Here is a 56,365-nt window from a genome sequence, read left to right as displayed (position 1 = left end):
GGAAGTCCTCCTTCTCATGCCCCGCCTTCTGGGTGAAGAGGTTGTAGGCCAGCCGGATCGTCAGCTGTCCGGCGTCGGACAGCTTCTGGATGATCTGGTAATCCTCGGGATAGTTCTGGAAGCCGCCGCCGGCATCGATCGCGCCGGTGACGCCGAGCCGGTTGAGCTCGCGCATGAAGTGGCGCGTGCTGTTGAGCTGGTATTCGGGCGGCAGCTTCGGCCCCTTGGCCAGCGTCGCGTAGAGGATCGATGCGTTCGGCTTGGCCAGCAGCAGGCCAGTGGGATTCCCGGCGGCGTCGCGCAGGATCTGGCCGCCCGGAGGTTCGGGCGTCTCGCGCGTGTAGCCGACGGCCCGCAGCGCGGCGCCGTTCAGCAACGCGCGGTCGTAGAGGTGCAGCAGGAAGACCGGCGTGTCCGGCGCGACGGCGTTCAGCTCGTCGATCGTCGGCAGCCGCTTCTCGGCGAACTGGTGCTCGGTGAAGCCGCCCACCACGCGCACCCACTGCGGCGCTGGCGTGATGTCGACCTGCGCCTTGAGCATCGCCATCGCGTCGGCCAGGCTGCGCACGCCGTCCCAGCGCAGCTCCATGTTGAAGTTGAGCCCGCCGCGGATGATGTGCAGGTGGTTGTCGATCAGGCCCGGCAGCACGCCGCGGCCCTTCAGGTCGATGCGGCGCGTCGTGGGGCCGGCGAGCGCCAGGATCTCCTGGTTGGCGCCGACGCTCTGGAAGCGGCCGTCCTTGATCGCGACCGCCGCGGCGCGCGGCCGCGCGCGGTCCAGCGTCGTGAAGCGGCCGTTGAACAGCACCAGGTCGGGCCAGGCCGCCGCAGCGGAAGAAGCCGCCGAAGCGGCCGTCGACGAGGAGGTGGATCCTGTCTCAGACATCGTGGGTCTCCGCCTTGGCCGGGGTCCCGGCCTGTGCCTTCGCCTGATCGCACCCGGGCATCTGCCCGAACATGTGCGGGCGCACCTTCTGCTCGATCCAGTTGGCCTGGTGCGTGTCGCGCTGCAGCCATTGCCGCACCAGCGGCGGGATCTGCTCGCCGGCGAGGATGCCCAGCAGGCCCACCAGCGCGATCACCGGCGGCGCCGGCGATCGCACGTTGAGCACGCCGTAGATCACCCCGACGAGCAGCCCCACGGCGGCCGACAAAACATATGCATTCATGAGGGCCGCCTTTCCGCGGGAACGAGGGCCATCAGCCCTCGTGGGCGTTGAACATCGTCTTGGCGTAGTTGATGCCGATGCCGTACGAGCCGCCGACCTTGCGCGCGATGCCGGTGGTCAGGTCGTAGGTCTCGCCGCGCGCCCAGTCGCGCTGCAGCTCCAGCAGGTACTGCAGCGAGGTCATCGGCTGCGCGCCGGCCTGCACCATGCGTTCGACCGCGCGTTCATGCGCCTCGGCCGAGACGTCGCCGCAGGCGTCGGTGATCACGTAGACCTCGAAGCCCTGGTCGATCGCCGACAGCGCCGGACCCACGATGCACACGCTGGTCCACAGGCCGGCCAGCACGATGCGCGGCTTGCCGATGCGGTTGATCTCCTCGATCACCGCCACGTCCTCCCACGTGTTCATCGAGGTGCGGTCCAGCAGCTTCTGGCCGGGGAAGGGCGCGGTGATCTCCTCGAACATCGGGCCGGAGAAGCTCTTCTCGGCGACCGTGGTCAGGATCGTCGACACGCCGAAACCGGCCGCCGCCTGCGCCACCAGCGACGCGTTCGTGCGCAGCTCGTTGGCAGAGATCGAATGCGTGGCGAAGGCCATCTGCGATTGGAAGTCGATCAGGACCAGCGTGTGGTCCTTGGGGTTCAGCAACTTGGCGCCGGGGGCGGCCTTGGCGGTCGGGGTCATGGGAATCTCCTTCGGGGAATGAAGGGCCGATCGAGGCCCGGCGGCGCGGGCGCCGGCGAGCGGGCGGGCGATCGACCCGGGACGATCAGGACTTGGCGAACGCCAGCAGGTCGGCGTTGAGCTGGTCCTTGGCGGTGACCGCCAGGCCGTGGGCGCCGCCCTTGTAGACCTTCAGCGTGGCCTTGGGCGCGAGCTTCACCGACAACTCGCCGGCATTGCCGATCGGCACGATCTGGTCGTCGTCGCCGTGGATGATCAGCGTGGGCACGGTGATCTTCTTGAGGTCTTCGGTGAAGTCGGTTTCCGAGAACTGCTTGATGCAGTCGTACTGCGACTTCAGCGAACCCTGCATGCCCTGCAGCCAGAAGCTGTCGCGCGCGCCTTGCGACACGGCGGCGCCGGGACGGTTGGCGCCGAAGAACGGCGTGGTCAGGTCCTTGTAGAACTGCGAGCGGTCCTTCTGGACGCCGGCGCGGATGCCGTCGAAGACCTCCTTGGGCAGGCCGTTCGGATACGCGGCGGACTTCATCATCGTCGGCGGCACGGCGCCGACCAGCACGACCTTGGCCACGCGCTTCGTGCCGTGGCGGCCCACGTAGCGGGTGACTTCGCCGCCGCCGGTCGAGTGGCCGACCAGCATCGCGTTCTTGACGTCCAGCTTGTCGAGCACCGCGGCCAGGTCGTCGGCGTAGGTGTCCATGTCGTTGCCGTTCCAGCTCTGGCTGGAGCGGCCGTGGCCGCGGCGGTCGTGCGCGATGACGCGGAAGCCGTTCTGGCCGAGGAACAGCATCTGGTCTTCCCAGGCATCGCTGCTCAGCGGCCAGCCGTGCGAGAAGACGACCGGTTGGCCGCTGCCCCAGTCCTTGTAGAAGATCTGGGTACCGTCCTTGGTGGTGACGTAGCTCATGGGGGCTCCTGGCAGGGTGTGATGGGATGAAGAAGAGGAAGAGGCCGCCGGGGTCGCGGCCGCGGCGCCGTCGGCCAGCGCGAGCGGCAGTGCCGCGGCGAGCGCGAACTGGCCGCCCAGCGCGAGCACGTCGCGGCGGGTGGGATCCGTGGGGATCGAGGGAGTGGTCATCGAGGGTCTCCGGGGAATGCCACCATCGTAGGAACGGCTCCCCGGGGGAACCAGCCGCCGATGGCGCACCCGATGCTCTCCCGTCGGAGGCAGACCGGTGTGACGCCCCGTTGCAGTCGGGGCCCGGACGGATTACAGACGCAACAGACCGCGCTTGAGCGCAAGCACGACCGCATGCGTGCGGTCGCGCGCGTCGAGCTTGGACAGGATGGTCTTGACCCGCGCCTTGATGGTGTCCTCGGACAGCGAGAGCAGGCCGCCGATCTCGCGGTTGCTCCGGCCCTGCGCGATGTGCTCCAGCACGTCGATCTCGCGGCCGGAGAGCTGTTCCTGGCCGGCGTGGGCGGCGATCTCCTGCGCGACCTCGTTGGGGATCCAGCGGTTGCCGCGGTGCACGGCGCGGACCGCGTCCAGCAGCTCGGTGCGCAGCTGCGTCTTGAGCAGGTAGCCGCTGGCGCCCAGTTTCAGCGCCTGCCAGGCCTGGCCGTCGGACTTGAAGGTCGTCAGCACGATGACGCGCGCCGCGGGGCTCAGCGCCCGCAGCCGCGCCAGCGCCTCCAGCCCGTCCATGCCCGGCATCTGGATGTCCATCAGCGTGACGTCGGGACGCAGCCGCTCGAAGGCCTGCAGGCCCTGCCAGCCGTTGTCCGCCTCGCCCACCGGTGTCATGTCCGGCTGCTCGCCCAGCACCGCGGCGATGCCCTCCCGCATCAGCGGGTGGTCGTCGACCGTCAGGACGCGGATGGGATCGGACGCGGGCACCATGGCGGCGATCATAGGGGCGCCCCCCCGCCACCGTCCCCGTTCCAGGGGGCCGATACCCTTTCGGGTAGGCGTTGTCGACTCGACCGGGGCTATCGCAGTGCAGCATCGCTTCCGATGATCGGCGCAGTCCTTTCGAGAGAGAGAGCGCTTTCAGCGCCTCCCGGCGACCGTCCTCCGGTCCGCCATCGCCATCACCGCCCATCACCGCCCTTCAACGCCCTGGGAGCCGTCCATGTCCCTGATCGAGCGCCTTCATGCCGTCCCGGACGCCGTCCTCGACGCGATCGTCCTCCACCGCAATCCGCTGCTGCGCGCCGGCATCGCCGCCGCGTTGTCGCCGTTCTTCCGCGCCCACGACGCGGGGGATGACGCCGGCCTGATCGCCGAGTCCGGCGTGCTGCCGACACTCGCCGCCGGACCGTCCGGCCGCGCCGAGCCGATCCGGCTCGTCGTCGCCGACCACGACGGCGCGCTGCAGGCGCTGGCCGGCGAGCCACGCCGGGCCCCGGTCGGCGGCGCCGGCGCACTCGGGCGTCATGCCGGCGCGGGACTGCCCGGGCCGCATTGGCTCGTCGTCAGTCCCGTGGTGCATGGCGGCCGGGTCCGCCAGGCCATGGCCGCGGGCGTGCTCGGCTACGTGCACGCCGCCTGCGCGCTGGAGGAATTGCGCGACGCCGCGCGCGCGGTCGCGGCCGGTCGTCGTCATCTGTGCCGCACGGCCGCCGCCGCGGTCGCCGAAGGCTGGCTGGGTGACGACCTCACCCCGCGCGAGCGCGACGTGCTGCGCATGCTGTGCCTCGGGCTGGACAACAAGTCCATCGGCCTGCGGTTGGGCGTCGCGGCCGGCACGGTCAAGACGCATGTGAAGACCTTGCTGCAGAAGCTCGGCGCGCGCAGCCGCACGCAGGCCGCCACCGAGGCGCTGCGCCGCGGGCTGCTCGACGACGAGCCGCTGATCGACGACCCCTTCCCGCACCCGGTGCGCGTCGCCGTGCGCGGGCCGGCGCAAGGCCTGTACGGGCTCCGTCCGCTGCCGGCCGCATGAACGGTTCAGCGCGCGCTTGACCCCGGGCGGCGCACAGGGTCACAGTCGGTGCCCGATCGGCATCGGAACAGGGAGGACGCGTGTGGCGAGGTGGTGGGCGGGACTGATCCTGGCGGCGGCGAGCCTCGTCGGCGCGGACCATGCGCCGGTGCGCGCGGCCGAGGGCGGCCTGGCCGATTTCTCCCACCGCTCGTGGAGCGTCCGCGAAGGCGCGCCGCCCGATGTCTGGACGATGGGCGGCGGGCGCGAGGGCGAGCTCTGGCTCGGCACCGGCATGGGCCTGTACCGCTTCGACGGCCTGCGTTTCGAGCGCTACCGGCCCGGCGATCCGTCGCTGCCGGCTGTCAACATCAACGCGCTGCTGGTCGACGACGACGGCACGCTGTGGCTGGGCCTCTTCGAAGGCGGCGTGCTGCAACTGCCGGACGACCGCGCGGACCGCGAGGGCCGCGATGACCGGATCGTGCGCCACGGCGCGGCCCAGGGGCTGCCGGGCGGGCGCGTGCTGCGTCTGGTGCGGGCGTCGGGCGCGCTGTGGGCCGCGACGGGCAAGGGGCTCGCGCGTTTCGACGGCCAGCGCTGGTCCCGCATCGGCGAGCAGGAAGGCTACCCGGAGCCCGCGGCCGAATACCTGTTCCGCGATCGGCAAGGCACGCTCTGGGTCAGCTCCGGCGAGCGGCTCTACCGCCTGGCCGCCGGCGCCGAGCGTTTCGAGTTCACCGGCGTGCGGACGGGTCGCTCCGCCGTGATGACGCAGGATGTCCAGGACCGGCTCTGGCTGGCGGACGGGCGCGGCGGCGTGCGGCCGCTCGGACTGCCGGGCTCGTGGCGTGCGTGGACGGCGCTGCCGGGCACGGCGCCGGCGCCGGGACCGCTGCGGGCCGACGATCTCGCCGCGGCGCCCTTTTCCCCCAGCGTGGTGTCCTCGCGCGACGGCCAGCCGGTCACGCTGGTCAAGCAGATGCTGTTCGCCAGCGACGGCGGGCTGTGGGTCACGGTGAACGGCCGCGGCGTGTTCCGCACCGACGCCGCGGCCACGGCGCGGCTGCTGGCGGGCGAGCAGCTCGACTGGACGCGCGGACGCTGGTTCACCGTGGCGGACGGGCTGGGATCGTCGATCACCGTGCCCTTGCTGGAGAGCGATGACGGCGAGATCTGGGTCGGCACCAACGTCGGCGTGAGCAGCCTGCGCCAGCACCGCATCCAGCGCGTCACGCGCCTGGAGGACGCGGCCGCCACCGGCTTCAGCGTGCAGCCGGATGGCAGCGGCGTGCTGCTGTCGAGTTCCTCCGCCAGCTGGCGCGTCGACCCGCCTGGCGGCCCGGTGCGCGACAACGGCGTCGATCCCCGACCCTTGTCGCGGCGGCCGGCCACGCAGGCGATCCGCGCCACCGATGGCGCCCTCTGGCTGTGGGACAACGAGACGCTCTGGCGCTCGCTGCCCGGCGGGCGCTGGGACCGCTGGGACCTGTCGCTGCCCGCCGGCGCGATGGCGGCCGCGAATGCCATGGCGCCCGATCCCACCGGCGGGCTGTGGCTGTCACTGCAGGACGTCGGCGTGTTCCACGCGACCCGCGCCGGCGTCGAACGGGTGAAGGACGCGGAACTGGACGGCGCCCCGCCGGCGGCCCTGGCGGTCGATGCGGACGGTGCGGTCTGGTTCGGACACGACGGCGTGCTCACCGGCATCGACGACCGCGGTCGACGCCTGCGCTTCGGTCCGGAGCAAGGGCTGCGGACCGGCCGCATCCACACGATGATCAACACCCGCCACGGGCTGGTCGTCGCCGGCGAGAACGGCGTGGCCCTGGGCAGGAGCGGCCGCTTCGCCACGATCACGCTGGCCCGCGATCCCGCCTTCGCGCGGGTGTCCGGCGTCGTCGAGTCCCTGGACGGCGACCTCTGGCTCAACGGCGCGCGCGGGCTGGTGCGGCTGGCCGCGGCGGAGGTGCCGTCGCTGTTCGACGAGTCCGCCCATCCGCTGAGCTACCAGCTGCTCGACGCCGCCGACGGGTTGCCGGGCATCGCGCGGCAGGCCTCGGCGACGCCCACCGCCGTGCGCGACGCCCGCGGCCGGTTGTGGTTCGTGACCAACCTCGGCGTGGTCTGGCTCGATCCGGCGCGGACGCCGCGCAGCTCGCGCGAGGTCCGTGTCGACGTGCAGGCGCTGATGGCCGGCGGGCAGAACTATCCGGCCGCGCAAGGCCAGCAACTGCCCCGGGGGACCCACGCGCTGACCTTGCGCTACGCCGCGCGCGTGCTGAGCCAGGCCGAGCAGGTCCGCTACCGCTTCCGGCTGGTCGGCGTCGACGCCGACTGGCGCGACGCCGGCACGCAGCGCGAGGCGACCTACGCCAACCTCGGTCCCGGCGACTACCGCTTCGAGGTGCTCGCCTCGAATCCGGACGGCCTCTGGAGCCGCCAGCCGACGGTGCTGGCCTTCCGCATCGCGCCGATGCTCCATCAGCAGCCGGCCTTCCGCTGGGCGGTGGCGCTGGCGCTGATCGTGGCCGTCTGGGGCGGCTACCGGCTGCGCGTCCGGTCGCTGCAGGCCCGGCTGCGCCTGCGCCTGGCCGACCGCCACCGCGAGCGCGAACGCATCGCCCGCGACCTGCACGACACCCTGCTGCAGGGCTTCCAGGGCTTGTTGCTGGGCCTGGACGCGAGCGTGCGGCGCGTCGCCGACGCGGCATTGCGCCACAAGATGGAACGCGATCTGACCCGCGCGGAGGCGCTGCTCGCGGAGGGCCGCGATCGCGTCGGACAACTGCGGCAGCGCATCGACGACGAGGATGCCGCCGAGCGGCAGGAGCGGCGAGGTCATGACCGCGACGACCGAGATGACCGCGATGACCGCGACGACGGTGGGAGCGATGACGGCGCCGATCGCCACGGCGGCTGCCATGGTGGCGGTGATGGCGATCGCGATGGCAATGGCAGTGGCGATGGCAGGCGTGATGGCCGTGCCTTGGCCGACGGTCTGGCGCGCGCCGGCCAGGATCTGATCCGTCCGCCGGGCCAGTTCCGGATCCGGGTGAGCGGCACGCCGCGCGCACTGCCGGCGCCGGTGGAGGACGAGCTGCTGCTGATCGCGCGCGAAGGCCTGACCAATGCCGATCGCCACGCCCGGGCGACCGAGGTGACGCTGGCGCTCGACTACCGGGCCGACGCCGTGCTGCTGACCGTGAGCGACAACGGCATCGGCCTGGCGGCGGACTGGGAATCGCGCCAGGCGCGAGGCGTGCGTTACGGCATGTGCGGCATGCGCGAGCGGGCGCGGCTCATGGATGCGAGCTTTACCGTGCACAGCGTGCCCGGTGCGGGCACTGAGCTGGTACTGCGCGTGGCCGATCCGCGACACGCGGGCTGGCTCGAGCGCTGGCGGCAGGTGCGCGCGCCTGTCTCCCCGTGAAGTCCCGAAGGGTCAGGGCAAAACCCGCTCCCTAGAATCGGCCGCGCAGTCGGAGTCCGACGCTTGACGAGGGAAGAGAGATGAAGAAGTTCGCCGCGCTGTCCGCGCTATGCCTGTCCTTGACCGCCGCGTTGCCGGCCTTCGCCGATCCCGCGCCGGTGCCCGACACCGCGCAGGCCCAGTCGCTGCGTGACGCCGTCCGCGCCGACCGCAAGGCCGTCGTCCTGAAGGCGCTGGCCTTGGACGAGGCCCAGACCAAGAAGTTCGTGCCGGTCTATGAGGCGTACGAGCGCGAGCTCGCCGCGCTGAACCGCCAGTTCACCCGCATGTCGGTGGAGTACGTGCAGATCGGCGACAAGCCGACCAATGCGCAGTCGAAGTACTTCTCGCGCGGCTACCTGGGTTACGTCGACGCCGAGCAGAAGCTCTACAAGAAGTACCACCCGCGCGTCGTCAAGGCGATCGGCGAAGTGGGCGCCGCCCGCTTCCTCTCGGTGGAGCGCCGCATCCGCGCCCTCCAAGACTACGACCTCTGGATCTGAGAGCGGGGGCTGCTGCGCGAACGTCATGCGTCGTTGGTCGGATGCTCGGAATCCTCACGTACAGGAAGTACGTTCCGGTTCCTCCGCTCCGCCCGCCTAGCCTGACGTCCGCTCGCGACGCCCCGAGAGACCGAGCCGGATTCAAATCCAACCGAGGTCGATGGCTCTGAGGACCGCCTGGGTGCGGTCTCTCACGCCCATCTTCGCGAACACTGCCGAGCAGTGGTTCTTGATCACGCCCTCGCTGTTGCCCAGCAGCGCGGCGATCTCGGTGTTGCTGCGGCCGCTGGCCACCAGACGCAGCACCTGAAGCTCCTTGGGACTGAGCGTCTCGGGCTCGGGCGTCGCGGCGAAGGCGCGCTCGACCGGCGCGCGCTCCATGCGCTCGGTCAGCAGCGGCCGCAGCGCGGTCGATCCGCCGACCACGTCGCGCAGCGCCTGCACCAGCGTGTCCGGGCTGATCGCCTTCAGCAGGAAGCCCCGCGCCCCCGCCCGCACCGCCTCGTCGAAGGCGGCCGTGTCGTCGAAGGTCGTCAGCAGCACCACCGGGATCTTCAGCGCCCGCGCCGCCAGCGCGCGGATCAACCCGATCCCGTCCAGCCGCGGCATGCGCATGTCCGACAGGATCACGTCCGGCTGCTCGCGCGCCAGCAGCTCCAGCGCCTCCGCTCCGTCGGACGCCTCGCCGATCAGGCGGATGTCGTCGTGCAGCGCCAGCAGGCCCTTCAGGCCCTCGCGCACCAGTTGCTGGTCTTCCACCAGCAGCAGCTTGATCGTGTTCTCGCTCATGTCGTCTCCTTCCCTGGATGGCGCCGGCCCGCTTCAGGCGCGCCGCGGGCAGTTCAGTTCGATCAGGAATCCGGGGTGATGCCGCAGCACCTGCATCGTCCCGCCCAGTTCGGCCATGCGCTCCTGCATGCCCTTGAGGCCGTTGCCCTCGCGCAGCTTGCGCGTGCCCCGGCCATTGTCGTCAACCCGCACCCGCACCTGCGATCCCGCGGACAGCAAGGCCGCCGGGCCGGGTTGACCGCCGACGAAGGCCGTCTCGCCGGCCTTGACCGGGGCGGCCGGCGCGACCGACTCCACCGCTTCCAGCGTCACCCGCACGTGCGTCGCGCCGGCATGGCGCACCGCATTGGTCACCGCCTCCTGCACGCAGCGCAGCAGCGCGTGCGCGCAGCGCGGGGTCAGGTCCTGCGCGACCGGGTCCAGCGCCAGCTCGATCTGCGTGCTGGCGATGCCGTCCGCCAGCGTGCGCAGCGCCGCCTCGAGGTTGATGCGCTGGCTTTCGCGCTCGCGCGACACGGCGGCGCGTACCTCCGCCAGCAAGCCCGCCGCGCCGAGCCTGGCCTTCTCCACCGCCTGCGCCGCGCCCGGCTCGTCGTGACGCTTGAGCAGCGCCTCGCTGAGCTGCAGGTGCAGGTTGAGCGCGGTCAGGTGATGGCCCATCACGTCGTGCAGCTCGCGCGCCATGTGCAGGCGCTCGGCATACCGCAGCTGCTCGATCTGCAGGCGCTCGCCGGATTCCTTCTCGGCCAGCATCGCCTGGAACCAGCGCCGGCGTTCGCCTTCAGCCGCGGCCAGCCGGCCCAGCCCGAAGGCCATGCCGTGCAGCGCCACCATCGACATCGACAAGCCCACGCTGTTCAGCCACCAGGGCATGTCGGGCTGGATCTGTTCCAGCCGCTGCGCCTCGCTGGGCAGCAGCCAGTACAGCGCGACGTTGATGACGACCTGCGCCAGCGCGAAATTGAAGGCGCGCCGCACGTTGAGCAGCAGCGCCGCCAGCACCGTGACCAGGAAGGGGAGCCCCGGCGTCACCAGCAGCGCCAGCAGGTTGAGCAGCACCACGCGGGAGAGCGCGTTGCGCGGCGGCAGGTCCAGGTGTTGCTGGCGCGCCAGGCGCCAGAAGTGCCAGGCGAACACCATCACCAGCGCCAGGCAGGTGAGGACGAACGGAGCGTCGTGCGTGGTGCCGCCGGTGCGGCGGTAGAGGCTGGCCAGGACGCCGTCGTACGGCTCCGTCTGGTTGCCCATCAGGCCCCAGATCGCCGAGCCCAGCTCCAGCAGGCAGATCGCCAGGGCGGCGATGCGCAGCACGAAGGCGGGCTGGGCGATGCGGGCGAGGAGACGATCGATGGGGCGATCCACAGGGCGATCCAGGACGAAGCAGACACGGGGCGACAAGCCGCCAGCGTGCCACAGGCGACGTCCGGCAGGGAAGGTGCGCATTGTCATGGGACACCCGCGGGGCGGTTCTGCCCATGCGACGAGTGCCCCGAATCGCTGGATGAGTTGCGGAGGCCTACGCGATCGCTTCCGCGATCACCCCGCCGCCCAGGCAGACGTCGCCGTCATAGAGCACCGCGCTCTGGCCCGGCGTGACCGCCCATTGCGCCTGCGGGAAGTCCAGCCGGATGCTGCCTTCGGCCAGACCACCCGGTCCACCCGGCGTCAGCGCGCAGGGGGCGTCGGCCTGCCGGTAGCGGGTCTTGGCGCCGAAGCCGCCGAAGGCCGGCGCCGCGTCGGTCCAGCTCAGGTCCTGCGCGACCAGGCCGCGGCTCTGCAGCAGCGGGTGGTCGTGGCCCTGGACGACGATCAGCGTGTTGGTCGCCAGGTCCTTGCGGGCGACGAACCAGGGCGCGTGCTCGCCGCCGCCGCGTGGCGCGCCCTTCTCCTTGATGCCGCCGATGCCAAGCCCCTGGCGCTGGCCCAGCGTGTAGAACGACAGGCCGACGTGCTCGCCCAGCTTGCGGCCGCGGTCGTCCTTGATCGGCCCCGGCTTGTGGGAGAGGTAGCGGTTGAGGAACTCGCGGAACGGGCGCTCGCCGATGAAGCAGATGCCGGTCGAGTCCTTCTTCTTCGCGTTGGGCAGGCCGATCTCCTCGGCGATGCGGCGCACCTCGGTCTTGGGCAGGTCGCCGACCGGGAACATCGTCTTGCGCAGCTGCGCCTGGTTGAGCCGGTGCAGGAAGTAGCTCTGGTCCTTCAGCGGATCGAGCCCCTTGAGCAGTTGCACGCGGCCGTCGACCTCGCGCACCCGGGCGTAGTGGCCGGTGGCGATCTTCTCCGCGCCCAGCCGCATCGCGTGGTCGAGGAAGGCCTTGAACTTGATCTCGGCGTTGCACAGCACGTCCGGGTTGGGCGTGCGGCCGGCCTGGTACTCGCGCAGGAACTCGGCGAAGACGCGGTCCTTGTACTCCGCGGCGAAGTTGACGTGCTCGATCTCGATGCCGATGACGTCCGCGACGGCGGCCGCGTCGACGAAGTCGATGTTGGAGGAGCAGTACTCGCTGTCGTCGTCGTCTTCCCAGTTCTTCATGAAGATGCCGACGACCTCGTGGCCCGCCTGCTTCAGCAGCCAGGCCGTCACGGCGGAATCAACGCCGCCGGACAGGCCGACGACGACGCGTTGCTTCTTGGGAGTCATGGGGCGGCATTGTCCCAAAGGTGGGCATCACCCGTCCCCCGCGGGGTTGACCCGGGGCCGAGGCGCGGTCGGTCTCTCATCCGTGACGCCGTCCTCGCCACGCCGGGCGACCCCCGATCCGGGTGTCAGGGATGGCTGACAAGGGATTGCGCCAACGCTGACAGGGGCTCGCGGCAACGCCGGCTCCACCGCCACGCGGGGCGGGAAGAAACTGGACGAAACGGGGGAGCACAAGGTCATGAACATCGTCATCGTCGACGGATCCATCACGGCACGGGCGCAATGGCAGGCGCTGCTGGCACGGGAGCGCCAGATCCACGTGGTGGGGGAGGCCGGGTGCGAGCGCTCCGCCATCGAGGTGATCTCCCGGGCGCAGCCGGACGTGGTGCTGATGGACCTGGCCTTGCAGCCGGGCAGCGGGCTGCGGGTGCTGCGGGCGATCCGGCAACTGGGCGTCGGCGCGCGGGTGATCGTGATGACCCACGGCTACTACGAGGAGATGCGGCGGGCCTGCGCGGAGCACGGCATCTCGGGCTTCTTCGACAAGGGCCGCCAGACCGACGAGGCGCTGGCGATGCTGCGGGGCTGGTGCGCGCCGCTGCCGGCCGACGAGGACGAACGCCAGGCCGCCGTGGACGGGCTGGACCTGCAGTCGCAGGTGCACGTCGCCTTCGACGAACTTGCCGACCTGGCCTGCGACATCAGCGGCGGCGCCATGGCGGCCGTGGGCCTGGTCGACGGGGACCAGCTGCGGCTGATCGGCACCTCGGGCCTGCACCTGCGGCTGATGCCGCGGGCCCGGGGCCTGTGCACGCACATGATGCATCACGGCAGCCTGCAGGAAGTGCCGGACACCTGGCATGACCAGCGATTCCTCGATCACCCGCTGGTCCAGGGCGCGCCCTACGTGCGCTTCTATGCATCGGTGCCGCTGTCGCTGTCGACCGGCGAGGTGGTCGGCAGCCTGTGCGTGATGGACCGGCTGCCGCGCCGCCTGCGGGATCGGCAGCGCGAGTCGCTGACGACGCTGGCGCGCTGCGCGGTCAACGAGCTGGAAGCCTGCCGGCGCGAACCCCGCCACAGCCAGCAGGCCATCAGCGCCGCGATGACGCTCTGACGCCGGCGCCGAACGCTCCGACCGCGCGTGACGACAGGCCCTCCGGGGCCTGTCGGCGTTCCGGGGCCGCTCAGTGCGGCCAGGCCCGCGGCGCGTAGAGCGACGGGTGGCCGCTCACCGCCTCGATCGGCAGGCGGCGACCGGCGGCGTGATCCTCGATGCACTGCAGGATCAGCGGGCTGCGGTGGCGGTCCTGGCTGGCGCGGATCTCGTCCAGCGTCAGCCACAGCGTGCGCTGGATGGGCTCGTCGAACGGGCGGCCCGGGATCTGCTCGCCGACCCGGCCGGTGAAGGCGAGCCGGACGTAGGTGACGTCATCGTTGCGGTCGGGCCGCAGGAAGCGCGACATGTAGACGCCGAGGAAGGCGTCCGGCGTGAACGGCCGGGCGGTTTCCTCGAGGACTTCGCGCACGACGGCGTCGATCGCCGATTCCGCCTGCTCCAGGTGGCCGGCGGGGTTGTTCAGCAGCAGTCCGTCGCGGGTGAGTTCCTCGACCAGCAGGTAGCGGCCCTCCTGTTCGATCACGGCGGCGACGGTGACGCTGGGCTTGAATCGTTCGGTCATTGGTCCTTCCTGAAAGGGCGGCTCGAGCCGCGGCGCCAGTGCCGGGAACGGCCACCTCGATGGGTGCGGGCCGCATTGTGAACGCCGAAAATGAAAAACCCCGGCAAGCCGGGGTCTTGTCATTGGGACAGGGGATCAACGACGGCCGCGGTCGTGGTCATCGCGGTCGCGATCGGGACCGCGTCCGTGATCTCGGTCGGGGCCCCGGCCATTGTCCCGGTCCGGGCCGCGGTCATGGCCGCGGTCATGGCCACGATCAGGGCCCCGGCCATGACCGTGGTCGTCGCGCCAGTCGCGGCGGCCGTCCGGGCGCCAGCGGTACTCGGTGTGTTCGCGACGATATTGCGGCGCGTAGACGTCGCGATACCAGGTGTCGCGGACGAAGTACACCGGGCGGCCGCAGGCGTTGTAGCGCGCGCAATGACGCGCCCAGTTCTTCTGGTGGCCCGGGGGCACCAGCAGGTAGACGGCGGGCTGCGGCGCCGGGACGCGCTCGACCAGCACCGGCCGTTCATACACCACCTGCGGGCGGACGTTGCCGATGTCGATCTGGCCGTAGAAGCCCGGCTCGCCGATGCTGACCGACACGCCGACATCGGCCGCCCGGGACGCCATCGGCACCAGGGCCGCGATTGCCAACGCACTGCTGAAAACCATCTTCTTGATCATGGGTGACTCCTTTCGGGGGTCATTGGATGCCTCCATTTAACGCTGCTTTCACCCCTGCGGACGACAGCTGTTCACTTTTCGAAACAGCATTGCCCCCACGTTGCGGGGTGGCGTCTCCCTGGTGAAAACCCCTGTCGCGGGCGAGGCTCGCCCAGGGCGGTCGCCCGGTTAAGCTCGCCTCGACCCGGATTCGGACGGAGGGACTCCAGATGCTGATCGGTGTGCCGCAGGAAAGCGCGGCGGGAGAGACGCGCGTCGCCGCGACGCCGGAAACCGTCAAGAAGTTCGTCGCGCAGGGCCATGTGCTGCGCGTGGAGCAAGGCGCGGGCCTGAACGCCAGCGCCACCGACGAGGCCTATGCCGCCGCCGGGGCGGAGATCGTCGCCCGGGAGGCCGCCTTCGGCGCCGACCTGGTGCTCAAGGTGCGGTCCCCGGACCCCGGCGAGCTGCCGCTATTCAAGCCCGGCGCGGTGCTGGTGGGCATGCTCAACCCGTTCGACCGCGACGGCCTGGAGCGTCTGGCCGGGGCCCGCCTCACCGCCTTCGCGCTGGAGGCCGCCCCGCGGACGTCCCGCGCGCAGAGCATGGACGTGCTGTCCAGCCAGGCCAACATCGCCGGCTACAAGGCCGTGATGCTGGGCGCCTTCCACTACCAGCGGCTGTTCCCGATGCTGATGACCGCCGCCGGCACGATCAAGGCCGCGCGGGTGGTGGTGCTCGGCGTGGGCGTCGCCGGCCTGCAGGCGATCGCGACGGCCAAGCGGCTGGGCGCGGTGATCGAGGCCTCGGACGTCCGGCCCGCCGTCAAGGAGCAGGTCGAATCGCTGGGCGCCAAGTTCATCGAGGTGCCCTACGAGACCGACGAGGAACGCGAGGCGGCCGTCGGCGTCGGCGGCTACGCCCGCCCGATGCCGCCGGGCTGGCTGCAGCGCCAGCAGGTGGAAGTCGCCAAGCGCGTCGCGCAGGCCGACGTCGTCATCACCACCGCGTTGATCCCCGGCCGCCCGGCGCCGGTGCTGGTCACCGAGGAGATGGTCCGCGCGATGAAACCCGGCTCCGTGATCGTCGACATCGCCGCGCCCGCCGGCGGCAACTGTCCGCTGACCGAGCCCGGCCAGACCGTCCGCAAGCACGGCGTCACGCTGGTCGGCGAGACCAACCTGCCCGCGCTGGTCGCGGCGGACTCGTCCTCGCTGTACGCGCGCAACCTGCTGGACTTCCTGAAGCTGGTGCTGACGAAGGAGGGCGGCTTCGCGCTGCCCGCCGACGACGACATCGTGACCGCCTGCCTCGTCGCGCACGAGGGCCAGGTGCTGCGCAAGGCCTGACCCCGGATCCACGCCCCGTTCCCGCCGTTTCCGCCGTTTCCGCCGTTTCCGTTTCTCCGGAAGGAGCTCTCCGCATGGACGCCGTCTCCCCCACCCTGATCAACCTGACGATCTTCGTGCTGGCCATCTACGTCGGCTACCACGTCGTCTGGACCGTCACGCCCGCGCTGCACACGCCGCTGATGGCCGTGACCAATGCGATCTCCGCGATCGTCATCGTCGGCGCGATGCTCGCCGCCGCGCTCACCGAGACCACGCTCGGCAAGGGCCTGGGCACCTTCGCCGTCGCGCTGGCGGCGGTCAACGTCTTCGGCGGCTTCCTCGTCACGCGACGGATGCTGGAGATGTTCAAGAAGAAGGAGCGCAAGTGACCCACCGCCGCATCGACGTGGACCGGGCCGAGCGCCGGTCCGCTCCCAAGCCGGCCCGAATCCCCTCGGGGGACCGGGCGATGTACCCATCGACCGAGGGGGCCCCATGACGATGAACCTGGTCACCCTCCTGTACCTGATCGCCAGCGTCTGCTTCATCCAGGCGCTGAAGGGGCTGTCGCACCCGACGACCTCGATCCGCGGCAACGTGTTCGGCATGGTCGGCATGACCATCGCCGTGCTGACGACCGGCGCGCTGATCCTCAAGCTCGCCGGCGGACAGACGCTCGGCCTGGGCTACGTGCTCGGCGGCCTGGTGATTGGCGGCGGCATCGGCACGGTCATGGCGCAGCGCGTCGAGATGACCAAGATGCCGGAGCTCGTCGCCTTCATGCACAGCATGATCGGCCTGGCCGCCGTGTGCATCGCCGGCGCCGCGGTCGTGGAGCCGCACGCCTTCGCCATCGCGCCGCGCGGCGAGCCCATTCCCGGCGGCAACCGCATCGAGCTCGCGCTCGGCTGCTTCATCGGCGCGGTGACCTTCTCCGGATCGGTGATCGCCTTCGGCAAGCTCAGCGGCAAGTACAAGTTCCGGCTGTTCCAGGGCGCGCCCGTCACCTTCCCCGGCCAGCACTGGCTGAACGCGATCCTCGGCCTGGCCGCCGCGTTCTTCATCTTCGGCTTCTGGCACTCGCAGAGCTCGATGGATTTCATCCTCGTGGCGCTGCTGGGCTTCGCGCTCGGCGTGCTGCTGATCATCCCGATCGGCGGCGCCGACATGCCGGTGGTCGTGTCCATGCTCAACAGCTACTCCGGCTGGGCGGCGGCGGGCATCGGCTTCTCGCTCAACAACAGCATGCTGATCATCGCGGGATCGCTGGTGGGCAGCTCGGGCGCGATCCTGAGCTACATCATGTGCAAGGCGATGAACCGCTCGTTCTTCAACGTGATCCTGGGCGGATTCGGCGCCGAGGCCGGCGCGGCGGCCTCCACCACGCAGCAGCGCAACGTCAAGAGCGGCAGCGCCGACGATGCCGCCTTCATCCTCGGCAACGCCGAGAGCGTCATCATCGTCCCTGGCTACGGCCTGGCGGTGGCGCGCGCGCAGCACGCGGTGAAGGAGCTCGCGCAGAAGCTGATCGACAAGGGCGTGACGGTCCGTTATGCGATCCATCCGGTCGCCGGTCGCATGCCCGGCCACATGAACGTGCTGCTCGCCGAGGCCGAGGTCCCCTACGACCAGGTGCACGAGATGGAGGACATCAACGCCGAGTTCGGTCAGACCGATGTCGCGATCATCCTGGGCGCGAACGACGTGGTGAACCCCGCCGCGCTGCAGAAGGGCAGCCCGATCTTCGGCATGCCCATCCTCGAGGCCTACAAGGCGCGAACCATCATCGTCAACAAGCGCTCGATGGCCGCGGGTTACGCCGGCCTGGACAACGAGCTGTTCTACATGGACAAGACCATGATGGTCTTCGGTGACGCGAAGAAGGTTGTCGAGGACATGCTCAAGGCCATCGAGTAGCACATCTGCGGGGCGGAGCTCGCGCGTCTCCGGTCATCTTCCAGCCTTATTGGTAGCTGGCCTACCGACATGGGTGGGAGCTGTCGCTATTTGCTGCAACTCGAGGCTGGTGCGGGCGGGGGCTGACATGAAGAGACTGCAGGGTCCTTTCTTCTGCTGTGTCCATGATGTCCGCCAACCTAGATCTGTTGCCCGGCGCGCCTGCGCCATTGACCTTGAAGGGCAGTCCTGCGCCACGCGCGCACGACCGCCGTGTTCGACCTGACGAGGACGAACGTCTGGACGAGGCAGCCACCGAGTCCGGCAGCGTCCCGGCGGACTCGCCCGCCGCCAGCACGCTGGCAACCGCGGCCAGTCCGGACGCCTCCGCGGTGCCGGACGCCCCTGCGGTGCCGGATGCCGCCGCGATGCCGGATGGCGACGGCGGTTCTGCCGAAGCACACCCCGCCGCGTCCGCAGCCGGTGGCGAACGGCACGACGACCGATCCTCGGCGCTGCTGGCCGCAGGCCTCGGCCTGCTGGGCATCGGCGGCGCGGCGGGCCTCGCGGGCGCGACAGCCGCAGGGGACTCGAAGCCGATCGGCGCCATCGATCCTCCGAAGTTCGATCCTCCGAAATCCGATCAACCGAAGTCGGATCCGCCGGTGTCGGAACAGAAGCCTGACTCCGGGACGTCCACGCCGGGCACGGATCAACCTCCAGCGGACCCTCCGCCGGCAGATCAGTCCCACACGGGTCAGTCTCCACAGCCGGACCCTGGCACGTCGGATCCCGACCCCGCGCAGCCGGCCGATCCCGCTCAACAGCCACCCGCGCCCGTGCCGGTCGCACCGACGCTGTCGCTCGCGGTCGACACCGGTCGCAGCGGGCAGGATCACATCACGTCCTCGGGCGCGGTGAACGTCTCGGGGCTGGAGCCGGGGGCCACGCTCTCGGTCAGCCTGGACGATGGCAAGACCTGGACCTCGCGCAGCGGCGACGAGCAGTTGCCGGAAGCGCTGTTCGGCGCCGATGGGGTGAAGCATCTGGAGGTCAGGCAGATCGACGCGAAGGGCAACGCGGGCGAGGTGGCTGAACTGTCCTTCACGCTCGACCGGACGGCGCCGGACGCGTTGCATTGGTCGTTGCCGAACGACAAGGCCGCGCTGGGCCTCGCGGACACGATCGCCGTCCAGGGCGTCGAAACGGACGCGATCGTCCAGTACCGACCTGACACGCAGACGCCATGGCTTGTCGCCGCCGGTAGCCTGATCCCGGTCTCGATGTTCCAGCACGACGGCAGCGGGCAGGTCGAGGTGCGTCAGATCGATGTGGCCGGCAACGAGAGTGCAAGCACCACGCTGGTCGCCACCGTCGATGTCACCGCGCCTGCTGTGCCGACGCTGTCGCTCGCGGTCGATTCCGGTCTCGACCACCACGATCGCGTCACGGCTGCCGGCTCGGTGAACGTCGAAGGACTGGAGCCGAACGCCAGCCTCTCCATCAGCCTCGACGGCGGCCAGACCTGGACCCCGCGCGGCGGCGACACGCAGCTGCCGGAGGCGCTGTTCGGTGCCGACGGATTGAAGCAACTGCTCGTCAAGCAGATCGACGCGAGCGGCAACGGGAGCGACGCCGCCCAGCTGTCCTTCCAGCTCGACCGGACGGCGCCGGGCGAGTTGCAATGGACGATGCCGGCCGGCAAGCCTGCGCTGGGCATTGACGATGCCATCCAGGTCCACGGCGCCGAAACCAATGCGCTGGTGGAGTACCGGCTTGATCCGGCGGCACAGTGGTTCCCCGCCAACAACGGCCGCATTCCGGTCTCGGTGTTCCACCAGGACGGGACGCAGCAACTCCAGGTGCGCCAGTCCGATCTGGCGGGCAACGACGGTCCGGTGACGACGTTCAACGTCCCTGTCGACGTCACCCCGCCCAACACGCCCACGCTGAAGCTGCTCAACGACACGGGCGTCAGCAGCACCGACGGGATCACGTCGTCGGGCAAGGTTCATGTCGACGGCCTGGAAGGCGGAGCGACGCTGCTGGTCAGCACGAATGGGGGCGACTGGCAGGCGTTTTCCGAGGGCACGACGGTGGTGGATTCGGATTGGCTCTTCCCCTTCGGCGGCGGCAAGCCGAGCTTGCTGGTCAAGCAGGTGGACGCCGCTGGCAACGCCAGTGACGCGGCCAGCTTGAGCTTCACGCTGGACAACCAGGCGCTGAATCCCAGCTGGATGTCCTCCGGCAAGGACCACAGCGGGGGAGAAGGCCCGGCGCAGGTCACCCTCGGTGCGCATGACTTCTTCCAGGTGAATCGCTACAGCGGCTGGGACGCCCGCCAGGACGCCGTGTCCTACCGCGTCGACGGCAGCACCTGGAAAGAGGTGCCCGCCGACGGTCGTCTGCCATTGAGCGCGTTCGGCGCCGACGGCAAGCACCAGCTGGAGATGCGCGAGACGGATCTGGCAGGCAATGTCGCCATCAGGCCGGTCGAGATCACCCTCGACACGTCGCCGCCGAATGCACCGCAGCTCTCGCTGGAGCACGACGACGGCGTGAGTTCGACGGACTTGATCACTTCCAATCCCATCGTCCTCGTCGGCGGCCTGCAACTGGGTGACACCTTCCGGTCTCGAACGAACGGAGGCGAATGGGGGCCCAGCGAGCCATGGGTCCCGGGTGTCGGAACGGGTGGATGGGTCATCGGTTCCAACACGGTCGAGGTCTATGCGATCGATGCCGCCGGCAACGCGGGTCCGACCAGCCAACTGACCTACCAGTACCAGTTCGCCGGCGCCGTGATCTGACGTGTGACGCCCCCTAGGTCCGAGGTGTCGCCCAGACCCGTGATGACCTAGCATCTCCCGCGGCCGGTTCCTCGTGGAGCCGGCCGTTCCCTTTCATGTGCGGCGTGGGGGCGACTTGGCGGTATTCACGCGATCGATGGAGGTTCGCCCGGCAGCGGCGATGGTGTCGATCCGGCGGCTGGCGCTGCTGGTGGCGCTGCCCTTGCTGATGCTCGGCGTCGTCCATCTGTTCTCCCAGCAGTACGGCACGGCGACGCCGCCGCAGGTGCTGCGCCTGACCGAGGCCCGCCTGCTGCCAGGCGACGCGCTCGATCCGGCGCAGATCCCCGGGGCATTGCCCGATGCGCGGTCGGGCGCGCGGCTGCGGACCGGGCCGGCCTCCGCGCACTCGGCCGCGTCGTCCGTCGTGTCCCGGCCGTTGAGTCCGACGGCCACCCCGACGCCGATGCCCTCGACGATGCCGACCACGCCGGCCGTGCCCCTCGCACCGGGCCACGTGGTCGCGCTGCCGGTCCAGATCCACGACACCGACGCGCCCGGCCCGCTCTGGTTCGCGCTCGATTTCCACCTGGACCGGCCCGCCGAGGCGCCGTACTGGCTCGTGATCCAGCACCGGCCCGCGGCGACGGTCTATCTGGACGGGCAGTTGATCGCGACTTCCAGCCCGGGCAGCGGTTATGCGTCCGAGGACGAGGACGATCTCGCGCAACGCGGCCTGCTGCTCGCGGGTCGCCGGCTGCAGGTCAGCATCCCGCCCGCGATGCTGCCGGCCGGCGAGCATCGGCTCAGCCTGCGGCTGGCACGTCCGGGCTTCGAAGGCGCGGGGCTGTCAGCGCCGCTGCTGGGCCCTTCCGCGCAGATCCGCGCCTTGCAGGAGGGGCGCCGCTTCTGGCAGGTGATCCGCGTCACGACGGCGTTGGCCGGCATCGTCATCGGTGCGTTCATGCTGATGGTGTGGCTCGCCCTTCGCCAGGAATGGCTGTATGGCGTGACCGGCCTGTTCTGCCTGTGCACCGCGCTGCTGCTGTCGCCCTACCTGCTCAACGGCGCGCTGTTCCCCGCGCCTTGGTGGCGCGTGACGCTGGACCTGGCCGACGTGCTCTCGAAGGCGGGCCTGCTCTTCCTGGTCGCGCGGCTCTCGGGCATCGGGGCGCGCTGGCCCGAGAAGATGGCCGTGGCCTATCTGGTGCTCGGCACCGTGATCGACGGCGCCGCCGCCTTCCTGGGCTGGAGCTGGACCGACTTCCATCACCCCTGGCCGTGGTGGGCGCTCGGCAGTCGCGCCGTCGTGCTGGGCGCCGCGGCGGTCCTGGCGGCCCGGGCCGCGCTCGCGACGCCGCGTTACGCCCACCTGGTCGGCGCCTGCGCCGTGGCGCTGTCGGCCTGGGTCTGGCTCTATGTGAGCTGGTTCGCGCTGGTGCTGTCGAAGCAGATGAGCGTCGTCGACATCAACGTCGTCGGACACGCCGTGCTGATCGCGATCGCCGGCGTGGCGCTGCAGCGGCGCTTCGTCGGGTCGCTGCGCGACGAGGCGATGGCGCGCATCCGGCTCGAGCAGGCGCTCGATGCGCGCACCCGCGAGCTGCAGGATCGCTGGGAAGACCTGCAGGACAGCGAGCGTCAGCGCACGGCCGCGCAGGAACGCGAGCGCCTGCTGCAGGAGATGCATGACGGTCTGGGCTCGCAGCTCGTGACCGCGCGGCTGTGCGCCGAGCGCGGCGTGACCTCGCAGTCGCTGGTCGGGCTGCTCGACGAGTGCATCCGCGAGATGCGCCTGACCGTCGACGCGCTCGCCGTCACGGACGGGGATCTCACGCTGCTGCTCGCCAACCTGCGGCACCGGATGGCGCCGCGGCTGCAGGACGCGGGACTCGAGCTGGACTGGCAACTGACCGACATCCCGCTGCTGCCGACCTTGCGCGGCACCGGCGGCCGCGAGTTGATCCGCATCGTGCAGGAGGCGCTCAGCAACGTCATCCATCATGCCGGCGCCACGCGGGTCCGTTTCTCGACGCGCGTGGACGAGGCGCGGGGGCAGGTCTTGCTGTCCATCGTCGACAACGGACGCGGCATGGCGGCCGACCTGCGCCAGGGCAACGGCCTGCGCGGCATGCGCCGTCGCGCCGAGCGGATCTCCGCCGACATCGACTGGCGCGCGCCGGAAGAGGCGCCGGTCGAGGGCGGCACCGAACTGCTGCTGTGGCTGCCGCTGCACGTCGACCCGTGAGCGCACCGCGCGTGCGCGGGCACGCCGCGGGCCCGCCATCGCGCCGCATTCCAGCCGCATTCCAGCCGTTCCCGATGCGTTCCCGGTGCGTTCTGGAGTCATCTCTCCACTTTGTGCGGTCTATCGAATCCCCTGATGGGGCGCCGATGGCGATCAGCGAGAATCCGCGCCGAACCTTGGAGACAGAACAATGGAGAAGAACTGGCTGAAGCACTATCCGGCGGGAGTGCCTGCCGAGATCGATGCGGACGTCTATCCCTCGCTCGTCGAGCTGATGGAAGCGGCGTTCAAGCAGTTCCCGGAGCGCGCCGCCTACAAGATGCTGGGGCGCTCGATCAGCTTCGAGCAGATCGACGAGGCCTCGCGCGCGTTCGCCGCGTACCTGCAGGGCCTGGGCCTGGAGAAGGGTGATCGCGTCGCGATCATGATGCCCAACGTGCCGCAGTATCCGGTCGCCGTCGCGGCGGTGCTGCGCGCCGGTTACGTCGTGGTCAACGTCAACCCGCTGTACACGCCGCGCGAGCTGGAACACCAGCTCAAGGACGCCGGCGCGAAGGCGATCGTCATCATCGAGAACTTCGCCGCCACGTTGCAGCAGGTGCTCGCGAACGTGCCGACGAAGCACATCGTCCTGGCCGCGATGGGCGACATGCTCGGCTTTGCCAAGGGCATGGTCGTCAACTACGTCGTGCGCAAGGTCAAGAAGCTGGTGCCGGCCTTCGAGCTGCCCTCGGCGGTGCGCTTCAACGACGCGGTCTCGAAGGGCCGCGGCCAGACCTACAAGCGTCCGACGGTCGGCCCCAACGACATCGCGGTGCTGCAGTACACCGGCGGCACGACCGGTGTCTCCAAGGGCGCGGTGCTGCTGCATCGCAACCTGGTCGCCAACACGCTGCAGTGCGAGGCCTGGTACCAGCCCGCGCTGAAGAAGAAGCCCGCCGATGAACAGCTGATGAGCGTCTGCGCGCTGCCGCTGTATCACATCTTCGGATTCACCACCAACCTGATGCTGTCGATGCGCGTCGGCGGCTGCAACGTGCTGATTCCCAATCCGCGGGACCTGCCCGCGGTGTTCAAGGAACTCAGCCACCACAAGATCCACAGCCTGCCCGCGGTCAACACGCTCTTCATGGCGATGGCCAACCACGCGCAGTTCAACACGGTGGACTGGAGCGGGCTGGTGATCTCCGTCGGCGGCGGCATGGCCGTGCAGCAGGCGACGGCGCGGCTGTGGCTGGAGAAGACCGGCTGCCCGATCGTCGAAGGCTACGGCCTGTCGGAAACCTCCCCGGTCGCGTGCTGCAACCCGACGGACAGCACCGCCTATACCGGCTCGATCGGTCTGCCGCTGTCCGGCACCGAGGTGACGCTGCTCGACGACGACGGCAACGAAGTGCCGACCGGCAGCAGCGGCGAGATCGCGATCCGCGGTCCGCAGGTGATGGCGGGCTACTGGCAGCGGCCCGACGAGACCGCCAAGGTCATGACGGCCGACGGCTACTTCCGCACCGGCGACATCGGCACGGTGGACGAGCGCGGCTTCTTCCGCATCGTCGACCGCAAGAAGGACATGATCCTGGTCAGCGGCTTCAACGTCTATCCGAACGAGATCGAGGACGTGCTGACGCAGATGCCGGGCGTGGCCGAGTGCGCCGCCGTCGGCGTGCCCGACGAGAAGGCCGGCGAGGCGGTGAAGGTCGTGATCGTGCGCCGCAATCCGGCGCTGACCGAGGCCGACGTCAAGGCCTTCTGCGAAGCGAACCTGACCGGCTACAAGCGTCCCCGGGTCATCGAGTTCCGGACCGAACTGCCAAAAACGCCGGTCGGCAAGGTGTTGCGCCGTGAATTGCGCGACAAGAAGTAGCAGTCCGTAGCAGTTTTAGGGATTGCACTTGGGCGAAATCCGCCCTTGACACCCTAAAGTTCGCCCTCCTGAGGAGGAGGCAAGGCCGTGCTCGAAGAACGTTACGAAAAGACCGAGGCCGGGCGTGCGGAAATCAAGTCGCGCGCGCTGGTGCAGGCGCGCGTGGCGCGCAACCTGTTGCTGGTGATCGACGCCAGCAAGACCGGCGGGGACTGGGTGGGGGTGGTGCAAGGCGCCGCGCCCACCGATCTCGAACTGCTGGTGCAGCATCAGCTCGTGAAGGTGACCGCCGGTGCGCCGTTGTCGCGGCCCATGGGCCCGGCATCGATCGCGACCCCGATGGGGTCGGGCGGGCCGTCGTCGCGCATGAGCGGCGCCTCGGCATCGCGACCGGTCCCGTCGCGGCTGGCGGGTGCGCCCACCTCGTCGCTGCCCTACAACGAGCTGTACACGGCGCTGAGCACCTTCGCCAAGCAGCAGGGGCTGCTGAAGGGCTACAAGATCGCGCTGGAAGTCGAGCAGTGCGCCGACATGAGCCAGCTGCAGACCCTGGCGCTGGACATCATCGACCGCGTGCGCGCCGCCAAGGGGGACGCCGCGGCGCACGAACTGCGTGCGACACTGGGGTTCAACTGAACCGGACCGCCTGACATCCTGGAGGCGGTCCTTCCACTGTTGGGAGCCCCTCCATGTCCACGTCCTACCGCGTCGCGGTACTGGTCGGCAGCCTGCGCAAGGCGTCGTTCAACCGCAAGCTGGCCCTCGCGCTGGCAAACCTGGCCCCCGCTGAGCTGAAGCTCGAGATCGTCGAGATCGGCGCGCTGCCTTTCTACAACGAAGACGAGGCGGCCGAGCCGCCGGCGGCGTGGGTCGACTTCCGCAAGGCGGTGAAGTCCGCGGACGCGCTGCTGTTCGTGAGCCCCGAATACAACCGCTCGATCCCCGGCGTGCTGAAGAACGCGCTGGACGTGGGATCGCGGCCCTACGGTCAGAGTGCCTTCGACGGCAAGCCGGCCGCGGTGATCACGCTGTCGCCGGGCGCGCTGGGCGGCTTCGGTGCGAACCACCATCTGCGCCAGGTGCTGGCCTGCCTGAACACGCCGCTGCTGCCGTCGCCGGAGGTCTACCTCGGCGGCGCGGCCGACATGTTCAAGGATGACGGCAGCGTCGCGAAGCCGGAGACGGAAGCCTTCCTGCGCAAGGTCCTGACGGCTTTCGCCGCCTGGGTGGGCAAGAACAAGGGGTGAGCGTTGGCGGCGAGGTTGTTTGTCGAGCAGCCGCTGGGTGCGGTGGGGCTCGACGCTGAACTGGCGCTGCCCCCTGGGGCGGCGCGTCATGTGCAGGTGCTGCGGCTGCAGCCGGGGGACGAAGTCACGCTGTTCGATGGCAGCGGCGACGAGTGGACCGCGGCGGTCACGGCGATGGGACGCAGCGAAGTCCGCGTCGCGCTGAAGGCGCGTCAGGCGGTCGATCGTGAGCTCAAGCGCGCGGTCACGCTGGCTGTAGTGATGCCGGCCAACGACCGGATGGACGGTATCGTCGAGAAGGCCTGCGAGCTCGGCGCGGTAGCGATCCAGCCGCTGATGAGCGAGCGTTCCGTGCTTCGCCTCAACGGCGATCGCGCGGACAAGAAGCGCGCGCACTGGCAGGGCATCGCGATCGCGGCGGCCGAACAGTGTGGACGCGCCAAGCCCTTGCAGGTCGCGCCGGTGAAGACGCTGGCGACGTGGCTCGCCGAGCTTTCTGCCGATGCCGACGAGCAACGCTGGCTGCTGAGCCCTGTGGCCGCGCAGCCGCTGTCGGCGCTGACGTCGTCATCGAGCGATGCGCAGCGCATCACGGTCCTCAGCGGCCCCGAAGGTGGTCTCAGCGAGGCCGAGGAGCAGTCCGCGCGCGCACGCGGATTCAGCGCCGCGAAGCTGGGTCCTAGGATCTTGCGCGCTGATACCGCGCCGCTTGCCGTGCTTGGCTGGCTCGCTCTCAGCGAGGCCTGAGGGCCGGTTCGGGCCGCCTGCGAATTTCGGCCAGAAGCTCATCGAAGAACTCGTTGGCGGGGCGACCAAGCCCGTTCTTTGAAGAGGTCACTCCCACGCAGCAAGGAACGCGACGTTGTCCCTGGATGTATGGAGCACATGGAGCACGTCTACGGTGTCCTGTTCTTCGAACGCGCGATAGATGATCTGATAGTTGCCGTGGATCCGACGGCGGAGTCCTGAGCGGGCGTAGCGGGCAATCACCGGGAATGATTCGCCCATATGGGCCAGCCCCTCGATCTTGTCGAGCAGCTCGCGGACGAAGGTGCTCGCCCGTCGCGAGTTCTTCGCGGCGATGTATTCGCGTATCGACAGGAGATCCGACTGCGCCTCCACGTGGAGGCACACATTCATGCTTTGACGTCGCCTTCGGGATCGAGGCCGGCGAGGATGGTCCTGCGAGCGTCCTCGAAGGGGATGTACTGATCGCGTGGTGACGCCAGCCGACGCGCGAGCTCGTCATCCAGCGCGCGCAACTTCGCTGCCCGCCAGCCCTCCAATTCCTCACTCTCGCGCAGCACCTGCGTGCGCGACGAATACTTTCCGCTCTCGATCAGATTCAGCACGATGGCCTCCAGTTCGGGTCCCAGATCTGCGTGAATCATCTCGGTCATTCCCTCGAAAAGAAATCGCATCGTCGGGGGAGGCCTATCCCCACCAAGGGGGCCCACCTTCGGCGGAGTTACTCGTCGGAGTCAGTGTTCCCTACGGTCTGCTTGCGGGCCGATCCTGCGACAAGATCGAACTTGAAGAGCCGGCATTCGATCGGTCCGTTCCACATCGGGATGCGGCGCGACTCCTTGAGTCGCATCTTGCTGGGCAACTTCATTTCCGGGCACAGCAGCCATGCAGTCCATCCCGCCGGATGCTGCGTGTAGGCGCGCTTCCAATGCGCGGAGAGGCGCGGGAAGAAGTCGTCGCCCGCATCGCGCTCTTCCGACAGCGCGCCGCCGTCCATGCGCTGCGTGCCGGCCTTGCCGCGCACCTCGATTCGCTCGCCGTAAGGCGGGTTCAACATCAGCGTGCCGGGCATGTCGTCTGGCAGCGCCGGCGCCGGACGTTCGAGCGCATCGCCGCCGTTGAACTGGATGTACTGCGCCACGCCGGCGCGCTCCGCGTTGCGACGCGCGAAGTCGACCATCCGGAACGACACGTCGCTCGCGAAGATCGGCACCTCGGACGGACGCTCCGCCGCGCGCGCCTGTTCCTTGATCGTGCGCCACACCGGCAGCAGCGTCTGGAACGGCTTCAGCTTCTCGAACGCGAAGCGACGCTGGATGCCCGGCGCGATGTTGCAGGCGATGGTCGCCGCTTCCACCGGGATCGTGCCCGAGCCGCAGCACGGGTCGTGCAGCGCGCCGCCGGCTTCCCGCGTGCCCTTCCAGCCCGCCGCGGCCAGCATCGCCGCCGCCAGCGTCTCCTTCAACGGCGCGTCGCCCTTGTCCTCACGCCAGCCGCGCTTGAACAGCGATTCGCCCGAGCTGTCGACATAGACCGTCGCCAGGTCCTCGGTCAGATGCAGCTGCAGCGGCAGGTCCGGCCAGCGCGTGTCGACGCTGGGCCGCTCGCCGGTCGCGTCGCGCAGGATGTCGCAGACGGCATCCTTCACCCGCAGCGTCGCGAAGTTCAGGCTGTGCAGCGGCGAGCGCTGCGCCGTCGTGTCCACACGCAGCGTCTGCTGCGGCGTGATCCAGCGTGTCCAGTCGACGGTGCGCGCGATCGCGTAGATGTCGTCCTCGTGGCGGTACTCCTCGCGCGCGACTTCGATCAGCACGCGCTGCGTGAGCCGGCTGTGCAGGTTGAGCCGCATCACCGCCGCGAGCGTGCCGTACAGGCCGACGCCGCCGCGGAAGGCCTTCGGGCCCTGCAGACACTCGTCCGGACCGAGGATGTCGCGCACCTCCGCCTCCAGCCAGTCTTCGACGCCGGCGGCGCAGGGCAGGAACAGGTGATAGGCGGAATCGGACATCGTGCGTGCAGCGTGAATCGGGCGCCGAAGCGCCCGGGAGGATCAAGCAACTGATTGTCCCACCGACGTCGACTGTGGCTTGACTCCCTCTCCCGCTTGCGGGAGAGGGCAGGGGGGAGGGCCAGCGGCGGTGGCAGTGCGACGTCAGCGCGACTTGCGCAGATTCGCCGGTGCGAGCTTGAGCGCCTCGCGGTACTTCGCGACGGTGCGTCGCGCCACGGTGATGCCCTGCTCGCCAAGCATCGTCGACAGCTGGCTGTCGGACAGCGGGCTGGTGGTGTCTTCGGCCGCGATGAACTGCTTGATCAGCGCGCGCACGGCGGTGCTGGACGCATTGCCGCCGGCCTCGGTCGACAGGCTCGACCCGAAGAAGTACTTCAGCTCGAAGGTGCCCCACGGCGTCGCCATGTACTTGGCGGTCGTGACGCGCGAGATCGTCGACTCGTGCAAGCCCAGCTCGTCCGCGATCTCGCGCAGCACCAGCGGCTTCATCGCCAGCTCGCCGTGCGTGAAGAAACCGCGCTGGCGCTCGACGATGGCCTCGCTGACGCGCTGGATCGTGTCGAAGCGCTGCTGGATGTTCTTGATGAACCAGCGCGCTTCCTGCAGCTGCCCGCCCAGCGGCGAGTTGCTCACGCCGCCGCGCGTCGCGCGCAGCGCCTGCGCGTAGAGATCGTTGATGCGCAGCTTGGGCAGCACGTCCGGGTTGATGGAGACGCGGAAGTTCCGCCCCGCCTTCTGCACGATCACGTCGGGGATGACGGGCCGGTTCTCGCTGCGCGCATAGCGACGACCGGGCTTGGGTTCGAGACCGGCGATCAGCGATTGCGCGTCGCGCAGCAGCTCCTCGTCCGCGCCGGTCAGCGACATCAGCCGGCGCCAGTCGCGCTTGGCGAGCAGGTCCAGGTGCCGACGGCAGATCACGATCGCCAGCGCCTGCTCGGGCGAGCGCGGCAGCGTGCGCAGCTGCAGCTCCAGGCACTCGCCGAGGTCGCGCGCGCCGACACCGGCGGGCTCCATCGACTGCAGCCACTTGAGCGCGACCTTGAAGCGGTCCAGCAGCTCCTCGCGCTGTTCCAGGTCGGCGTCCTCGCCGAGGATCGCGGCGACCAACTCCTCGAGCGGGTCCTCGAGATAACCGTCTTCGTTGAGCGATTCGATCAGCGCCAGCAGCGCCGCGCGATCCACCGCGCTCAGGTTCATGCCGGGGATCTGTCCGCGCAGCACGTCCTGCAGCGACTCGTCGGGCGCTTCGGTCTCGGGCCGCTCGTCGTCGTCCCCGGACGAGGAGGATGCGCTGCCCGGCGTTTCGCGGATGCCGTCGAAGTCGTCACGCTCGGTGCCGTTCTCCCAGTCGTCGCGCTCGGTGGTGCCGAATTCCTCGGCACGCATCTCATCGCCCGCGGGCGTGTCCCCGGCGGGCGCGTCCGACTCGGTCTGCGCGACGCGCTCCTCGCGTTCCTCGCGCTCGGTCAGACGCTCCTGCGTGGCGGTTGGCAGCGGGGCGTCGAATTCCTCGTCGGTCTCCAGCAGCGGGTTGCTCGCGAGCATCTGCTCCACCTCCTGGTGGAGCTCCAGCGTCGACAACTGCAACAGACGGATGGACTGCTGCAGCTGAGGCGTCAGCGCAAGATGCTGGGACAGGCGAACCTGTAGCGTCGGCCTCATGTCGACTCCCGGCCCTTACATCTTGAAGTGTTCGCCGAGGTAGACCCTGCGCACGTCCTGATGCTCGACGATGTGCTGGGGCGTGCCTTCGGCGAGCACCGCCCCTTCGCTGATGATGTAGGCGCGGTCGCAGATGCCCAGCGTCTCGCGCACGTTGTGGTCGGTGATCAGCACGCCGATGCCGCGCTGCTTCAGGAAGCGGATGATCCGCTGGATCTCCAGCACCGCGATCGGGTCGACGCCGGCGAAGGGCTCGTCCAGCAGGATGAAGCGCGGCTGCGTGGCCAGCGCGCGGGCGATCTCGACGCGGCGGCGCTCGCCGCCGGACAGCGCCGGCGCGGGCGTGTCGCGCAGCTTCTCGATCGACAGCTCGTTGAGCAGCTTGTCCAGCTCCGCGTCGATGCGCGACGAGGGCCAGGCCTTGCCCTTCTCGTCGAGCTGCAGCTCCAGCACGGCGCGGATGTTCTCCTCGACGTTGAGCTTGCGGAAAATCGACGCCTCCTGCGGCAGGTAGCTCAGCCCCATGCGCGCGCGCTGGTGGATGGGCATCGTCTGCACCGGCTGGCCGTCGATCTGGATCTCGCCGGCATCGGCGCGGACCAGGCCCACGATCATGTAGAAACTGGTCGTCTTGCCGGCGCCGTTCGGGCCGAGCAGGCCGATCACCTCGCCGCTGTGCAGGTCGATGTGGACGTCCTTGACCACCTTCCTGACGCCGTAAGACTTCTGCAGCCCCCAGGCCTGGAGGCGGCTCCGGGGAGCGTTCGTGCGGGCTTCCGTCATTGCTGGGGGGACTGGCGAGGCGTCAGGTTGATGCTGGGGCGCAACGGCAGCGGGGCGCTGCTGGCGGGCGGCGGTTCGCTCGCTGCGTTGCGCGGCATCAGCACGACACGGCCGCGGCCGCTCGGATGCGGCGAACCGGCGCCGGTCTCGACGATCAGGCGTTCGGTGCGGTTGTCGTAGTTCAGCGTGGCGCCGGAGAGCGCCTGCTTCAGCTGGTCGCCCTGCATCACCCGCGCTTCGGCGTTGCCGACCAGGCGGATGGTCTCGGTTCGGGTGTCGTATTCGATCTGGTCGGCGCGGCCTTCGATGCGCTCGCCGGGGGTGTCACGATCCTGGCGAAAATGCACCTGCTTGGCGGAGGTCCCGTTGGCGTAGGCCTGGTAGTAGCCGTCGCTGGTCTCCTGGACATCCATCCGGTCGGCGCGCAGCTCCATCGAGCCCTTGGTCATGATCACGTTGCCGTTGAACTCGGACCGCTGCTTGACCTTGTCGATCGCGCCTTCACGATCGAAGACCAGGTTCAGGGGCTTGGCGCGGTCGTCCTTCGCGGCCTGCGACAAAGGCGCGGCCAAGGCCAGCGCGAGCGCGGTCGACAACAGCAAAGGGCGGCGAAGCGACATGGGGGGATCCTGACGGCACAAAACTTGCTGGCCATTCTAGCCATCGCTGGAGCAGGGAGCAGGAGGTCGTCCCGCGTGAGCGAGGGGCCTAGTCTTCGCGCTTGTGGAAAGTTCGGTTTTGGTGCATTCGGGGGCGGGCGAGGTGGCGAGGGGCGAGGGACCGAGCGGGAGCCGCCCGACTGGGGCCCCTTTTCTCCATGTCCCTCCTTCGTCTGCCTCCCGGCAGACGAATTCCCTCCTTGACCTCCGAAAAGGGGCCCCAGTCGGCCGGCTCAGGCGACGCTGGCTGTCGGCTCGGTGCCTTGATATCCGCGCGGGACGGCACCGAGTAGACGCTTGGTGTACTCCTGCTTGGGTGCTGCCAGCAGCGCGCGGGCATCGGCCTGCTCGACGACGTCGCCGTGCTGCATGACCAGGACCTCGTCGGAGATGAACTTCACCACCGCCAGGTCATGGCTGATGAAGATGTAGCTCAGGCCGAATTCGTCCTGCAGATCCTTCAGCAGGTTCAGCACCTGGGCTTGGACCGAGACGTCCAGCGCCGAGACGGCCTCGTCCAGCACCAGCACTTCCGGCTGCAGCGTCAGGCAGCGCGCGATGGCGATGCGCTGGCGCTGGCCGCCGGAGAACTCGTGCGGATACTTGTGCAGCGCCGACTCGTCCAGCCCGACCTTCTTCAGCAACGCGCTGGCCGTGGCCATGCGCTCATCGTGGCTCTTGCCGATGCCGTGGATCTCCATCGGCTCCAGCAGCGTCTGCGCGATCGTGAAGCGCGGATTCAGCGAGGCATACGGGTTCTGGAAGACGACCTGGATCCGGCGACGCATCTTCTGCCAGTCCGGGCCGTTCATCTTCAGCAGGTCCTGGCCTTCGAAGAGCACCTCGCCGCCGGTGGGCTCGTGCAGCCGCAGCAGCGTCAGGCCCATCGTCGTCTTGCCCGAGCCGGACTCGCCCACCACGCCCAGCGTGTGACCCTTGCGCAGCTGGAAGTCGACACCCTTGACCGCCTTGAACTCGGTCTTGCTGAAGAGGCCCGACTTGAAGAAGAAGCTCTTCTTCAGACCCTTGACCTCGAGGATCACCGGCGCATTCGGATCCTTCGCCTTGCCCGTGCCCTCGGACACCAGACGGCCGGCGATGTGGTCGTCGATGACCATCAGCCGCGCCGGGTTCTCCGTCAGCGACGGCCGGCAGGCCAGCAGCGCCTTCGTGTAGGCGTCCTGCGGGTGGTGGAAGATGTCCGCCACCGGCGCCTGCTCACGGACCTCGCCATGACGCATGACGACGACGTGGTCGGCGATCTCGCCCACCACGCCCAGGTCGTGCGAGATGAACAGCATGCTCATCCGGTGCGATTCCTTCAGGCGGGCGAGCAGCTCCATCACCTGGCGCTGGATGGTGACGTCCAGCGCCGTGGTCGGCTCGTCGGCGATCAGCAGCTTGGGGCTGCAGGCCAGCGCCACCGCGATCATCACGCGCTGCTGCTGGCCGCCGGACATCTCGTGCGGATAACTCTTCAGGCGCCGCTTGGGGTCGGGAATGCCGACCTCGTTGAGCAGCTCCTCGGCGCGCACCAGCGCCTGGCGCCGGCTCATGCCCAGGTGCTTGATCAGCGGCTCCATGATCTGGTCCGCGACCGGGAACACCGGGTTCAAGGAACTCATCGGATCCTGGAACACGCAGGCGATCTCGCGCCCGCGCACCGACTGCAGTTCGCGCAGCGAGGTCTTCAGCAGGTCGCGGCCCTGGAACAGGATCGCGCCGGTGCGCTCGGCGTTGTCGGGCAGCAGGTTGAGGATGGACATCGCCGTCACGCTCTTGCCCGAGCCCGACTCGCCCACCAGCGCCACCGTGCGGTTCTCGGGGATGTCGAAGCTGACGCCCTTGACGGCCAGCTGGCGCTGCATGGCGCCGTCGACCTTGCCCATGCGGAAGGCGACCTTCAGGTCTTGAATGCTCAACAGCATGGCGTTACTCCAGACCGCGCAGTTTGGGATCGAGCGCGTCGCGCAGCGCATCCGTGAAGAGGGCGAACGCCGTGACGAACACCGCCATGAAGCCGGTCACCGCGGCCAGCTGCCACCAGTAGCCCAGGATCAGCTCGCTCTGCGCCTCGGCCAGCATCGTGCCCCAGGACACCTGGTCCACGCTGACGCCCAGGCCCAGGTAGGACAGGATGACCTCGCTCTTGATGAAGCCCACCACGTGCAGCGAGAGCTGCACCAGCGCGACGTGCGAGACGTTGGGCAGGATGTGCTTGAACATGCGCGAGCTCTTGCTCGCGCCGATGGCCTCGGCGCTGCGGACGTATTCCCGCACCGAGTGCTTCATGAACTCGGCGCGCACCAGACGGTAGATGCCGGTCCAGCCCGCCAGGCCCAGGATCATCACCACCGGCAGCACGCCGCGGCCGAAGACGACCGCGAAGGCGAAGATCAGCAGGATGTTGGGCATCGCCGTGAAGACGTTGTAGACCCACTCCAGGAAGTCGCCGACCTTGCCGCCGTAGAAGCCCGACAGCGCGCCCAGCACGGTGCCGATGAGCGTGGCCACCAGCGCGGCCAGGACGCCGACCATGATGGAGATCTCGGCGCCCTTGATCGCCTTGGCCAGCACGTCGCGGCCCAGGCGGTCGCCGCCGAAGGGCAGGGTCTCGGCGCGCGGCGCCTCGTCGGTCTTGTACTGCTTGGCCTTCTCGGTCCACTCGGCGTACTTGGGCGCGAGCGGGTCGATGTCGCTGAGGTCGACGTTCGGGCCCTTGGGCTGCACGATGGCGCCGGCGCTTTCGGCCGGCGCGGGGCCGACGAAGGTCGGCGGCGCGTTGGGCACGCCGGTTTCCTTCTGCCAGTCGCGGGCCACCAGGCCCAGGCCGGCGGCCAGCACCAGCAGCAGCGACAACGCGACGACGACCATCGCGAACATGCCGAGCTTGTCGGACTTCAGACGCCGCCACGAGGCGTACCAGACGCCGCGCGAGCGCTGGGGCTTCACGGCCACGGTGGGGGTGGGCAGCACTGCGCTCATTTCAACACCACCCGCGGGTCAACCAGCTTGTAGAGAAGGTCGGTGATCAGGTTGACCACCATCGTCAGCGCCGCGATGTAGATCGCGAAGGCCTGGATCACCGGATAGTCGTTGCGGTTCACCGCCAGCAGGATCTCGCGGCCCAGGCCGGGGATGGAGAAGAACACTTCCAGCAGGAAGGAGCCGACGAACACCCCCGGCAGCGCCACCGAGATGTTGGTCATGATCGGGATCATCGCGTTGCGCAGCACGTGCTTGAGCAGGATGGTCTTCTCGGTCATGCCCTTGGCGCGCGCGGTGCGGACGTACTCGTGGCCGATCTCGTCAAGGAAGAAGGTGCGGTACAGCCGCGTGTACGGCGACAGCGCGACGGCCACCGCGACCAGCACCGGCAGCGGCGCATAGGTCGTGAGGTTGGTCCACAGCGAATCGCTCCAGCCCTGCACCGGGAACCAGCCCAGGCGGAAGGCGAAGAAGTACTGCGCCACGATCACGTAGACCAGCAGCGAGATGGACACCGCGACCGTCGTGAGGATCATCACCGCGCGGTCCGTGAGGCTGCCGCGCATGTAGGCGACGGCCAGCGCGAAGGGGATCGCCAGGATCACCTCGAGCACCAGGATCGGCAGCATCACCGTCAGCGTGGCCGGCATGCGCGTGGCGAAGAGGTTGGCCACGGACTCGTTGGTCGCCCAGCTCTTGCCCCAGTCGAAGGTGACGATCTGCTGCAGGAAGATCCACAGCTGTTCCCACACCGGCTTGTTCAGCCCGAGCTGATCGCGGATGGCCTCGATCTGGTCCTGGCTGGCGTTCAGGCCGCCCAGCACTTCGGCGGGATCACCGCCAAACCATTTGAAGAGGAAGAACACCAGCAGCACGACACCCAGCAAGGTGGGGATCATTTGCCACAGGCGCCTGATGAGATAGGCCGCCATACGCGCGGGACTCCAAGCAAGCGCCGCCAAGCCCGATGTCGAACCCGGCGACCGATAAAGACAAACCCCGGACGCTTGTGACGGCCGGGGCCTGCGGGTCGAAAAATCACGCGCGAGTCTACGTGAGCGCCTGCAGGCCCCGCACCGGCATTTGCCCTGAATCCATCGAAGAAAACTGATGATGGACCCTCGTCGAAGCAGGTGTGTTCATCCGCAATGCGCCCCTGCTCGCCCTCGCGTGGAAGCTCTCGGGGTTGTTGGCATGGCGGGCGCGGACATCGCCCACTAGACTGGCGCGCTTTCGAATTTGAGGACTGCATCTTGATGCGACGCGGCTTGGCCGGGACGGGGTTCCTGGCGCTCTTACTTTCGGCATCCCTCAGCGCGGTCCCCGATCGCGTCGAGGCTGCCGACGATCCCACGCCGGCCGCTCCCAAGGTGCTGCGCTACGCGATCCGCGCCGCCGAGACCGGCTTCGATCCCGCGCAGGTCACCGACCTGTACTCGCGCAACGTGACCGCGGGCATCTTCGACGCCCCGCTGCGCTACAGCTACCTGGGCCGGCCCTATCGCCTCGAACCCGCCGTCACCGACGGCATGCCCGAGGTCAGCGACGACGCGCGCCGCTTCGTGTTCAAGCTCAAGCGCGGCGTGCTGTTCAGCGACGACCCGGCGTTCAAGGGCAAGCCGCGCGAGCTCGTCGCCGAGGACCTGATCTACACGATCAAGCGCCACTACGACCCGCGCGTGAAGAGCGGCCATCTGTACCGCTTCGAAGGCGCGAAGATCCTGGGCCTGTCCGAGGTGCGCGCCGAGTCGCTGAAGAACAAGACGCCGTTCGACTACGACCGCCCCGTCGACGGCCTGCGCGCGCTGGACCGCTACACGGTCGAGATGCGCGTGGCCAACAGCGATCCGCGCCTGCTGCTGCACTTCGCCGATCCGATGGTGGGCATCGTGGCGCGCGAGGTCGTCGAGTTCTACGGCGACAAGATCATGGAGCACCCCGTCGGCACGGGCGCCTGGAAGCTGGGCGAATGGCGCCGCTCGTCGCGCATCGTGCTGGAGAAGAATCCCAACTATCGCGACGAGCGTTATCACGAGGACGCCGCCACCGCGAAGCCGGAACTGGCCGATGCCGTGCGCCGCCTGCAAGGCCGCAAGCTGCCGCTGGTCGACCGCGTCGAGATCGCCGTGATCGAGGAAAGCCAGCCGCGCTGGCTGTCCTTCCTGCGCAGGGAATTCGACATGCTCGACGACCTGCCGGCCGAGTTCGCGCCGGTCGGCATGCCGCAGAACAAGCTCGCGCCCAACCTGGTGAAGGAAGGCGTGAAGGCGGTGCGCTATGAGCGCGCGGACGTCGCGATCTCCTACTTCAACATGGAGGACCCGGTCGTCGGCGGCTACACGCCGGAGAAGATCGCGCTGCGCCGCGCGATCGCGCTGGGCGTCGACCTGGACCAGGAGATCCGCCTGCCGCGCCGCGGCCAGGCGATCCCGGCGCAGGGGATCATCTCGCCGGGCGTGACCGGCTACGACAAGGGCTTCAAGTCGGAGATGAGCCAGTTCGACCGCGCGCGCGCCAAGGCGCTGCTGGACCTGTACGGCTACGTCGACAAGGATGGCGACGGCTGGCGCGACCTGCCCGACGGCAGCCCGCTGGTGCTGGAGTACGCGACCCAGCCCGACGGCCAGAACCGCCAGCTGGCCGAGCTGTGGCAGAAGAACATGGATGCGATCAACGTGCGCATCCGCTTCAAGCTCGCGAAGTGGCCGGAGAACCTCAAGGCCGCTAACGCCGGCAAGCTGCAGATGTGGGGCATGGGCTGGAGCGCGGACGTGCCCGACGGCGAGAACTTCCTCGGCCTGGGCTACGTCGGCAGCAAGGGGCAGTCCAACAAGGCGCGCTTCGACCTGCCGGAGTTCAACGCGCTGTACCGCCAGCAGCACGGCATGCCCGACGGCGCCGAGCGACTGGCCGTGATGGACAAGGCCCAGCGCCTGATGATCGCGTACATGCCCTACAAGGTCCATGTGCACCGCATCTTCACCGACATGACGCAGCCCTGGGTGATCGGCTACGACAAGAACCTCTACCAGCGCGACTTCTATTCGTACGTCGACATCGACACCGACGCGCTGGCCAAGGCCAACGCGAAGAAGCACTGACGCCACGCCGCCGCCCATGACGATGCTCCGCGCCCGACGCTTCCCTTCGATCCTGCGCGGGGCACTCCTCGCGTCCGCGCTGGCGATAGCCGGCGCGAATGCCGGTCATGCGGCGGACGGCGCCAGCGCGCCGGCAGGCGCGGCCTCTTCGGCCTCCGCGCCCAAGGTCCTGCGCTACGCCTTCCGCGTCGCGGAGACGGGCTTCGATCCCGCGAAGATCACCGACATCTACTCGCGGTCGATCACGCCCCACGTGTTCGAAGGGCTCTACACCTACGACCAGCTGGCGCGTCCCGCGCGCATGAAGCCGCTGACCGCGGCGGCGATGCCGGAGACCTCCGACGACTTCAAGGTCTGGACGGTGAAGCTGCGTCCGGGCATCCGCTTCGCCGACGATCCCGCGTTCAAGGGCAAGCCGCGCGAGCTGAGCGCCGAGGACTACGTCTACGCGATCAAGCGCTTCGCCGATCCGGCCGTCGCGTCGCCGGCCTGGAGCGAGGTCGAGGAGCTCGAGCTGGTCGGCCTGAACGAGTACCACGAGCAGGTCCGCAAGTCCGGCAAGCCCTTCGACTACGACAAGCCCATCGAGGGCCTGCGCGCGCTGGACCGCTACACGCTGCAGTTCAAGTCGAAGGAGACGCGGCCGCGCCTGATGGAGGTCTTCGCGCAGGGCGACCTGTACGGCGCCGTCGCGCGCGAGGTGATCGAGGCCTATCCGGGCGATTCCATGGCGCATCCGGTGGGCACGGGGCCGTTCGTGCTCAAGCAGTGGCGTCGCAGCTCGCTGATCGTGCTGGAACGCAACCCGCTCTACCGCGAGCGCTTCTACGACCAGGAAGTGGATACCGCGCCCGACGACGCCGAAGGCCAGGCCCTCAAGGCGCGCTTCAAGGGCCGGCGGCTGCCGATGGTGGACCGCATCGAGGTGAGCATCATCCAGGAGAACCAGCCCCGCTGGCTGTCCTTCCTGAACGGCGAGTACGACTTCATCGAGCGCACGCCCGAGGACTTCATCAACCAGGCGATGCCCAACGGCAAGATCGCGCCCAACCTGGAGAAGCAGGGCAAGCACGCGTACCGGACCGTGGCGTCGGACGTGCTGTTCACCGTGTTCAACATGGAGGATCCCGTCGTCGGCGGCTACACACCGGAGAAGATCGCGCTGCGGCGCGCGATCGCGCTGGCCATCGACACGCAGCGCGAGCTGACGCTGGTGCGCCGCGGTCAGGCGATGCTGGCGCAGTCGCTGTACATGCCGGGCACGACCGGCTACGACCCGGCCTTCAAGAGCGACATGAGCACCTTCGATCCGGCGCGCGCGAAGGCGCTGCTGGACCTCTACGGCTACGTCGACAAGGACGGCGACGGCTGGCGCGACAAGCCCGACGGCAGCCCGCTGCTGCTGGAGAGCCTGACCACGCCCGACCAGTTCCAGCGCCAGATCGACGAGATCGTCCAGAAGAACCTGAACGCGATCGGCCTGCGCATCGCCTTCAAGACGGCGCAATGGCCGGAGAACCTCAAGTCGCTGCGCGCCGGCAAGTACCAGATCTGGTCGCTGGGGACGTCGGCGTCCAAGCCCGATGGGCAGGACTCGCTGGCGCGCATGTACAGCGGCCAGATCGGTGCGCAGAACTACGCGCGATTCCGGCTGCCGGCCGTCGACAAGCTCTACGACGAAGCCTCGCACCTGCCCGACGGGCCGGAGCGCATGAAGGTCTTCGACGAGACCAAGCGCTACGCGACGGCCTACATGCCCTACAAGTACCGCGGCCACCGCTTCATCACCGACATCGCGCAGCCGCAGCTGATCGGCTTCCGCCGGCCGCAGTTCTGGCTGAACTGGTGGGAGTACGTGGACATCGATCCCGACGCCGCCGCGAAGTTCAAGCACTAGGCCCGACGCTCAAGTCCCGAGGTCCCGACTCCCATGCGCGCACGCTGCTCCGTTCCGTTCCATCGCGCGGTCGCCGCGCTTGCCGCGCTTGCCGCGTTGAAGCGGGACGCCGCGGCGCTCGCCGTCGCGGCCGTTGCGGCCATCACGACGTCCGTCGCCGTGGCGACCATGGCCGTCGCCGCGCCGCCTCCGGTGGCGAAAGCCTCCGAGCGGCCGCTCCCGAAGCAGGAGGGGCAGGAGAAGGTGCTGCGCTACGCCTTCCTCGTCGCCGAGACCGGCTTCGACCCCGCGCAGTTGAGCGACCTGTACTCGCGCATCGTCACGGCCCACATCTTCGAGTCGCTCTACAACTACGACTACCTCGCGCGGCCGTTCAAGCTCAAGCCCAACACGGCGGCGGAGATGCCGCAGATCTCGGAGGACTTCCGCACCTGGACGATCAGGATCCGTCCCGGCATCTATTTCGCCGACGATCCGGCCTTCAAGGGCAAGCGGCGCGAGCTGACCGCCGAGGACTACGTCTACAGCCTCAAGCGCTTCTACGACCCGGCGACGAAGGGGCCGCTGTACTCGAGCTTCAAGCAGGAGGGCATCCTCGGCCTGGAGGAACTGCGCGTGGCGGCGCTGAAGACGAAGCAGCCCTTCGACTACGACAAGCCCGTCGAGGGCGTGCGCGCGCTGGACCGCTACACGCTGCAGTTCAAGCTGGCGGAGCCGCGGCCGCGCTTCATCTACAACCTGGCGGGCGGCGACACCTACGGCGCGGTGGCGCGCGAGGTCATCGAGGCCTACGCCGGCAAGACGATGGAGCACCCGGTCGGCACCGGGCCGTTCATGCTGGAACGCTGGCGGCGCGGCTCGCTGATCCGGCTCGTGAAGAACCCCGGCTTCCGCGACCTCGTCTACGACGCGCAGCCCGCGCCGGGCGACACCGAAGGCGAGCAGCTGGCGGCCCGCTTCAAGGGCCGCAAGCTGCCGATGGTGGACGCGGTGGAGATCAGCATCATCGAGGCCGGACAACCGCGCTGGCTGTCCTACCTGAACCGCGAGTTCGACCTGCTGTATCAGCTGCCTGAGGAGTACGCGGACGTCGCGATCCCGCACGGCAAGCTGGCGCCCAACCTCGACAAGCAGGGGATGAAGCTGTACCGCGTGCTGGCGAGCGACCGCACGATGTACTACTTCAACATGGAGGATCCGACGGTCGGCGGCTACACGCCGGACAAGGTCGCGCTGCGCCGCGCCATCGGGCTGGCGACCGACGTGCCGACGGAGATCGTCACCACGCGGCACTTCCAGGCCGTGCCGGCGCAGTCCGTCATCGCGCCGGGGACCTGGGGTTACGAGGACGACTACAAGAGCGAGAACAGCGATTACGACCTGGCCCGCGCCAAGGCGCTGCTCGACACCTATGGGTATGTCGACAGGGACGGCGACGGCTGGCGCGAGAAGCCCGACGGCAGCCCGCTGGTGCTGGAGGTGGCGTCGACGCCGGACTCGCGCTCCAAGCCCTATGACGAGCTGTGGCAGCGCGACATGAACAAGCTCGGCATCCGGATGCGCATCCGCATGGCGCAGTGGCCGGAGAACCTGAAGTCGGCGCGTGCCGGGCAGCTGATGATCTGGCAGCTGGGCTTCAACAGCTCGACGCCGGATGCGCAGCTCGGTCTTGAGCTGCTGTACGGGCCGGCGTCCGGCGGGCAGAACCTGGGCCGTTTCAAGCTCGATCGATACGACGAGATCTACCGCCGCATGATGGTGCTGCCCGACGGCCCGGAACGCGCCGCGCTGCTGCGCGAGGCGCAGAAGCTGCTCACCGCCTACATGCCGCAGAAGTTCCGCGTGCATCGCATCGTCACGGACCTCGCGCAGCCTTGGCTGGTCGGCTACCGGCGGCCATTCTTCAACCAGATCTTCTGGCCCTACGTCGACATCGAGACGGACAAGCTGCCGAAGCGCTGAGCGTTTCGCGTCGGTCACGCGCGTGACGGCAAGCCGAAGGGATCTCGGCTACCGTCAGGACTCGACAAGGAGTCCCGCATGCCCCCGACGCCGCAGATCGACCACTACCGCCGTTTCCTGCACGAGCAGCGAGGCCTGGTCTTCGACGACTACGCGTCGCTCTGGGGCTGGTCGGTGACGGAGCTGGACGCGTTCTGGCGCAGCATCTGGGATCACTTCGACCTGCGCTCGGAGACGCCGTTCGAGGCGGCGCTCTGCGAGGAGCGCATGCCCGGCGCGGTCTGGTTCCGCGGCGCGACCTTGAACGTCGCCGCGCAGGCGCTGCGGCATGTCGACGCGGCGGAAGCCGCCGGCCATCCGGCGATCGTGCATGCCAACGAGGCGATGCTCGCGCGCGGCGAGCTCGGCGAGATGCGCTGGTCGGAACTGCGTCGTCAGGTCGGCGCGCTCGCGGCCTCGATGCATGAACTCGGCGTGCGGCGCGGCGACCGCGTCGCCGCCTACCTGCCCAACGTGCCGGCGACGGCGGTCGCTTTCCTTGCCGTCGCGAGCCTCGGCGCGGTGTGGTCGGTGTGCTCGCCCGACATGGGGCCGGTGGCGGTGCTGGACCGCTTCCGCCAGATCGAACCCAAGCTGCTCATCGCCGCCGACGGCGTGCGCTACGCCGGGCAGGACATTGACCGGATGGCGATGCTCGGTCAACTGCTCGACGAGTTGCCGACGGTGACCGACGTCGTGCTGCTCGGCAACCTCGATTCCGAGGCGGACCCGACGCCGTTGGCCACATCCTCGAGCGCAGCGGGCGCAGCGGGCGCAGCGGGCACAGCGGGTGTGACGAAGACGGCACGCGGCGCGCATCGATGGGACACGCTGATCGCCAACACGCGATCGCACGCGCCGGAGGCGGTGCCCTTCGACCATCCGCTGTGGATCGTCTATTCGAGCGGCACGACCGGTCTGCCCAAGCCGATCGTGCACGGTCACGGCGGCGTGCTGCTGGAGATGCTCAAGGGCTCGATCCACAACAACGTCGGCGCGACGGTGGAAACGGGCGATCGCTTCCACTGGTACAGCTCGACCGGCTGGATCATGTGGAACTGCCAGGTCGGTGCGCTGATGGGTGGCACGACGATCTGCCTGTTCGACGGCAGCCCGGCCGGACCGAAGGACGCGGCGGACTGGAGCACCTTGTGGCGCTTCGTGGCGCTGTCGGGCACGACCTTCTTCGGCGCCGGCGCGGCGTTCTACGCGAGCTGCCTGAAGGCCGGCGTCGAGCCGCTGAAGCACGGCGACCTGAGCCGCCTGCGCGCGATCGGCAGCACGGGCAGTCCGTTGGCGGACGAGAGCTACGACTGGATCTGGGCGAACTGTCCGAAGCCCGACGGCCAGCCGATCTGGATCTGCATCATCAGTGGCGGGACGGACTTCGCCGGCGCGTTCCTGACGGGGCTGATCACGGAGCCGCTGGTGCGCGGCCAGATGCAGGTGCGCAGCCTGGGCGCGGCGGTGCACGCGTTCTCCGAAGTGGATGCGGACGGTCAGGGCCGGCCGCTGATCGACGAAGTCGGCGAGCTCGTCTGCACGCGGCCGATGCCGTCGATGCCGCTGTACTTCTGGGGCGACAAGGACCACGAGCGCTACCTGTCGAGCTACTTCGACATGTACCGCGGCCCCAACGGCGAAGGCATCTGGCGCCACGGCGACTGGCTGCGCGTCACGCCGTCGGGCGGCGGGATCATCTACGGGCGATCGGACGCGACGATCAATCGCCACGGCATCCGGATGGGCACGTCGGAGTTGTACCGCGCGGTGGAGATGCATCCGGAGGTGCTGGACAGCCTGGTCGTGGACCTGGAGTACCTGGGCCGGCCGAGTTGCCTGCTGCTGTTCGTTCAGCTCCGGGACGGCCTTCCGCTGGACGAGGCGCTGCAGCTGCGCTTGAAGACATCGATCAAGAAGGCGCTGTCGGCGCGCCACGTGCCGGACGAGATCCATCAGGTCGAGGCGATCCCGCGGACGCTGTCGGGCAAGAAGATGGAGCTGCCGATCAAGAAGCTGCTGCTCGGCGCGGCGGCGGAGCAGGTGATGAAGCGCGATGCGATGGCGAATGCGGATGCGGTCGAGTGGTATCAGCGGTTTGCGCAAGGTCGGACGTGATTTGTGAAAGCCGATGAAGCGCGATGGCCGGTCACGGCCTCATGCGGCTCGGGGCGGCGAAGAATCCTTCACCACGGTCATGGCGGTCACATCGCTCGATCACCTCGGCCGCCAGCTTCAATTGTTCTGAAAGGACCCGGCTGGGCAACTGCTGCCGCACCTTGTAGTCCGCCAAGACTCGATGCTCTCGCTGAATGCTTCCTCTCCCAGTCAAAACATCGGTGGTAGGCGGCGTAGTAGGCTCGGCTGATGGCTGCCCTGCGCTTCACCTCCGTGGGGCTTTCCGCAAGCTCCCGGGCAAGTTGCAGTTGCTCTTTGCTGTTGATCGGCATGAGGGAACTTGCTCCACTGGCACGTGCGGGCGTCAGCGGCTGGGGCCGCGCTCCCTGAGGTTGATGTAGAGCGGAAGATCGAGCAGATCTTGACTCGCCAGCATCGAATGGAAGCGTTCATTCCACGTGTTTGCATCCTCCTGATCCAGATCGAGATGGATCACGTAGGAAACCGAAGCGATGTTCTGGAAGCGCATGACATGGAGCCAGGGGTTTCCGCACAGGCGCAATTCGTGCAGCTGAATGAAACGAGCGGTGGCCTCGAGCTTCGACAGCAGCGTCTCCGGAGACACCTGACGGATGTCGAGGATGCATTGAATGTCCTGCGTTGCCAGCGACCAATCACGCGCCTCATGATCCGCCTCGAGCCCTGGCGGAGATGCCGTGCCGAAGATCAACGGCGGGTGCCGAAACGCTTCAACCAGCTTCTGCATCGTGCAGAGGGGCCTGCTTTTCGCGGTGTGCATGAAGCCTTGCGGGGCCAGATCCATTGCCATCCTTGTTCTCCGTGATCTCGGATCCCACGACCCGACTGCCTGCAGTGTCGGCACGCGATGACCTCGCGTCTTTCCTCCAAATTGCGGTCTCGATGGGGGAACTGATCCAGGCAGGCCAGTCCCCCTGTTCATACTCGTCACGGGTATTGACGCGGTCTGATCTGCGCGAGGCCGAATGTGATGCGGAAGCGTGTCGAAACGACACGGGCTCGATCGTCGTGAGGATGGAGAGGCGTTTGCCCCTCGACTTCAACTTGCCACCGGGAGAGACGCATGACGACACGAGCGAACGACACGGCCGTTGGTCAGGAGGTGCTGGCGTTGCTGGGCGCTTATCAGGCCGCAGCGTTGGCCAAGGACGTCGACGCGCTGCTGGCCCTGTACGCGCCGGACGCGCAGATCTATGACTGCTGGGACCAATGGTCCTACGACGGCGAAGCCCAATGGCGCGCAGCCGTCGAGCGCTGGTTCAGGATGGCGGCGGACGGCGCCAACCGCGTGGTCTTCGACGATCCGCATGTGCATGCGAGCGGTGACATGGCCGCCTTGCATGCGTTCGTGCGCTACGAACTCGTGGCGCATGGCGAAACGAAGTTCACGATGGACAACCGCATCAGCTGGACGCTGCTGCGCCGCGACGGCGCTTGGAAGATCGTCCATGAGCACACGTCGACGCCGTTGGCTGGCGAGGACATGAAGGGGGTGACGATTCGCCCAGCTTGAGCAAATCGTCAGCTCCGCTGTCCTGGATGGCGGAGCGGCTTCTTCGTCGCTCGTCGGAGGGGCTTGTCGCACTCGCGAAGAACTCGCGTCGCCGCATTCAACTGCGCGGTGACCAGAACCTCAGGGAGCGGGTCGTCCACTCGATAGTCAGCGGTGACTCGTCGTTCGCGCTGTTCGAGAAGCAGCTTCCCGATCGCTTTTGAACGCTCCGACTGCATCCGGCTGCAGCCCTTGCCGGGATGTTGGAGCCGTGCGATGAGTTGCGCATGGACCCCCTTCCGCCCGTTGTCCCTCCCTTGCGCGGGCAGTTCCTTCTCCCAGTCGATGCACCGGTGATACGCGGCGTAGTACGCCCGGCTGATCGCCGTGCGCCGGGCAACTTCATCCGGGCGCTCGCTCAATTCGCGAGCAAGCCCCAACCAGAGGTGAGTCTTGTGATGCATGTGTCCCCCAAACCGGCGTGGTGGGTGACCGCTTTAGAGCGGGCCACCGTCCGTGAAGCGCAGATAGAAACTCTCTCGTTCCAACTTGCTCTTCCTGAGGATGTCGTCGAATCGGTTGTCCCAGATCGTCGCGGCCCGATTGCTCAGGCTCGTGTGGATGTCATAGCGCGCCCATGGCTCGTCATCCATCTCGAACACGCACAGCCAGGGTGATCCTTCGAGCTGGATCCGGTGCTGCCGGGTGAACTCTCCCGCGAGGCGCAGCGCCATCAGCGCATCCCCAGCAGATTGACCGCCGTGTTCCAGCACCCTCTTCAGAGCGGCCGAAGACGCCTCCCAATCGGCTAGCGCGCAGGTGGCAACGAGATCCGGCCCAGCCGCTTCGCCGAAGACCAGATGGGGATGCCGCAAAGCATGGATCAGATCCTCGAAACCTGCCTCGGACGAGCGCGCATCGACGTGCACCTTCAAATGCGCAGCGCCGCTGCTATCGATCTTCATGGACATGACCAGCTCCTTCATTGCCGGGTCCCACGACCCGAAGACCCGCAGTGTTCGACACGCCATGACGCTGTGTCTTTCCTCCAAATTGCGGTCTCGATGGGGGAACTGATCCAGGCAGGTCAGTCCCCCTGCCGATACTGATCAAGGCCATTGCGCGACCAGCGTTACATGACGCCTTCGCGTCGCTCCCGCGACGCGCCCCTGCTTCCAGGGACGACCGCCCCGCGGGCAAGTTCCGGGCCCGTCGCTGACACCGACCGGTCACCGGTCTGTCACCCCGTCCTCTGAACATCCGCCCCGTCCAACCGCGACCGCAGCGTCAAGACCTGACCCCAAGGGCAGATCGACGCGCGGGCGCGGCGCTTCCCGTCCGCTCGACCTCCCTGGAGTTCCCATGCGCAAGCCCTTCGCCCGCTCCCTCTCCCAGGCGTTCACGCACGCCATCCCCCGCGCCTGCCTGCCGCTGCTGCTGGCCATCGCCGCGCCGTTCGCGTCCGCCACCGTCGTCACCTTCGACGACCTGACCGACGACGGCCTCGTCCCCGCCAACTACGCCGGCCTCGACTGGTCCGCCAGCTCCTGGTTCCAATACGGCGGCGAGCAGGCGCCGTACACGCCGCATTCCGGCGACCGCCGCGCCACGCTCGGCTTCGATGGCGGCACCGCCACCAGCGCCATCGGCTTCCTCACGCCCAGCACCTTTCAGGGCGCCTGGTTCGCCGGCTTCGACGGCGTCAACGTCGCGATCGACCTGTACTTCGGGGGCTCGCTCGTCGCGTCGACCTCGCTGCTCAACCTGAGCGACAGCCCCACCTTCCTCGGCAGCGGCTACGCCGGGCTCGTCGACCGCCTCGTGTTCCGCAGCAACGATCCGGCCTTCTTCGTCATGGACGACCTGACCTTCGCCGCCGTGCCGGAACCCGCCTCGGGCGCGCTCGCGCTCGGCGGCCTGGCCGTCGCGGCGCTGGTGATCCGCCGCCGCAAGACCTCGGGACACGCCGACGTCAATGCCAACGTCAATCCCAACGCCACCGCCACCGCCTGAGGAGCCCGCCATGACGCAACAGCAACCACCCCGCCGCCAGTTTCTCCGCGCCGTCGCGGGCGCCGCCGGCGCCACCGCCGCGATGACCAGCTTCCCGCCGGCCATCGCCCGCGCGCTGTCCATCAAGGCGGCCGTGCGCACCGGCACGATCCAGGACGTCGAGCACATCGTCATCCTGACCCAGGAGAACCGCTCCTTCGACCATTACTTCGGCACGCTGAACGGCGTGCGCGGCTTCGGCGATCCGTTCCCGGCGCCGGTGGCCGACTCGGCCAACGTGAAGGGCCGCTCGGTCTGGATCCAGCCCACCGCCAACAACGCCGCGCCCGGCGCGATCGCGCCCTTCCACCTGAATACCGCGCAGAACTTCGCCTTCATGCGCGTCAGCGGCACGCCGCACTCGTGGACGGACGCGCAGGCCGCGTGGGACCACGGCCGCATGAACAACTGGCCCAAGGCCAAGCAGAACCATTCGATGGGCCACTTCAAGGAGCAGGAGCTGCCCTTCCAGTTCGCCCTGGCCAACGCGTTCACGCTGTGCGACGCCTACCATTGCTCGACGCAGACCGGCACCAACACCAACCGCCTGTTCATCTGGACCGGCACCAACGATCCGCTGCGCCTGGGCAACGGCCCGTCCACCGACAACAGCCACGACTGGTTCAACCCGAATCCGCTCGACGACTACACCTGGACGACCTACCCCGAGCGGCTGCAGTCGGCCGGCATCAGCTGGCAGGTCTACCAGAACATGGCGGACAACTTCACCGACAACTCGCTGGCCGGCTTCAAGGTCTTCCGCGACGGCTGGTACAACCGGCCGGGCTTCTCGCAGGTGCTCAAGGACCGCGGTATCTCCACGCGCGACCTCGACCTGCTGCGCGACGACGTGATCAACAACCGCCTGCCGCAGGTCTCGTGGGTCGTCGCGACCGCGGAAGGTTCCGAGCATCCCGGTCCGTCCAGCCCCGCGCAGGGCGCCGACTACACCGCCAAGGTGCTGGACGCGCTGACCTCGAATCCCGACGTGTGGGCCAAGACCGTCCTGTTCATCAACTTCGACGAGAACGACGGCTTCTTCGACCACGTGCCGCCGCCGGCCGCGCCCTCGTACGTGACCTGGAACGCGAACCCGGCGCAGGCCGTGATCGCCGGCGCGTCGACCGTCGACACGACGGGCGAGTACTGCGAGATCCTCAACGGCGCGTCGGCCACCTACCTGCACCGCCCCTACGGCATGGGCCCGCGCGTGCCGCTGTACATCGTGTCGCCGTGGAGCAAGGGCGGCTGGGTCAACTCGCAGGTGTCGGACCACACGTCGGTGCTGCGCTTCATCGAGGCGCGCTTCGGCGTGAAGGAGACCAACATCGGCCCGTGGCGCCGCGCGGTCGCGGGGGACCTGACCTCGTGCTTCAACTTCGCGGATCCGGAGGACAGCGAGTTCTTCTCCAAGCTGCCGGACACCGTGGCGCTTGCCAACAAGGCCCGCGCGCTGCCCGGCACGACGACACCGGCGATTCCCGGCGCGTTGCAGCTGCCGTCGCAGAACGCCGGCGTGCGTCCGGCGCGTGCGCTCCCGTATGACCTGCAAGCCACCAGCGCGTTGACGCCCGGCGCGGGCCCGAATGCGACGTCGATCGCGGTCACCTTCCAGAACACGGGCAGCGCCGCCGCCGTGTTCCATGTCTACGACCGCACGCGCCTGGGCGAGATCCCGCGACGCTACACGGTCGAAGCCGGCAAGCAGCTCACCGGCAGCTTCGCGCCGCAGGCTGCGGGCGCCTACGACCTGTGGATCCTCGGCCCCAACGGCTTCCACCGCCATCTCGCCGGCAATGCACGGCGCGCGGCCGCGGCGGGTCAACCCAATCCGGATGTCATCGCGAAGTCCGCGCCGGCCACCGGCGAGCTGGTGCTGACGCTGGTCAACACGGGGCCTGTCGCCGCGACCTTCACCGTCGCGCACAACAAGTACCAGGGCACGGCGCCGCGCACGGTGAACGTGCCGGCGCGCAGCAGCAGCGAGCTGCGGATCGGTGTCGCCGTCGCGGCGCATTGGTATGACGTGTCCGTGCGCGTGAACGGCCAGGCCGATTTCCTGCGCCGCTTCGCCGGCCACATCGAGACCGGCGCGCCGTCGGTCAGCGATCCGGCGATGGAAGGCGTGGCGAAGGCGGATCAGTACCGCGTGCAGGGCGCGTGAAGGCGCGTTTGAGCGCTTCCGTACTTCCACCGTCGCTGGCCCTCACCCCTACCCTCTCCCGCTTGCGGGAGAGGGGGTAAGAAGGGCGCGATGTGGCTCCCTCTCCCGCTTGCGGGAGAGGGCGGGGGTGAGGGCCAGCAGCCGTCGCAGTGCAGCCGGCGGGAGCGATGCTTGCCCAACCCGGGCCTCCCCATGAAAACACGGAGGTCCTCATGTCCGTCATGCGTCTTCGTCTCCAACGACAACCGCGTTCCGTTCTCCGATCAACCCTGACCGCGATCGCGGCCACGGCCGCGTTCTGCGGTGCAGCAGGCGGCGCGTTCGCGCAGTCCGCGGGCGTCCCTCAGGACGCGATCGGCTTCACCGAGTACGTCGCCTCGCAACTGCGCGAGCAACTGGGCGACGGCACCATCGTCGTCCGAGAGCCGCTGACGCTCGGCGTCGCGGACCAGCGCACGCGGCTCGACAAGCTCTATGCGGGCTGCCAGACGAATCGTGGCAACTGCGCCGACGACGTGAACGTGTTCGTGAAGACGACGACGCAGCAGTTCCGGGCGTCGACCATCCCCGCGACGCGCGCGTCGCTGCGGCTGGCGGTACGCACGGCCGCGTCGGTGCAGCAGGCGCAGCGCGAGGTCGGCGGCGACGCGACGACCTTCCGGCCGCGGCCCTTCATCGGTCCGCTGGTGACGGTGCCGGTCTTCGACACGATGCGCGCCTCGCGGCTGGTCAGCGAGAAGGACTACAAGACGCTGAACCTGTCGGTCGATCAGGTGCGCGAGACCGCCCGCAAGAACACCTACGACGCGATGCCGCAGGTGCTGCAGCAGGCCAAGCCTGTGCCCGCGGGCGAGGTGGGCAAGCTCGACGGCGCGGTGCCGCAGCCGAGCCGGCTGGTCTTCATCGACGACTGGAAGCCGCTGGCCGATGCGCAGAAGGGCAAGCTGATCGTCGCCGCGCCGGCCAACGACACGGTGCTCTACGTCAGCGACGACGACGCGTCGACGCTCGATGCGCTGCGGGCGCAGGCGCGCGAGCTGATGGGCAAGTCGCCCAATCCGTTGACGGACGTGCTGCTGCGCTGGTCGCCGTCGGGGTGGGTGCCGGTGCAGTGATCCACCGGCAGTGACCGGCCGTCAGCGTCCGCCGTCCTCGGCGGGCGCGGGCCGGCCGCGGAACAGCCGGCGCGCCAGATGCCAGCCCGCGCGCTGCGCCGCGAGCCACAGGCCCGTCGCCAGGTAGAGCGTGCCGAACATGATCGCGGCGCGTGCCAGCACATCGACGTCGTTCAAAACGCGACTGACGGTGAACGCGAGCGTGATCGCGCCCAGCGTCAAGCGCATGCCGGCGAGGCTGGACAACCAGGCCATCAGCGTCGGCAGTCCCACGGTCAGCAGCAGCGCGATGGCCTTCCATCCTCCCGCCGGCCGCGTGGGTTGCACGCGGAAGGTCGGGTTGGGCACGTACAGGCGCAGGCGATAGACGGTGACTCCGGCGGAGACCCACGCGGCCTGCAGCCCCGCCACGACGGGCATCATCGTCGGCACCGCCCACACGACGAAGCCCCACAGCGCCACCGCGGTCGTGATCATCGCGGGCGTGCCCTTCAGGCCGAGCAGCAGACCGACGGCCAGGAACACCAGGCTCAGCCCCGCCATGGCGTTGCCGTACACCGGCGCGAGCTGCAGGAACAGGCCGGCGACGGCGAAGCTCGCCGCGCCCACCCAGGGCGACGCGCGATCCCAGCGCTCCGACTTGAACTTCTCGGCCAGCCAGGCGGGCACGGCCTCACGCAGGAAGTCGAGCGCCTGGCCGACATACCCCATGCCCGCGCAGACGATGATCACCGAGCACAGGGCGAAGAAGCCGTCTTCGAAGCCTTCGGTCACGCTGCCCGCCAGCACGCCGCCGAGCACGCCGGCCAACAGCGCGATCAACCCCAGCGCCACGTTGCGCGCCGTCACACCCAGCTTCTGGACGGCGGCCAACTCCGCCTCGTCGAGCCCCAGCCGGCGAAGCAGCTGCCAGCCTGCCCACTGCAGATGCAGCGGCAGCGTGTGCCCCGTCAGCAGGGCGCCGATGAAAGCCTTGAACCGGTTCCCCGCGTTCGCGGAACTGGAGAGCTGGGCGATGCGGACCGTCGTCCCGAACTCCAAGAGCGTCGCCGGATCGGTGATGGGCGGCGGATGGCGCTCCAGCACCGCCGCGAGCGCGGTCATGCGCTCGCCGCCCAGCATGCGTTCGATGCGGAAGTCGCGCGCCCAGTCGAAGTGCTCGCGCAACATGTCGATCAACCGCGGAGGCAGGTGGGCTTCGAGCTGCACCACGAGGTCTGCGAATCTCGCGGAGGCTTCGAGCTGTTGCTGCAGGGGCAGGTCGCCGAGGTGGCGGCGCAGCGCCGGCATCGCGGCTTCCAGCTTCGCCGGGCCCTGCTTGAGCAGATGGACGACCTCATGGCAGAGGGCTTCCGGCGACGGCCCCGCGGAAGGGTCGAGGAAAGCGGGCCGGGCGGCTTGCGGACGCGGCGCAGGCGCCGGGGTAGCCGACGGAACGGGGACAGGCGCGGGCGCGGGCGCGGGTTCCGGCTCGGGCGTCGGCGTGGGCGGGAAGGGGGCCGTTGCGGGCCATTCAGTCTCGATCGCGGCCTCGACCGCGGCTTCGATCCGCTCGGCCATGGGCGATGCCGCAACGACCGATTCGGTGCCCACGGCCGCTTCAATCATCGGCTGGTCGACCACCGGTGTGTCGGCCGGCGGCGTGTCCCCGGGCCCGTCTGCCATCGCGGCGGCTTGCACCGCGGCCTGCGCCGCGATCAGTTCCTGCCGGCGCGCATGCGCCACCAAGCGGTCATAGGCTTCGCGCAGCGCCTGGTAGGCCTGCGCGTCATCGTCGGGTCGCGTCTTGCGCAGCGTCTTCGCGTAGGCGCGCTTGATCTCGCCGAGGTCGGTGCTCGGCGCTGCAAGCCCCACCGTCTCGCAGTCCTGATGCCAGGCCGCCTGCCAGTCTTCCATCGCGACGCTCTCCGTCAGAAGCGGAAACCGCCGTCGATGCTGTCCAGCGCCTCGCGCATCTGCTGGCGGGCGTGGCGGATGGCGCGCGGATCCTGCGTGTCCAGCGCCTGCTCGAACTCGCCCAGCCACGACTGGATCGCGCTGCGCTGCTCGCCGAGCCGGTCCTCGTAGAGCCGCTTCGCGCGCTCGACCAGGTAGCGGTTCTCTTCCTCGTCGCGCGGATGGCGCTTGAGCGCGCGCAGCTGCTTGAGCGCCTCGGTCATCTGCGCCTCGCTCATCTCGGTCGCCGTGTTGCGGATCAGCGTGCTGGCGGTGTGGCCGCCCAGCACGTCGCGCACGTCCGCTTCCAGCAGCCCGTTGGCGTCGTAGGTGAAGCGCACCTCGATCGAGGCCTCGCCGGCCGGCGCCGGCGTCAGCGCGATCTCCAGCTTGCCCAGGTGCAGGTTCTCGCTGCCGATCGGGGACTCGCCCTGGCGGATGTCCAGCTCCACGGACTTCTGCTGGTCGCTCACGCTGAAGTAGCGCTGCATCCGCGACACGGGCACCGGCGTGTTGCGCTCGATGATGGGACTGAAGCGGTCGTCCACCCGCTGCTGGCCGACGCGCTGCGACGTGATCACGCCCAGCGAGAACGGCATCACGTCCGTCAGCACGACCTCGTCCAGCGCCGCGTCGCGCGCCTTCAGGCCGGCCTGCACGGCCGCGCCCTGCGCGATCGCCTGATCGGGATCGATGGTGCGCAGCGGCAGGCGCTGGAACAGCCGCGTGATCATCTGGCGGATCATCGGCATGCGCGTCGCGCCGCCGACCAGCACCACCTCGTTCAAGGCGCCCGGCGACAGCTGCGCGTCCTGCAGCGCGCGCTCGATCGGTCGGCGCAGGCGTTGCAGCAGCTCGGCGGTGGCGGACTCGAAGTCGGCGCGGGTGATCTCCAGCTCGGCGCGGCGCCCGTCCAGCATCAGGCCCATGACGGCGCTCTCGCGCTCGCTGAGGTCGCGCTTGGCCTGCTCCGCGGCGCGCCACCACAGCGCGGGATCCTTCTGCAGCCGCTCGCGCTCGGCCAGCGACAGCGCGCCGCAGCGTTCGATGAACAGCTTGCCCATGGCATGCGCGAAGTCCTCGCCACCCAGGCGCGTGTCGCCGGCGCTGGCGCGCACCTCGACGACGCCGTCGAAGTACTCCAGCACCGACACGTCGAAGGTGCCGCCGCCCAGGTCGAAGACCAGGAAGGTGCTGTTGTCGGGCCGGTCCTGCAGGCCGTAGGCCAGGCCGGCGGCGGTCGGCTCGTTGAGCAGCCGCTCGACCTTGAGTCCGGCGAGCTCGCCCGCGGCGCGCGTGGCGCGGCGCTGGGCCTCGTTGAAGTAGGCGGGGACGGTGATGACGGCCTCGGTGACCGGTTCGCCGAGGAAGGCCTCGGCATCGGCCTTCAGCGACTGCAGCACCAGCGCGGACAGCTCTTCCGCGCGCAGGTTCCGGTCGCCGAGCCGCACCGTGCGGTCGGTGCCCATCAGCCGCTTGAAGGCCTGCGCGGTGCGGGCCGGATCGGTGGCGGCGCGCTCGCGGGCGGCCAGGCCCGTGATCAGCTTGCCCGCGTCGTCGATCGCGACCGCCGAGGGGGTCGCGAAGTCGCCCAGGGCGTTGGGGATCAGCTGGGGACGGCCGTCGCGGAAGACCGCGATGAGGCTGTTGGTCGTGCCGAGGTCGATGCCGACGATCATGGAATTCGGAGGGGTCGGGTGTTGCGCGGCGGAGGGCCGCAGGCGCGCCTGAGCGCGAGGCGGCGGCAGGATATCAGCGCCCCGCCGCCGCGGGCCCCTCGTCCGCCCGGAGGCCCCCTCACGGGGGAGGCCTTCCGTGGCGAATCCGGCGACCTGTCACACCGCGGTGGCGCCGGCGTTGCGCACCGTCGACAGGTCCGAGTGCACGACGTGGTGGGTGCCCTGGGTGAAGGCGCCCGGAACGACGGCCTGCCGCCGCGCGTGCTGCTGGCAGTGTTCCTGAAGAGCGGGACTGAAAAGAGGGACTGAAGAGCGGGACTGAAGACGGGCCGGAAGCGACTCGACGAGAGACGAGGAGGGCATCGAAGCGGCCAGGCGGCCAGGCCGTGAGGCCCCGCGGCCCCGACGATCAGGCGAAGCCGCCGTTGGCGCGCAGGACCTGGCTGTTGATCCATCCGCCGTCCGGGCCGACGAGGAAGGACACGGCGTTGGCGATGTCCTCCGGCGTGCCGAGGCGTTCCAGCGGAGCGACCTTGGCGACGCTGTCGATCTGCTCCTGCGACTTGCCCTTGAAGAACAGCTCGGTGCCGACCGGCCCGGGGGCGACCGCGTTGACGGTGATCGAGCGGCCGCGCAGCTCGTTGGCCAGCACGTGCACCAGGCCTTCGACGCCGGCCTTGGACGCGATGTAGGGGCCGTAATTGGGGAAGGACTTGGCGATCACGCTGGTCGACAGCGCCACGATGCGGCCGCCGGCGGCGACCTTCTCCGCGGCGTGCGCCAGCACCAGGAAGGCGCCGCGCAGGTTGGTGTCGATGACCTGGTCGAAGGTCTCCAGGCTGGACGGCTTGATCGCGGCCATCGGCATCACGCCGGCGCTGTGCACGACGGCGTCGAGGCGGCCGTAGCGGCGCAGCGTCTCGTCGAACAGCGCGGCCACCTGGCCGGCGTCTGACACATCAGCCTGCACGGCGGTGGCACGACCACCGGCGGCCTGGATGGCGGCAACGGTCTCCTGGGCTGCCGCGGCGTTGCCGGCGTAGTTGACGACGACCGAGTAGCCGTCGGCGGCCAGCCGCCTGGCGATGGCCTGGCCGATGCCGCGAGAGGCGCCGGTAACCAGGGCGGTGCGCAGGCCGCAGTCGGTGGAGATCGAGGTCGGGATGGAAGTGGCGGTCATGGTTCGCTCCAAGGGTTGAGGGAAGCGCCTGAGAGGGGGAGGCGGGAGGGAGAAGGGCTTCCGGGTTGCGATGGAACGAATTCTGGTTGTTGATCTAATCCGGAAAAAGGCGTGACAATTGACTTGTCAGTTCAACCTGACTCAACAAACGCCTGCGAGGATGCTGGCATGGACCGATTCGAGACCCTTCAGCTGTTCACCCGGATCGTGGAGCTGCGCAGCTTCACGCAGGCCGCTGCCCACCTGGACATCCCCCGGGCGACGGCCACGCACGCCATCAAGGCGCTGGAGGCCCGTTTGGGCACGCGACTGCTGGACCGCACCACGCGGGACGTGCGGCCGACGCTCGACGGCCAGGCGTATTACGAGCGCTGCGTGCTCGTGCTCAACGAGCTCGACGACGCGGAAGCCTCGTTGAAGCAGGTGGCGGCGAACCCGCGCGGCGTGCTGCGCGTGGACATGCACGGGGTGCATGCGTCGCACATCGTGTTGCCGCGCATCGACGAGTTCCGCGAGCGCTTCCCGCAGATCGAGCTGGTGGTCAGCGGCGGCGACCGGCTGGTGGACCTCGTGCGCGAGGGCGTCGACTGCGTGCTGCGCGCGGGCACGCCGCGCGACTCGACGCTGATCGCGCGCAAGCTGGCCTCGATGCCGCAGGTCGTGTGCGCGAGCCCCGATTACCTCGCCCGTGTCGGCACGCCGCGGCATCCCGACGATCTGCCGTGGCACCAGACGGTGCGCTTCTTCGCCAGCGGCGGCGGCGCGGACTATCCGCTCGAACTCACGGTGGATGGGCAGTTGCGGCGTTATCCGCTGCCGGGATGGATCTCGGTCAACGACGCGCAGAACTACGTCGCCTCCGCGCTGCGCGGCTGCGGGCTGATCCAGGTACCGCGCTTCCACATCGA

48 protein-coding genes and 1 other RNA gene (2 of these 49 cut by a window edge) are annotated in these 56,365 nt (G+C 69.0%); 23 read left to right on the top strand and 26 right to left on the bottom strand.

The genetic code is table 11. The features are described from left to right. From ACQ4L4_RS20350 to ACQ4L4_RS20330, 5 genes are all read right to left on the bottom strand, one after another. Positions 1-886: the 5' portion of an amidohydrolase gene (locus ACQ4L4_RS20350; protein ID WP_431100695.1), read on the bottom strand. Its footprint begins 1,052 nt before the window's first position; only the first 886 of its 1,938 coding nucleotides appear in the window; the start codon lies at positions 884-886; its stop codon lies off the left edge, out of view. After that, positions 879-1,169, bottom strand: a complete 291-nt coding sequence (locus ACQ4L4_RS20345) for a XapX domain-containing protein (RefSeq protein WP_431100694.1) — start codon at positions 1,167-1,169, stop codon at positions 879-881. The genes ACQ4L4_RS20350 and ACQ4L4_RS20345 overlap by 8 nt, the downstream gene beginning before the upstream one ends. 31 nt (positions 1,170-1,200) lie before the next feature. Next, positions 1,201-1,854, bottom strand: a complete 654-nt coding sequence (locus tag ACQ4L4_RS20340) for a hydrolase (RefSeq protein ID WP_431100693.1) — start codon at positions 1,852-1,854, stop codon at positions 1,201-1,203. Positions 1,855-1,939: 85 nt separating this feature from the next. Beyond that, positions 1,940-2,932: an alpha/beta fold hydrolase gene (locus ACQ4L4_RS20335; RefSeq protein ID WP_431100692.1), complete on the bottom strand. Its 993-nt coding sequence runs from the start codon at positions 2,930-2,932 to the stop codon at positions 1,940-1,942. A gap of 132 nt (positions 2,933-3,064) precedes the next feature. Next, on the bottom strand, positions 3,065-3,697 hold the full coding sequence (locus tag ACQ4L4_RS20330) for a response regulator (protein ID WP_431100690.1): 633 nt from the start codon (positions 3,695-3,697) through the stop codon (positions 3,065-3,067). Between the two features lie 232 nt (positions 3,698-3,929). Between ACQ4L4_RS20330 and ACQ4L4_RS20325 the strand changes: the two genes are divergently transcribed. The 4 genes from ACQ4L4_RS20325 to ACQ4L4_RS20310 all read left to right on the top strand — a co-directional run bounded on the left by ACQ4L4_RS20325 (position 3,930) and on the right by ACQ4L4_RS20310 (position 8,827). Next, entirely contained in the window at positions 3,930-4,742 is an 813-nt protein-coding gene (locus tag ACQ4L4_RS20325; RefSeq protein WP_431100689.1) for a helix-turn-helix domain-containing protein, read from the top strand. An 82-nt stretch (positions 4,743-4,824) separates the two neighbouring features. Then, positions 4,825-8,154 (top strand): two-component regulator propeller domain-containing protein, encoded by a 3,330-nt coding sequence (locus tag ACQ4L4_RS20320; RefSeq protein WP_431100688.1) that lies wholly within the window; start codon positions 4,825-4,827, stop codon positions 8,152-8,154. Between the two features lie 80 nt (positions 8,155-8,234). Beyond that, positions 8,235-8,696, top strand: a complete 462-nt coding sequence (locus ACQ4L4_RS20315) for a hypothetical protein (RefSeq protein ID WP_431100687.1) — start codon at positions 8,235-8,237, stop codon at positions 8,694-8,696. A 56-nt stretch (positions 8,697-8,752) separates the two neighbouring features. Further along, a non-coding RNA gene (locus tag ACQ4L4_RS20310) (sX9 sRNA) lies at positions 8,753-8,827 on the top strand. Positions 8,828-8,837: 10 nt separating this feature from the next. Here ACQ4L4_RS20310 and ACQ4L4_RS20305 read toward each other — a convergent pair. From ACQ4L4_RS20305 to mnmA, 3 genes are all read right to left on the bottom strand, one after another. Further along, positions 8,838-9,485: a response regulator gene (locus ACQ4L4_RS20305; protein ID WP_067280760.1), complete on the bottom strand. Its 648-nt coding sequence runs from the start codon at positions 9,483-9,485 to the stop codon at positions 8,838-8,840. A gap of 33 nt (positions 9,486-9,518) precedes the next feature. Beyond that, positions 9,519-10,847, bottom strand: coding sequence for a sensor histidine kinase (locus ACQ4L4_RS20300; RefSeq protein ID WP_431100686.1), 1,329 nt, complete (start codon positions 10,845-10,847; stop codon positions 9,519-9,521). Positions 10,848-11,001: 154 nt separating this feature from the next. Further along, positions 11,002-12,126 carry a tRNA 2-thiouridine(34) synthase MnmA gene (gene mnmA, locus ACQ4L4_RS20295; protein ID WP_431100685.1) on the bottom strand — a complete coding sequence of 375 codons (1,125 nt, stop codon included), beginning with the start codon at positions 12,124-12,126 and terminating at the stop codon, positions 11,002-11,004. A 238-nt stretch (positions 12,127-12,364) separates the two neighbouring features. Here mnmA and ACQ4L4_RS20290 point away from each other — a divergent pair, with 238 nt between their 5' ends. Continuing rightward, positions 12,365-13,243 carry a response regulator gene (locus ACQ4L4_RS20290; RefSeq protein ID WP_431100683.1) on the top strand — a complete coding sequence of 293 codons (879 nt, stop codon included), beginning with the start codon at positions 12,365-12,367 and terminating at the stop codon, positions 13,241-13,243. Between the two features lie 70 nt (positions 13,244-13,313). Here the strand turns inward: ACQ4L4_RS20290 and ACQ4L4_RS20285 are convergent, their stop codons facing one another. After that, on the bottom strand, positions 13,314-13,808 hold the full coding sequence (locus ACQ4L4_RS20285) for an NUDIX hydrolase (protein WP_377159198.1): 495 nt from the start codon (positions 13,806-13,808) through the stop codon (positions 13,314-13,316). 135 nt (positions 13,809-13,943) lie between these two features. Next, positions 13,944-14,477: a hypothetical protein gene (locus tag ACQ4L4_RS20280; protein WP_431100682.1), complete on the bottom strand. Its 534-nt coding sequence runs from the start codon at positions 14,475-14,477 to the stop codon at positions 13,944-13,946. A gap of 209 nt (positions 14,478-14,686) precedes the next feature. On the opposite strand from ACQ4L4_RS20280, the gene ACQ4L4_RS20275 reads away from it, so the two are divergent. The 9 genes from ACQ4L4_RS20275 to ACQ4L4_RS20235 all read left to right on the top strand — a co-directional run bounded on the left by ACQ4L4_RS20275 (position 14,687) and on the right by ACQ4L4_RS20235 (position 26,578). Continuing rightward, entirely contained in the window at positions 14,687-15,805 is a 1,119-nt protein-coding gene (locus ACQ4L4_RS20275) for a Re/Si-specific NAD(P)(+) transhydrogenase subunit alpha (protein WP_431100681.1), read from the top strand. Positions 15,806-15,879: 74 nt separating this feature from the next. Next, positions 15,880-16,176, top strand: coding sequence for an NAD(P) transhydrogenase subunit alpha (locus ACQ4L4_RS20270; protein ID WP_377159204.1), 297 nt, complete (start codon positions 15,880-15,882; stop codon positions 16,174-16,176). 106 nt (positions 16,177-16,282) lie between these two features. Then, a complete protein-coding gene (locus ACQ4L4_RS20265; RefSeq protein WP_431100680.1) occupies positions 16,283-17,704 on the top strand; it encodes an NAD(P)(+) transhydrogenase (Re/Si-specific) subunit beta in 1,422 nt (473 codons plus the stop codon). 167 nt (positions 17,705-17,871) lie between these two features. Next, complete coding sequence (locus ACQ4L4_RS20260; protein WP_431100679.1) at positions 17,872-20,493, top strand: hypothetical protein; 2,622 nt, start codon at positions 17,872-17,874, stop codon at positions 20,491-20,493. A 136-nt stretch (positions 20,494-20,629) separates the two neighbouring features. Beyond that, positions 20,630-22,720 (top strand): sensor histidine kinase, encoded by a 2,091-nt coding sequence (locus ACQ4L4_RS20255; protein ID WP_431100678.1) that lies wholly within the window; start codon positions 20,630-20,632, stop codon positions 22,718-22,720. Positions 22,721-22,910: 190 nt separating this feature from the next. After that, positions 22,911-24,584: a long-chain-fatty-acid--CoA ligase gene (locus ACQ4L4_RS20250; RefSeq protein WP_431100677.1), complete on the top strand. Its 1,674-nt coding sequence runs from the start codon at positions 22,911-22,913 to the stop codon at positions 24,582-24,584. An 87-nt stretch (positions 24,585-24,671) separates the two neighbouring features. Next, positions 24,672-25,220, top strand: a complete 549-nt coding sequence (locus ACQ4L4_RS20245; protein WP_431100676.1) for a hypothetical protein — start codon at positions 24,672-24,674, stop codon at positions 25,218-25,220. A gap of 53 nt (positions 25,221-25,273) precedes the next feature. Further along, entirely contained in the window at positions 25,274-25,831 is a 558-nt protein-coding gene (locus ACQ4L4_RS20240) for an NADPH-dependent FMN reductase (protein WP_431100675.1), read from the top strand. Positions 25,832-25,834: 3 nt separating this feature from the next. Next, the gene (locus tag ACQ4L4_RS20235; RefSeq protein WP_431100674.1) at positions 25,835-26,578 is read left to right on the top strand and encodes a 16S rRNA (uracil(1498)-N(3))-methyltransferase; all 744 of its coding nucleotides are present in this window, start codon (positions 25,835-25,837) and stop codon (positions 26,576-26,578) included. Positions 26,579-26,665: 87 nt separating this feature from the next. On the opposite strand, the gene ACQ4L4_RS20230 is transcribed toward ACQ4L4_RS20235, so the two are convergent. The 9 genes from ACQ4L4_RS20230 to ACQ4L4_RS20190 form a co-directional block, all read right to left on the bottom strand. After that, entirely contained in the window at positions 26,666-26,971 is a 306-nt protein-coding gene (locus tag ACQ4L4_RS20230; protein ID WP_431100673.1) for a type II toxin-antitoxin system RelE/ParE family toxin, read from the bottom strand. Beyond that, positions 26,968-27,231, bottom strand: coding sequence for a type II toxin-antitoxin system ParD family antitoxin (locus tag ACQ4L4_RS20225; RefSeq protein ID WP_431100672.1), 264 nt, complete (start codon positions 27,229-27,231; stop codon positions 26,968-26,970). The genes ACQ4L4_RS20230 and ACQ4L4_RS20225 overlap by 4 nt, the downstream gene beginning before the upstream one ends. Positions 27,232-27,299: 68 nt before the next feature. Beyond that, a complete protein-coding gene (locus ACQ4L4_RS20220) occupies positions 27,300-28,586 on the bottom strand; it encodes a THUMP domain-containing class I SAM-dependent RNA methyltransferase (protein ID WP_431100671.1) in 1,287 nt (428 codons plus the stop codon). A gap of 144 nt (positions 28,587-28,730) precedes the next feature. Continuing rightward, on the bottom strand, positions 28,731-30,254 hold the full coding sequence (locus ACQ4L4_RS20215) for an RNA polymerase factor sigma-54 (RefSeq protein ID WP_431100670.1): 1,524 nt from the start codon (positions 30,252-30,254) through the stop codon (positions 28,731-28,733). Positions 30,255-30,269: 15 nt separating this feature from the next. Then, entirely contained in the window at positions 30,270-31,037 is a 768-nt protein-coding gene (gene lptB, locus ACQ4L4_RS20210) for an LPS export ABC transporter ATP-binding protein (RefSeq protein WP_377159229.1), read from the bottom strand. Continuing rightward, positions 31,034-31,657: a lipopolysaccharide transport periplasmic protein LptA gene (lptA, locus tag ACQ4L4_RS20205; protein ID WP_377159231.1), complete on the bottom strand. Its 624-nt coding sequence runs from the start codon at positions 31,655-31,657 to the stop codon at positions 31,034-31,036. Before lptA ends, lptB begins: the two co-directional genes overlap by 4 nt. A 272-nt stretch (positions 31,658-31,929) precedes the next feature. Then, complete coding sequence (locus tag ACQ4L4_RS20200; RefSeq protein ID WP_431100669.1) at positions 31,930-33,624, bottom strand: ABC transporter ATP-binding protein; 1,695 nt, start codon at positions 33,622-33,624, stop codon at positions 31,930-31,932. Between the two features lie 4 nt (positions 33,625-33,628). After that, a complete protein-coding gene (locus ACQ4L4_RS20195; protein ID WP_431100668.1) occupies positions 33,629-34,681 on the bottom strand; it encodes an ABC transporter permease in 1,053 nt (350 codons plus the stop codon). Beyond that, positions 34,678-35,616, bottom strand: coding sequence for an ABC transporter permease (locus tag ACQ4L4_RS20190; RefSeq protein ID WP_377159237.1), 939 nt, complete (start codon positions 35,614-35,616; stop codon positions 34,678-34,680). The genes ACQ4L4_RS20195 and ACQ4L4_RS20190 overlap by 4 nt, the downstream gene beginning before the upstream one ends. 324 nt (positions 35,617-35,940) lie before the next feature. Between ACQ4L4_RS20190 and ACQ4L4_RS20185 the strand changes: the two genes are divergently transcribed. From ACQ4L4_RS20185 to ACQ4L4_RS20170, 4 genes are all read left to right on the top strand, one after another. Further along, on the top strand, positions 35,941-37,785 hold the full coding sequence (locus tag ACQ4L4_RS20185) for an ABC transporter substrate-binding protein (protein WP_431100667.1): 1,845 nt from the start codon (positions 35,941-35,943) through the stop codon (positions 37,783-37,785). A 16-nt stretch (positions 37,786-37,801) separates the two neighbouring features. Then, a complete protein-coding gene (locus ACQ4L4_RS20180; protein WP_431100666.1) occupies positions 37,802-39,682 on the top strand; it encodes an ABC transporter substrate-binding protein in 1,881 nt (626 codons plus the stop codon). Between the two features lie 33 nt (positions 39,683-39,715). Continuing rightward, on the top strand, positions 39,716-41,644 hold the full coding sequence (locus ACQ4L4_RS20175) for an ABC transporter substrate-binding protein (protein WP_431100665.1): 1,929 nt from the start codon (positions 39,716-39,718) through the stop codon (positions 41,642-41,644). Between the two features lie 78 nt (positions 41,645-41,722). After that, the gene (locus ACQ4L4_RS20170) at positions 41,723-43,801 is read left to right on the top strand and encodes an acetoacetate--CoA ligase (RefSeq protein WP_431100664.1); all 2,079 of its coding nucleotides are present in this window, start codon (positions 41,723-41,725) and stop codon (positions 43,799-43,801) included. Between the two features lie 31 nt (positions 43,802-43,832). Here the strand turns inward: ACQ4L4_RS20170 and ACQ4L4_RS20165 are convergent, their stop codons facing one another. Next, a complete protein-coding gene (locus tag ACQ4L4_RS20165; RefSeq protein ID WP_431100663.1) occupies positions 43,833-43,976 on the bottom strand; it encodes a hypothetical protein in 144 nt (47 codons plus the stop codon). A gap of 189 nt (positions 43,977-44,165) precedes the next feature. Beyond that, positions 44,166-44,630 (bottom strand): hypothetical protein, encoded by a 465-nt coding sequence (locus tag ACQ4L4_RS20160; RefSeq protein WP_431100662.1) that lies wholly within the window; start codon positions 44,628-44,630, stop codon positions 44,166-44,168. A 273-nt stretch (positions 44,631-44,903) separates the two neighbouring features. On the opposite strand from ACQ4L4_RS20160, the gene ACQ4L4_RS20155 reads away from it, so the two are divergent. Beyond that, a complete protein-coding gene (locus tag ACQ4L4_RS20155; RefSeq protein WP_431100661.1) occupies positions 44,904-45,353 on the top strand; it encodes a YybH family protein in 450 nt (149 codons plus the stop codon). A gap of 8 nt (positions 45,354-45,361) precedes the next feature. Here ACQ4L4_RS20155 and ACQ4L4_RS20150 read toward each other — a convergent pair whose 3' ends face one another. Then, positions 45,362-45,796, bottom strand: coding sequence for a hypothetical protein (locus ACQ4L4_RS20150; RefSeq protein ID WP_431100660.1), 435 nt, complete (start codon positions 45,794-45,796; stop codon positions 45,362-45,364). Positions 45,797-45,829: 33 nt separating this feature from the next. Beyond that, positions 45,830-46,303: a hypothetical protein gene (locus ACQ4L4_RS20145; RefSeq protein WP_431100659.1), complete on the bottom strand. Its 474-nt coding sequence runs from the start codon at positions 46,301-46,303 to the stop codon at positions 45,830-45,832. Between the two features lie 391 nt (positions 46,304-46,694). On the opposite strand from ACQ4L4_RS20145, the gene ACQ4L4_RS20140 reads away from it, so the two are divergent. From ACQ4L4_RS20140 to ACQ4L4_RS20130, 3 genes are all read left to right on the top strand, one after another. Beyond that, positions 46,695-47,345, top strand: coding sequence for a PEP-CTERM sorting domain-containing protein (locus tag ACQ4L4_RS20140; RefSeq protein ID WP_431100658.1), 651 nt, complete (start codon positions 46,695-46,697; stop codon positions 47,343-47,345). A gap of 10 nt (positions 47,346-47,355) precedes the next feature. After that, positions 47,356-49,548 carry a phosphocholine-specific phospholipase C gene (locus ACQ4L4_RS20135; RefSeq protein ID WP_431100657.1) on the top strand — a complete coding sequence of 731 codons (2,193 nt, stop codon included), beginning with the start codon at positions 47,356-47,358 and terminating at the stop codon, positions 49,546-49,548. Positions 49,549-49,760: 212 nt separating this feature from the next. Next, positions 49,761-50,663: a hypothetical protein gene (locus ACQ4L4_RS20130; protein ID WP_431100656.1), complete on the top strand. Its 903-nt coding sequence runs from the start codon at positions 49,761-49,763 to the stop codon at positions 50,661-50,663. 21 nt (positions 50,664-50,684) lie between these two features. Here ACQ4L4_RS20130 and ACQ4L4_RS20125 read toward each other — a convergent pair whose 3' ends face one another. The 3 genes from ACQ4L4_RS20125 to ACQ4L4_RS20115 all read right to left on the bottom strand — a co-directional run bounded on the left by ACQ4L4_RS20125 (position 50,685) and on the right by ACQ4L4_RS20115 (position 55,457). After that, the gene (locus tag ACQ4L4_RS20125) at positions 50,685-52,559 is read right to left on the bottom strand and encodes a hypothetical protein (RefSeq protein ID WP_431100655.1); all 1,875 of its coding nucleotides are present in this window, start codon (positions 52,557-52,559) and stop codon (positions 50,685-50,687) included. Between the two features lie 14 nt (positions 52,560-52,573). After that, positions 52,574-54,277 (bottom strand): Hsp70 family protein, encoded by a 1,704-nt coding sequence (locus tag ACQ4L4_RS20120; protein ID WP_431100654.1) that lies wholly within the window; start codon positions 54,275-54,277, stop codon positions 52,574-52,576. Positions 54,278-54,686: 409 nt separating this feature from the next. Further along, positions 54,687-55,457, bottom strand: a complete 771-nt coding sequence (locus ACQ4L4_RS20115) for an SDR family oxidoreductase (protein ID WP_431100653.1) — start codon at positions 55,455-55,457, stop codon at positions 54,687-54,689. Between the two features lie 168 nt (positions 55,458-55,625). Here ACQ4L4_RS20115 and ACQ4L4_RS20110 point away from each other — a divergent pair, with 168 nt between their 5' ends. Beyond that, a protein-coding gene (locus ACQ4L4_RS20110) for a LysR family transcriptional regulator (RefSeq protein ID WP_431100652.1) crosses the window boundary here: on the top strand, positions 55,626-56,365 show its 5' portion. Its footprint extends 178 nt past the window's final position; the window shows 740 of its 918 coding nt (coding positions 1-740); its start codon is at positions 55,626-55,628; its stop codon lies off the right edge, out of view.

This window comes from Roseateles noduli, assembly GCF_050626985.1.
Taxonomy (GTDB): Bacteria; Pseudomonadota; Gammaproteobacteria; order Burkholderiales; family Burkholderiaceae_C; genus Roseateles; species Roseateles noduli_A.
Note: the sequence above shows the minus strand (reverse complement) of the source record. Positions and strands in the feature narration are given on the sequence as shown.

What these genes read in the sequence shown, in the direction of transcription:
- ACQ4L4_RS20225 (WP_431100672.1), bottom strand. Translation starts at nt 27,231, where the DNA reads ATGACCGAGATGATTCACGCAGATCTGGGACCCGAACTGGAGGCCATC.
- ACQ4L4_RS20275 (WP_431100681.1), top strand. Translation starts at nt 14,687, where the DNA reads ATGCTGATCGGTGTGCCGCAGGAAAGCGCGGCGGGAGAGACGCGCGTC.
- ACQ4L4_RS20250 (WP_431100677.1), top strand. Translation starts at nt 22,911, where the DNA reads ATGGAGAAGAACTGGCTGAAGCACTATCCGGCGGGAGTGCCTGCCGAG.
- ACQ4L4_RS20175 (WP_431100665.1), top strand. Translation starts at nt 39,716, where the DNA reads ATGCGCGCACGCTGCTCCGTTCCGTTCCATCGCGCGGTCGCCGCGCTT.
- ACQ4L4_RS20315 (WP_431100687.1), top strand. Translation starts at nt 8,235, where the DNA reads ATGAAGAAGTTCGCCGCGCTGTCCGCGCTATGCCTGTCCTTGACCGCC.
- ACQ4L4_RS20215 (WP_431100670.1), bottom strand. Translation starts at nt 30,254, where the DNA reads ATGAGGCCGACGCTACAGGTTCGCCTGTCCCAGCATCTTGCGCTGACG.
- ACQ4L4_RS20135 (WP_431100657.1), top strand. Translation starts at nt 47,356, where the DNA reads ATGACGCAACAGCAACCACCCCGCCGCCAGTTTCTCCGCGCCGTCGCG.
- ACQ4L4_RS20340 (WP_431100693.1), bottom strand. Translation starts at nt 1,854, where the DNA reads ATGACCCCGACCGCCAAGGCCGCCCCCGGCGCCAAGTTGCTGAACCCC.
- ACQ4L4_RS20140 (WP_431100658.1), top strand. Translation starts at nt 46,695, where the DNA reads ATGCGCAAGCCCTTCGCCCGCTCCCTCTCCCAGGCGTTCACGCACGCC.
- ACQ4L4_RS20325 (WP_431100689.1), top strand. Translation starts at nt 3,930, where the DNA reads ATGTCCCTGATCGAGCGCCTTCATGCCGTCCCGGACGCCGTCCTCGAC.
- ACQ4L4_RS20220 (WP_431100671.1), bottom strand. Translation starts at nt 28,586, where the DNA reads ATGTCCGATTCCGCCTATCACCTGTTCCTGCCCTGCGCCGCCGGCGTC.
- ACQ4L4_RS20115 (WP_431100653.1), bottom strand. Translation starts at nt 55,457, where the DNA reads ATGACCGCCACTTCCATCCCGACCTCGATCTCCACCGACTGCGGCCTG.
- ACQ4L4_RS20280 (WP_431100682.1), bottom strand. Translation starts at nt 14,477, where the DNA reads ATGATCAAGAAGATGGTTTTCAGCAGTGCGTTGGCAATCGCGGCCCTG.
- ACQ4L4_RS20330 (WP_431100690.1), bottom strand. Translation starts at nt 3,697, where the DNA reads ATGGTGCCCGCGTCCGATCCCATCCGCGTCCTGACGGTCGACGACCAC.
- ACQ4L4_RS20240 (WP_431100675.1), top strand. Translation starts at nt 25,274, where the DNA reads ATGTCCACGTCCTACCGCGTCGCGGTACTGGTCGGCAGCCTGCGCAAG.
- ACQ4L4_RS20230 (WP_431100673.1), bottom strand. Translation starts at nt 26,971, where the DNA reads ATGAATGTGTGCCTCCACGTGGAGGCGCAGTCGGATCTCCTGTCGATA.
- ACQ4L4_RS20255 (WP_431100678.1), top strand. Translation starts at nt 20,630, where the DNA reads ATGGAGGTTCGCCCGGCAGCGGCGATGGTGTCGATCCGGCGGCTGGCG.
- ACQ4L4_RS20185 (WP_431100667.1), top strand. Translation starts at nt 35,941, where the DNA reads ATGCGACGCGGCTTGGCCGGGACGGGGTTCCTGGCGCTCTTACTTTCG.
- ACQ4L4_RS20195 (WP_431100668.1), bottom strand. Translation starts at nt 34,681, where the DNA reads ATGAGCGCAGTGCTGCCCACCCCCACCGTGGCCGTGAAGCCCCAGCGC.
- ACQ4L4_RS20290 (WP_431100683.1), top strand. Translation starts at nt 12,365, where the DNA reads ATGAACATCGTCATCGTCGACGGATCCATCACGGCACGGGCGCAATGG.
- lptA (WP_377159231.1), bottom strand. Translation starts at nt 31,657, where the DNA reads ATGTCGCTTCGCCGCCCTTTGCTGTTGTCGACCGCGCTCGCGCTGGCC.
- ACQ4L4_RS20130 (WP_431100656.1), top strand. Translation starts at nt 49,761, where the DNA reads ATGTCCGTCATGCGTCTTCGTCTCCAACGACAACCGCGTTCCGTTCTC.
- ACQ4L4_RS20345 (WP_431100694.1), bottom strand. Translation starts at nt 1,169, where the DNA reads ATGAATGCATATGTTTTGTCGGCCGCCGTGGGGCTGCTCGTCGGGGTG.
- ACQ4L4_RS20125 (WP_431100655.1), bottom strand. Translation starts at nt 52,559, where the DNA reads ATGGAAGACTGGCAGGCGGCCTGGCATCAGGACTGCGAGACGGTGGGG.
- ACQ4L4_RS20160 (WP_431100662.1), bottom strand. Translation starts at nt 44,630, where the DNA reads ATGGCAATGGATCTGGCCCCGCAAGGCTTCATGCACACCGCGAAAAGC.
- ACQ4L4_RS20260 (WP_431100679.1), top strand. Translation starts at nt 17,872, where the DNA reads ATGTCCGCCAACCTAGATCTGTTGCCCGGCGCGCCTGCGCCATTGACC.
- ACQ4L4_RS20305 (WP_067280760.1), bottom strand. Translation starts at nt 9,485, where the DNA reads ATGAGCGAGAACACGATCAAGCTGCTGCTGGTGGAAGACCAGCAACTG.
- ACQ4L4_RS20150 (WP_431100660.1), bottom strand. Translation starts at nt 45,796, where the DNA reads ATGCATCACAAGACTCACCTCTGGTTGGGGCTTGCTCGCGAATTGAGC.
- ACQ4L4_RS20180 (WP_431100666.1), top strand. Translation starts at nt 37,802, where the DNA reads ATGACGATGCTCCGCGCCCGACGCTTCCCTTCGATCCTGCGCGGGGCA.
- ACQ4L4_RS20155 (WP_431100661.1), top strand. Translation starts at nt 44,904, where the DNA reads ATGACGACACGAGCGAACGACACGGCCGTTGGTCAGGAGGTGCTGGCG.
- ACQ4L4_RS20265 (WP_431100680.1), top strand. Translation starts at nt 16,283, where the DNA reads ATGACGATGAACCTGGTCACCCTCCTGTACCTGATCGCCAGCGTCTGC.
- ACQ4L4_RS20145 (WP_431100659.1), bottom strand. Translation starts at nt 46,303, where the DNA reads ATGTCCATGAAGATCGATAGCAGCGGCGCTGCGCATTTGAAGGTGCAC.
- ACQ4L4_RS20170 (WP_431100664.1), top strand. Translation starts at nt 41,723, where the DNA reads ATGCCCCCGACGCCGCAGATCGACCACTACCGCCGTTTCCTGCACGAG.
- ACQ4L4_RS20190 (WP_377159237.1), bottom strand. Translation starts at nt 35,616, where the DNA reads ATGGCGGCCTATCTCATCAGGCGCCTGTGGCAAATGATCCCCACCTTG.
- ACQ4L4_RS20200 (WP_431100669.1), bottom strand. Translation starts at nt 33,624, where the DNA reads ATGCTGTTGAGCATTCAAGACCTGAAGGTCGCCTTCCGCATGGGCAAG.
- lptB (WP_377159229.1), bottom strand. Translation starts at nt 31,037, where the DNA reads ATGACGGAAGCCCGCACGAACGCTCCCCGGAGCCGCCTCCAGGCCTGG.
- ACQ4L4_RS20270 (WP_377159204.1), top strand. Translation starts at nt 15,880, where the DNA reads ATGGACGCCGTCTCCCCCACCCTGATCAACCTGACGATCTTCGTGCTG.
- ACQ4L4_RS20120 (WP_431100654.1), bottom strand. Translation starts at nt 54,277, where the DNA reads ATGATCGTCGGCATCGACCTCGGCACGACCAACAGCCTCATCGCGGTC.
- mnmA (WP_431100685.1), bottom strand. Translation starts at nt 12,126, where the DNA reads ATGACTCCCAAGAAGCAACGCGTCGTCGTCGGCCTGTCCGGCGGCGTT.
- ACQ4L4_RS20285 (WP_377159198.1), bottom strand. Translation starts at nt 13,808, where the DNA reads ATGACCGAACGATTCAAGCCCAGCGTCACCGTCGCCGCCGTGATCGAA.
- ACQ4L4_RS20335 (WP_431100692.1), bottom strand. Translation starts at nt 2,932, where the DNA reads ATGACCACTCCCTCGATCCCCACGGATCCCACCCGCCGCGACGTGCTC.